We start from the raw sequence: 57,671 nt of genomic DNA, 5'->3' as shown, positions 1-57,671 counted from the left end.
CACGATCGAGTTCACCCACGATGGGTACGACGTCCGGATAGACGGCGGTGAGGTCTCGATCGACCGACACGCGGGCGACTTATAACCTGTACTTGGACGCTTACTCGGCGGGGGGCAGCTCGAACGCTGCTGGCAGCTTCGCTTCGAGATCCTGGTAGCGTTTCGTGATGGTGGGCTTCGAGACGTCGACTGCTTGCGCGATGCGACGCTGCGTGATCGTTTTGTCCTCGAGCTTGGCGGCCAGATAGAACGCGCCAGCGGCGACTGCCGCCGAGCGCTTCCCGACCGTCGCCTGTGGACACTCCCTGACGATCCGTTTTGCCACCTCGCCGATGGTCTCGTCGACGCCCGGAATATCTCTGGCGATGCGATCGATGAAGACCGCGGGATCCTGCGGTGGGGCGTCGACAGCCAGGTCGTCGACGAGCCCCTGGAAGGCCCGGATGATGTGGTCCTTGTCGTACTCGGTATTGAGATCCCTGATCGTGAGCCCGTATCCGTGCACCCGGATGACCGCGTAGATCGCGCCCAGCGCGAAGACGCCAGCTGGCCGCGAGAACGCGTTCGCCGGCGTGAGATACTGGTCGTAGAGCGACTTGGCCAGCGCCGCGTCCTCCGTCGAGAGATGGAGCCGAGCAACGTGTGTCTCGATCTCCGCGTGGACTTGCTGTTGGAAGTCGTCGGTGGCAGTCATCGTTGAGGAGCAGAGGGCTGGTCGACCGCCTGCGCTGTGCTCCGGTCGCTTGTCATCAGGGAGGATGGCAGCTCCGAAAACTGGGCCACTGCGTCACTCGTGGTCGAGCCCCGATTCGATGACCGCTCTCGATGCCTGCCCAGAGTTCTCGCTTCGAGGAGGTGACAGCCCTCGGACAGTACACGATCCGTTAGTCGAGGCAGCGTTGCACTTCTGTCGTCGCTACGAGTTCCACTCTGTGTCCCACCTTCCCTACCCATAGGCTATGCGTTTCGATAGGAGCACTTAGATTTTTGCGGGATATCTTGGCGTGACCATGATCGGCTTCCCACCGTTCAAATCTCGATCGGGGTCGCACGCAGCGGAACCTCTAGGCCTAGCACGCATCGACCTGGAATGCCGCCTTGAGTTCGTCTCGACAGGGCCGACAGAGGTAAGCTTCCCTCGGTTCATCGGTCCAGACTTCCAATTCGAAAACTTCGGCGTTCTCGTCGCCGCAATTGGTACAGACGATGGTCATAAGTGGGTGGCGAGTGCTTCCGTCTCGAACGATATAGATGGTGCTAGGCATTCTCTGGGACTGAAAAACCGCTTGTTCCCCTCCGAACAGAATCAGTGTTCGGGGTCCGTAGCGACGTATTCTAGGTGAGCCATGACGGTCGGTACAGCGGGTCAGGGGCATCCCCACCTCTGTCCGATCCCTCATCCCCAGCAGGAGGGATGCTTGCCAGTGACTTGACATCCTCCCCGCCCTGAAGAGCGGGGTAGCTTACCCTTGTAAATTCCATAAAATCGCCTCAGGGTCAAGCCCCCAGGCACTCGCCTTGTCCCGCCTGTAGATGCCCACCCCTTCAGGGGTAAGGAGGTCGGTCGAGGCTTAGTCGTCGGTCTCGTCGGGGTTCAGCGTGATGCCACACCGCTGCTCGACGGCTCTGGCCGCACGCTCGTCGTTGTCCGTCCAGTCTTCGTTCTCCTCTTCCTCGCCCGGCACTGCCTCGCTCCCGTCGACCGCTGTCTCGGTTGCCATCGGTTGGCATACTATTGGTAACAATTTGGTAAATAAGTTTGCACCAGGACGGGAGCGATATCGCACCGCTCTAGACAGCGCCGGGCAGGCGGCTCGAACTCGTCCTCGAGGCGGTAGCCACGCAGGTACCCACTCCGATATCCGGCCTGATCGCCTGTAGCGAAGGGTCGCCGTCCCACCTTCGTGGTACGATGGCTCCCGCTTCTCCCCTCTCCGCTCCGGTGACGCCGGTCGCTGGCACCGGGACTGTCATGTTAGGATCGAAGCCGTGCGATCAGGAGCCTGGCATAACAGACTGTACAGCAGTCCTCCGGGCGCTCGTAGTAACAGCCAGGCTGTTCGATCGGATAGTGGTGCATCACACAGGGTAACAATCCACAAGGTATTGAACACGCTTCCCAACAAGTTAGGTGCTCGACCGGAACCGCTCGCAGGCTGCTGGGGAGCCACCCAGGCGGATTCAGCATAACTCAAGGGGGTCTCCGACGCAGTACCGGATTCCCTGCTGGCGTCATCCCACCCGTCCACCGCTCGTGAAGCCAGCCACACGTCGACGACCCGCAATTACAAGGAAATGGCGGCAGATAGCTGTCTAAGATGGCTCCGCCCACCGACGACGATTCGACGACCGCCGTCCAGCCTCTCCAGTCGGAGCCGCCGACAGGCATCGATAGCGACGAGTCGACCAATCCCGACGTGCCGGACGTCCCGAGCGTCCTCGATTGGCTCCTCGGCGGCCTCGTCGTCCTCGGGGGCTTCGTCCTCGCTCTCCCTGGTGTCCTCCTGTACACCGCCGTCGACCGCGCGAACGTCGAAACGGTGGTCGCCTCGGAGGATTTCACCGTCGAGGGGATGACCGAACCGGAGTTCGTCGACCTCACGCTGGCGCTGCTGCCGTGGCTCGCCGCTGGTCTCCTGGTGACCGGCCTGGCCATGATCGCGGTCGGCATCGCCTACGTCGTCCACCGACGCCGCGTCCATGCCCGGGCCGCTGCGGGCGAGGCGACCAGCGACTATCCGGCGCACGCGCTCCTCGGGGCGGTGGTCAGCACCGTCACGTCGTTCGTCCCGCTCTCGCCGGTCCTCGGTGGCGTCGTCGCCGGCTACCTCGAACGAGGCGACTCCGAGCGAACGATCAGCGTGGGTGCAGCCTCCGGGCTCGTGGTGAGCGCGCCGTTCCTCGTCATCGGGGTGTTCGCTGCCGCCGGGCTCGCGTCGGGCCTCCCGGCGATCGCGAACAGTGGCTTCGCCGCGATGGTCGCAGGCGTCGTCATCGTCGGCGCGCTCGTCTCGCTGGCGTTCACCGTCGGTCTCGGCGCCGCGGGCGGATGGATCGGCGGCAAGCTCGCCGAGTGACTGCTGGTGGTGGAATCCGTCCGATAGATACGCTTTGAGAGTGGATACACGCCGCCCACAAGGTCCTGATTGACTCGTCCCTCACTGAATCAGTCATGGGCGCCTTGCCGTTTTGTCGCTCTGAAGGGGTCGGCTGGCAATCGATTCCGATCAGGACGCGGTTGGTTGTTCCCACTCCGGGTTCGGCGTTAGCGACTCGATCACGGCCTGGGCGATTGCGGTGAGTCCTTCGAAACACGTCGCCGCCGATCTGTCGTCGGTGAACTGGACCGTTATCGGCCGGACGCCCTCGGGGTCTGCGACCGGGAGGAGGAAGCGCCAGACGGCGGCCGTCGCGTCCTCGTAGGGCGTCGCGTCGTACACCTCGATGGGCTCGCCCTGATACGTGAACGTCCAGCCGAGACGGTCTGCAGACCCGGAGCCCGTCACCCAGTTCTCTCCTGTCTCCGGATCGGTGACATTTTGCGAGCGGAAGCCCATTCCTTTAGGGGTGGGTTCGAGCGGACAACCCCGGGACCACGCTGCCGGTTCGATACCGATTGGATGTTTGACCTGCACGCCTGCTGAGATATCGTAGTGGTGGACCATCGTCCTGCCAGCCGATATTTAAATACGAAAACGGGACCAACCTGTCACGTGAGGCGAACCAACACGTTCGCGGTGCGCCCGCGCTCCAAGGCAAACGAGCGATTACTCCGTGAGTTGTTGGACGCCTCCGCCAGCCTCTGGAACGCACTGAACTACGAACGCCGCCAAAACTTCTTCGCCGGCGAATCTGTGTGGGACACCGCCGATTATCGAAAACAGTACGTCGGCGTGCTCGGCTCCGCGACTGCCCAGCAGGTCATCCGGAAGAACAGCGAGGCGTGGCGGTCGTTCTTCGCCGCCCGCGAGAACGGCGAGGACACCGCCCCGCCTGGCTACTGGGGGAACGAGGAGGAGGGCCGAGAGTTGCGAACATATATTCGCAACGACCTGTACACGCTCGAAATCGGCGAGCGATCACGGCTCGAGATTCCGGTCGGCCAAGACCTCAAAGCCGAGTACGGGCTTGGCTATCACGAGCGACAGCGCCTCGAAGTCGCTGGTAATCCGAAGTGGGACGGCGAGCAGGGCCGGTTGGAGTTGTCCTACGACGAGGTCGACGACACGTTCAGGACCTTTCAACCCGTCACAGTAGACGATTCACGACGGGATTCACCACGAGCCGAGGAATCGGCTGCCCTGGACGTCGGTGCGAACACCCTCGTCGCCTGTACAACCACTACTGGCCAGCAATATTGCTACGAGGGCCGTGATCTCTTTGCGCGGTTCCGGGAGACGACCGAGGAGATCGCGCGGCTCCAGTCGAAACTTCCTGAGGACCGCTATAGCAGTCGTCGGATTAGACGCCTCTACCGCACGCGAACTCGTCGTCGTGACCACGCACAGGACGCGCTCGTCCGTGATCTCATCGAGCGGCTGTACGACGAGGGCATAGCGACGGTGTATGTGGGCGATCTCAGAGAGGTGCTGTCAGCGCACTGGTCGGCGGAGGTCAACGAGAAAACCCACCTGTTTTGGGCGTATCGTGCGTTCATCGATCGGCTCGCCACCACCGCCGAAGAGTACGGCATCACCACCGAGGTTACATCGGAAGCCTACACGACGATGGAATGTCCGGCGTGTGGTGAGCGAAATCAGACGGAGCGGCGCGGCGACGTTTTTCGGTGTCCGTGTGGCTTTGAGGGCCACGCTGATCTGGGAGCGTCGCGGACGTTCCTCGAACAGCAGGCTGGCGAGGACGTAGTCAGGTCGATGGCACGGCCCGTGCGCCTCCAGTGGGACAATCACGAGTGGCGTTCGACCACAGACGCCCCACCCATACGGTGGCCAAATCCCAACGAGGAGCGCACAAACCAGAGTACCCCCGAGGGGAAACTTGCCACCGGGGGAACGGCATAGCCACCATCCCCATCGGAGGAATCCCACCCCTTCAGGGGTGGGAGGATGTCAAGGTGCAGCGTCGCCCGTACAGCCGGCCACTGTCGCCAGCGTGGCCGCGCCGACGAGCGTGAGGAACTGTCGTCTGTTCGGAATCGATCTGGGCGTCGAGTGGATAGGCGTGGTGGAGCGGGCGAAACCCGTCGAGGCGGCTTCTACGGCGGCGACTCGAGCGTCTTCGTCGTTCCTGTATTGGCGTGCAAGCGAGATATAGTAGCCGGTGGCGTCTCCGAACCTCGGCCGTTCCCAGCCGTTGTAATGGGTTCTCTGCAGGTGGCGTAGGGACGTGCAAGCCCAACGCCTTGCCCTCTAGGGAAGAGTCAAATCGGGTAATGCAGCTCTTAGCGAGTGGTGATCTGGACAGAGAGATACATCCCCTGGTGGTGAGGTCACCCCTCACGAGCACCTATCAGCTGCCTCGATTCACCCTCGGGCTCCCAGATGTGTATCCTTTCCTCGCCGGACTGAATCCACTCCGAGACCGCTAGGAGGTTCGTGATAAGGACGTTCCCCAACTACGCTGGGTCGCTTACCGGTTGGCCCACCCAACGTTCACTTAGCGCAAGGATTAGATAAAGTAAGTAGAGTGGCATGCTTTTTCTCCCTGGGCGCTTACAGCGGTAAGATCGCCGTCTTCTCGTCATCTCATCCATAACGAAGGGCGATTCCGTTGTTCGTGTCAGTGCGGCAGCCAGTCGCAAGCGGGTGATTCGGCTCCGCCACGAGGGATTCAACAATGTCAGGGCACCAACCCAAGGGAAGTACGATGAATCGCCGGACAGTGCTGAAGAACGGCGCGATCGCAATCGGTGGCGTGACTGCCGCCAGCGGGACCGTCAGCGCCGGCAAGAAGAAGAACAATTCTGCACAAGCGGGCTGGGCGCTCGCCAGCGGAACGCACTGCAAGAACTGCAAGAAGTATACGAAATTCGAAGTAAACAAACAGACGGGATACGCGGGGTTTCCGGCGGGCTGCAGCCCGAATAGTCAGGAGAAGACGTACGTCTGCTATCAAGTCACATTCAAGGGTAAGTCAGGTTCGACGTACAACACGCGGCTCTACAGGCGGAAGAACATGAAGCAGTTCGAGACCGGCGCGTATTACACTGTCAAGCACGTGAAGTCCTGCGGAGACAACTGTCGCGTACATTTCCAGCGTCGATAACGTCACCCACTCGATTCCACATTTTTCGCGAGGCGGCTTTGAGGACGAAATATCCCGCTCTCCGTTCGAACTCCGAACGTCCAGTTTCGAGAGCGCTGGTCGATGCGGGATCGCCCACACTGCGGTGTTTGTTACGTACCGAATGCAGTGACGACGCCAAGTACATCCCCGATTTCACATACTGTACGAGACGAATTCCAGGGGGGTGCTCCCCTGACGGCGCCACTCGAGTATCAAAGCCACGCTCGATAGCGGGAGTATTCTCGGCCAGCATCCGTGAGAGATTGCCCCCAGAACAGGCTCCATACTAAGGTGGCTGTAGGTGGAATCCTGAAGTGATGGGTCGAACGGGGCAGCGCACTGGTGTCGGGGAGCATCTCTTCCAAGCGGTCGGTTGGCGACTCGGCGGGCTCGGCCTGCTGGCCGTCCTGGGGATATCGGTTCTCGGTGTGGCTGCTGGCGGCCCGGAGTGGGTGGCGCCACGGCACGTCACCACTGCGGTCTTGCTGCTGGCCGGCGCCGCAATCGGCTGGCAGTACCTCCAGCTGGAGTGGGCGGCAATCGACTCCGACCTGGTGCCGTACCGCGTCGGGTTGCATCTCCTGTTGCTCGTCGTGCTGTTCGGCGTCCTCTATCAGAGCTGGACGCCCGGGTACGGACTTGTCGTCGGTCGAGCGGCGGCCTCTCTGATCGTGTTCGTGGTCTTGATCGCGTTCTGTGTGTTGGCTGGCGATCCGCGGCGGTACTCCGTCCTGCAGTGGGTCGTGATCAGCGGTGTGGCGACGGTGGTGGGCATCTTCTTCTATCACGGCCTTGGAATCGCGGCGACGAGTGGGCAGGCACGCCAGCCGTTCTGGTACGGGACGATCATGGCCGTCGGGCTCGTGGTCCTCCCGCAGTATCTCTCTCGCGGGCAGTTCCTGTGGGCGATCTCCCGGTTCGTCGCGGGCCTGGTGGTGTTGACGCTGCCGATGTACGTCGTCGGCGAGTACACGTTACTCGGCTTCCCGTTCCGGTTCCACGGCGCCTACACCATCCCTGTGATCGGCCAGGAGGTCCAGGCCACCCGGTCGCTGTTCGTCAACCGGAACGCCTTCGCCACGGTGGTGTTCGCTGGGTTCATCGCCGCCATCGGCGACGTGTATCAGACCTACCTGCGAGGACGCGCAGTCTGGAGTCTGGGGCTCCCGATCCTGCTGGTCGGTATCAACGGCGTCGGGCTCGCCGTCTCCTACGGGCGGGCGCTGTGGGTGATCACGCCGATGGCGCTCGGCATCTACTTCCTGTACGTCGCGCTCGGTCGTCGCGCCGTGCCCATCGCTGTCGTCGGTGGGTTCCTCTATCTCCTCGGTGGTATCGTCGCCGTCCAGAGTGGTCTTCTGCCGTTGCCGGAGGGCACGCCGACGCGTGCTGATCGGTGGTATCCATCCATCGCGGCGATCCTCGATCAGCGATCGGTGCTCGGCGCGGGGTTCGTCGATCCGGGGTCGTACATCGCGCCGTATCAGGGCGGGGCGGAATTCAGCCCGCACAACTCGTATCTCACGGTCACAATCCGGGCTGGATTGCTCGGCGGGATCGCCTATGTTGGACTGGTCGCGACGAGTCTGCTGGCCGGGCTGTTGGAGGCGTGGGCTGGCGATTCGGACTCGGATGCCAGTGTCGCCATGCTCGCTCTCGCTGTCGGCTATACTGCCCACCAGCTGTTCGAGGCCTACACGCTCTTCAACTGGAGCAGCAGTACCGTCCTCGCCATCCTCGTCTTCGGGTTCCTCGTCTTCGGCGGTGTCGAGCGGACCAGCAAGCCATCGGGCCCTGAAGCGGTTGATGCCGCGAAGCATACGTAGCGAGCAGAAGCAAGCCCGACCCTCATGGAGCGAACGGCGTCAGCTGTGAGCGAGTAGGGTAGGATAGTTCACTTGTGCTACGACACGACCCAGAACCCGATTTTTTGATTATGTTCGAGATAATATTATCTAGCGCATAATGATCGATCGGGAGCGTGAACGTGAGTGGCTCGCCTCACGGCTGACCACGCCGGACCAGCAGATGCTCGTGATCTATGGGCGACGGCGGGTCGGGAAGACGACGCTCGTCACGGAGGTCCTTGATGATATCGAGGCGTCGTCAGTCTATTACCTGTGTGACCAGCGAAGCACCGCCCACAATGCCGGGGCGTTCGCGGAGCGCTGTGCCGAGGCCCTCGACGACGTCCCGCCGGCCGTCGACGAGTTCGAAGACGTCTTCGAATACCTGGTCCGTCGGGTCGACGGCCCGTTCGTCGTCGCGCTCGACGAATTCTCGTCTCTCGTCGACGGAGACGACACTATCCCATCGGTCTTCCAGCGAATCATCGACGAGGTGATTGCTGATACCGACATCTCACTGGTCCTCCTCGGGTCGTCGATATCGATGATGGAAGAGGGCGTGTTGAGCTATGAGAGCCCACTATACGGGCGCCAGACGGGCCAGTGGCGACTGGAACCGCTCACGCTCGGCGAAGCCGCGGGATTCTTCCCGGAGACGACTCCGACCGACCTCGTCCGTATCTACAGCGTCCTCGGCGGCATCCCGGCGTACCTCGAACAGTTCGACCCTGATAGGTCGCTTGCTGAGAACGTCGAACGGACCGTCCTCTCGAAGGGCGCGTTTCTCTACGAGGAACCGGAGTTCCTGCTCCGACAGGAGCTTCGCAATCCGACGACGTACATGTCCATTCTCGAGGCGATCGCGAGCGGAGCGACCCGCGTCACCGAGATCGCCGACGAGATCGGGAAGGAATCGAGTAGCCTCTCTCGCTATCTCCAGAACCTCACCCGACTGGCGCTCGTCGAACGTGAAACACCGGTTACCGATCCCGACGGCCGTGGCATGTATCGACTGACCGACCAGTACCTCCGGTTTTGGTTTCGCTATGCCATGCCGAATCGGGCGACGCTCGAGCAGGGCGACAGTGGTGCGATCCGCCGGACGGTCATGGAGACATTCCCGACGCACGCGAGCTGGACGTTCAGGGACGTCTGCCGCCAGGCCGTGCGGTCGCCATCGTTCCCAGTAGCGTGTTCGCGCGTCGGCCGCTGGTGGTACGACGAACACGAGGTCGACGTCGCGGGGGTCGACGAGGAGACCGAAACCCTGCTGCTCGGTGCGTGCAAATGGACGGCCGACCCGGTCGATGACTCGCTGCTCACAGCCCTCGAATCGATCGAACCCGAAGTACGCTGGCGAGGCGACGACCGGTCCATCGCTTACGCCCTGTTCTCGAAAGCCGGGTTCACAGAGGCTTTGCGAGGGCGGGCCGAGACCCGCGAAGACCTCTGGCTTTTCACACCCGCTGATGTTCTCGAACTCACGACGTAGGTCGCCGTGGACATATCGCTGCCGCCCACTGCGTGGCGTCCACTCGTGTCGACCGAGTGCCCGGTCCGATTGCCCCTGCTATCACGTATCACTACGAGTATAAGCTTGTGCACGTCATTTGTTCCCATGTATCATGTCGAAACAAGTTGCTGGTAGTCGTGTCTCCACCCTCGGTCGTCGTACCGTGTTGCAAGGTCTCGGGACGGCGGTCGCGGGGAGTGCCCTCGTTGGGACCGTCGGCGGCGCTGCATCCGACGGCCAGCAGCCCTTCGACACCCCGAACTCGAAGTACGAACGCGGCGAGGCCACGTCCCTGACCGGCGGCGCGGACGACGTCTGGACATTCACCACGACCAACCGCGGCGGCAAACCCACGCATCTGGGTATCTGGCTGTCCAGCGACGCCTTCGAGCATCTCACGAGCCAGCCCGACGGCCAGCACCTCCATCTCGACTTCCCGGCCGTCGACGGCCTCGCCTACACGTTCGCCGGGATCGACTGGAACCCCGCCGGCCATCCCCCTGCCGGCGTGTGGACGACCCCGCACTTCGACTTCCACTACTACTTCGTGGACGAAGCCGCCGTCGATGCGATCGTCACCGGCGGTCCGCTCCCGTTCATGGGCGTCGCGACATACGACCTCCCCGCCCCGTACTGGCCCGACCACTTCGTCTACGAGGACCCACGCTTCATCGTGAAGGCGATGGGCGAACACCTCTACGACGAGCGCTCCCCGGAGTGGGACCCGGCCGTCCCGTTCACGCACACCTACATCTACGGGGCCTACGACTTCAGCATCGACCCCACGGACCCGGACGGCAGCGTCGAGCTCCCGCTGGGCCACGACGGCGAGATGATCGACCTCCCGACCTACGCGGGTGACGGGACCGGCCAGCTCACGTTCACTGAGCCGATGATCACCGAGGCGTTCATGCGCGACGTCGCCGCCAGCACCGCCGGCGAAGTCACGACGCCCGTCCCGCTCCCGAGCGCGTTCCCCGAGGCCGGGTACTACCCGACGAGCTACACGACCCGCTACGTCGGCAGAGCCGACGCCTACGCCATCACGCTCGAGAACTTCGTCTGGGTCGACGCCTACACGGCCTGATCCGGACGCGACCGTCCAACCTTCCCGGCGAGTCGAGTGCGGTCGGATGTCGTCATTCCTTCCCCGTGATCACGTCACGCTCTTCCCGGACATATCAGCCAACCCGAGCGTTTCAGTCGGTCGGCCAGCAGACCGCTCTCAGCGACAACTACAGGGAGTTATATCGGCGATAGCGAGCCTGAAATGGCTGAATTGGTGGTCGTAAACGGCCGTCTCGGGCCATCGTTCCGCTTTCTGCCCGAACAGGGCGAAATCAGGGCCCCCTCGATCTACAGAGAGCCGCTCTCCCGCAAGAATATCCCGTGGAGAACGCTGTAGTTGGGGGTCGCATAGCCGGGGTGCAGGGTGGATCCGGGGGGTCGCTGGCTGGTGGCGGTGGTGGCGGGCGATGGGCGAGGAGCGGGGGAATCGAGGGCTGCAGCCGTCTTGACGGACGTTTAGGGATCGGGCCCGCGTGAGCCGGTCTGGCGGTGGGGGACTGGGTCGTCTTCGGGGGCGCCGAACACGGGGCCTGCATGTACTACACCGACTCGCCGTCGGGCGGTTTTGGCTCGTCAAATCGAGGCGAGGTCGACGCGAGGATGGATCCCGATACCTGGCGGTATCGGCCGTCTCGAAGCCGTATGATGGGGATTCGGTCGTTGCTGCAGTTCTCGGAAACCTCTCTGAAGTCAGGTATGAATGGCACTACAGCCGGTTTCGAGACAACTACACCGACTCGCCCTATGGGGGTTCGGGGGCGTGGCCGATTTACATAACGATACTGGTGGGTGTCACATGGGTGTATTCTAACTGCCCCGTAGACGCCTTCAGCCGCCCGTTCGAGTCTCGGCCGTCGATCCCCGTCTGAACGCGCATCTACGGCACGCTCCCCTCGAACCGCACATTCCGCAGTACAGCCGTTCTTCCGGGGGAATTATCGCTGTAGTTCGAGCAGGGGCAGAATACCGACAGGCTCGAAGCTCCATCTCCGATCGATATATCAGTTGTGTGACTATGGTGCGTCGAGTTCGTCGCGGAGGTTCTGGAAGGTGTAGACGTCAGTCATTCCGGCGGTGTCGATCGAGAAGTCGATGGGGCGCATGTTCTCGCTGTAGGTCTTCTCGACGCGGGTGTCGCCCTCGGCGGGGTCGTTGAGCGCCTGGAGGACGTCGTGGGCGCCGGCGCGGTTCTTGACCACCCAGATGGCGTGGTCGGGGTCGCAGGCGGCCATCTTGTCGAAGTCGGCGGGGACGGCCCGCCGCGTGTCGTGATTGGAGAGTTCGGCTTCCAGCGTCACGACGACGTCGCCGTCGCTGTCGACGACGACGGCGTCGAGGCGGCCGTCGTCGACCTCGTAGTAGCGCTTGATCCTGGCGCCGGGTGCGTCGTCGGGCTCGACGAACCACAGGCGGAGACAGCGGCAGCCGGCCTCGATCATGGCGACGTGGAGGCTGGACTCGCTGAGGTCGCCCTTGCCGTCGCCGTGGGCGACGCCCTCGCGGTGGCCGACCTGGAGTTCGGCGCGGCCCTCGGGCGTCACCGTGTAGAGCCGATGGGGATGGGTGCAGTCGCGTTTGAGGAGGCCGTCCTCGCGGAGCGCGTCGACGGCGTCGCTGTCGACGCCGACGTACTCCTGGAGACGGAGCATCGAGTCGTGGACGGGGTCGTACTCGAGGTCGGCGTCGAAGCGGCGCTGGTGGGCCATGTAGACGGCACAGAGGAAGCGCAGCTGGGCGTCGCTGTAGTCGCTGGCGCGGCGCTCGGCGGCGGTCAAGCGGAGATCGAGGTTCGTGATGGGGATGTCCTCGCGGTCGACCGACGCGAGGTCGTGACAGCACGTAATCGCGTTCTCCATGCCGCGGGTGTTGGGCGCGTGTCGCGTCTCGCAGTTCGTACAGAACAGCGGATACGGCGGCTCCGGCCGGTAGGTGACACAGTCAGGGAGCCGCTCGGTGTGCGGGATGGTGGTGTCGAAGGCGTGTTCGAACGCCTCGATGTCGATGTCGATGGATTCGCCCGCGTCGGGGTCCTCGGCGGCCGAGGGCGCGTACTCGCTGACGGCGAGGCCGTACTCGCGGTACATCCGCGTCTCCATGAGCGTGTTCCGGGCCTCGTAGTCCGTCTCCTCGCGGTCGGAGAGGGGGGCGTCGCCCTCGGGGTGGCCGGGCGGGAGCGCCCGGGATTCACAGACGAGGGGTCGGGGCCGGCCCTCCATGTAGGGGGCGTCGAGGCGGACGAGCCACTCGCCGCGGTCGAGACTCGCGATGCGGGTGGCCATCTCCTCGGCGTCGCGGTCGCTGGTCTTGTAGACGCTCGCGAGGTCGTCGGCGTCGTTGAGAGGCCCGGTGATGTGCGTGCCGATGTCCTTGTGGAGCTCGAGGTAGGCGCGGAGGCTCTCCTCGCGGACCTGCTCGGGGAACTGGAGGATGGGGGTGACGCCGACGCCGAAGCTGCGGCCCTTCGAGAGCAGGTCCGTGAGGACGTCGAAGCTGGCGACGTCGGCGGCCTCCTCGACGAACAGGTTGACCTGCGGGAGGGCCACGCCCGGGTCGGCGAGCGCCTGGCGGCGCTTCAGCGCCCGCCACAGCTCCGAGATGAGCGTGATCGTCAGGAGCTTCCGGGGGTCGTCGTGGTAGCCGCTGGTGTCGATGATGACGGTACACGGCTCGTCGAGGACGTCCAGGAAGTCGAAGCTGGGGGCGGCATCGGCATCATCATCGTCGGTGTCGGTGTTGTTGTGGCTGTGGATCCCGGTATGCGTGAACAGCGGTGTGAGGCGGCTGTCGTTCGTGACCTTTCCGAGGCGGCGGGTGACGGCACCCATGATGGTGTCGAACATCTCGCGGTCGTTCGCGGTCTTCGCCTCGAGGCTCTCCTGGAGGAGCGGGTCGGAGACGGTCGGCGGCTCGCCGGTGCGATGCATCCGGCCGGCCGCGTGCACGATATCGATATGGGAGACGGCGTCGGCGCCGTGGATGGGGTCGAACATCGCCTTCACGATGTCCTCGAGGGCGTCGACGGCCATCGACGCGTCCTCGAAGTTGTCCTGGCCCATGTAGCCGGCGATGAGTTCCTGGTAGTGGTCGGCGACGGTCTCGACGGCCTGCGTCCGGTCGATGCCGGCCTCGAGCTGCGGCTCGATCGAGAGGACGGGCAGCGCCGGCAGGAGCTCCTCGCAGTCGAAGTGATAGATGTGCTCGAGGTCGCCGTGTTTGGCGTAGTGCATGCGCTTGTAGGTCTCGGGGCCGCCGTCACCCTTCGAGTCGAGGATGATGGTCGCGCCCTCGGTCGCGTCGTCGTTCCCGAGGCTCATCCCCTGGGCGAGCACCGACTTCCCCGCGCCGGAGCGGCCCAGGATCGCCGTGTGGTTCGACTGCTCGCCGGGCGGGATGGCGACGGTGGCCTCGAGCGGCTCGCGGTCGGCCGTTCGGGGATGGCCGACGGGCATGCCCTCGGTGTCGAGATAGCGGTTCAAGATTTCGCGTGGCGGCAGCGGGAGGCCGGTCTTCTCCTCGGGCGTCGTCGCGAGGGCGCGTCGCGCCGCACTGGAGAGGGCCGCCCCGCCCGTGATACAGAGCGCGCCGAGGGCGTCGGGCCCGGCGACGATCGCCGGGCTGTTGTTCGGGGTGAACGGTATCTTGTGGCGGAGCCGCTCGGGGTCGGTCGTCAGCTCGCGGCTGAGCAGTCGCGTGAGCAGGTCGTTGGCGTCGGTCGACCCGTACCGGTGCTGGAGGCCCGCGACGCGATAGTGCGTCGTCTTGAGCGGGTTGTAGGCGTTCACGAGCGGGCGGAGCGTCCGATCGGCGCGGTCGGCGTCCGTATCGAGGGCGATGGCGCGGGCGTTGACCGTGAACGACTGCTGGGTGTCGACGCGCTCCAGGGCCTCGAGACGCTCGATCGCCGCCCGCGACAGGTCGCGGTCGGAAGCAGTGTGCGACGAGCTATCGCCATCGCTGCCACCGCTACCGCCGGTTGTGGGTGACGGGTCCCTGGAGGGCTCGCCGTAGCTCGACTCGCGGCGATACGAGGGCTTCGAGGACGAGGATGCGGAGGTGGATGGGGACGACGACGTGGACGTGGCTGTGGACCGTGCGGTCCGGGACCGCTGTGGCTCGCGGTCACTCGGGCCGGAGAACGCCTCGGCGATGGCGTTGGCGATCGAGTGCCGCCAGAGGTCGCGTCGCCCCTCGATGGCGCGGATGCGGGCGTCGCGGTCGTACGACCAGTCCGGTTTGGGTTCGACGAGCAGCTGGAACAGTGCCGGCGCGTCGCCGCTCGCGAGGCCGTCGAAGACGCGCGCGAACGGCCAGTCAGGGTCGCTGTCGGCGACGCCAGCGAAGGACTCCATCGGCTCGAGGGGGTACTGCCAGTCCTTCGGGCGGGTGCCGACGCCGTGGTACTCCACGCCGGCCGGCTCCCAGTCCTCGAGCGGTGCATATTCTGGGGCGGCCGTCTCGGGGTCGTAGTCGTCGGCGAGCGGCAGGTTGAGGAGGTCGACGTAGCTCGCCTCGCAGTCGTGGACGTCGTAGGCGGCCGGGAGAATTTGCTGGAGCGTACGCCGGGTCGCCGCGAGGTGGTCGTCGGGGGTGACGCCGACGTACCACTCCAGCGAGCGGGTGCCGGCATCGCCGGTCGTGCCCGTGGCGGCGAGGAGGACCTCGTAGGTCGGGTACTCGATGCCGCCGAGCCGTCCCGGCTCCGCGACCGTCTCGTGGAGGGCCGCGAGCGACCGCTGGACCGTCTCGGCTGTCAGTGCCGTCTCGGCCGGCTGGATCCGGAGATAGCGACGCATCTCGACGAGGTGAGCGCCTGTCTCTGGCATCGCTCGGTCAGTGCTCGACTGTGCCCTCGGTCTCGTCGCGGGCGACGTGCTTCGAGCGGGCCTCGGCGGCCGGGCCGCGTGGCGTCGGTTCGGCGAACGTCAGGTCGCTGGCTGCAGGCTGCATCCGTAGTGTTCGGCCGCACCGACCGATACTTGATGGTATCCGAGCGAGTAATTATCGCGTGTCATGCAGGGAAGCAGCAAGTAACTTGGTATAACGGCGCTGAGGGGGACCGCGATACGGTCGTGACTCGAGTTCTTCCGATAGCTCCAGCCGTATTCGTCGGTCGGGGCGATCTTCCCTCCCATCAGCCCCTCGAACGTCCTCGGTGCGATAGCGATCGTTGGGTTGGTCCTCTGTACCGACCGATCCGGGGTTGGTCGGTGAGCGTGGCGACTCACAGGACAGCACTACCTCGAAAGCCCTCGGCGCGCTCGCGGCCGCTCGGCGACATATCCTCCCTCCGGTCGGATAGTGGTCGCCGAGACGACTCTACTGAACGCGAGCCCGCCTCGCCCTTTCAGTCCACCAGGGACAGTTCACCTCGGTCAGTATGGAAGCGACTCATTTCCGGTGAGTGCTCACTCTTGGTCGACGGATTGGGCTATGTCCGCTTCCTCTCGGGTGTGTAGCTCGCGGTGGGTCAGCCGGCCGGGCTGAAACAATCGGCTGGAGGGTGTGTTGTGGGCGGCCCGCCGCGCGCGGCGCTGCCGGCCTCCGCTTGCTCACGGGTCACTCCGTTCGCTATTCGTCCGTGAGGTACCCCGATACCAGAACGCTCGTTTCTGTAAGCTGACCGGAGATACCTTTTCGGGGCGTCGGATGATACGTCCAGTATCGATGTCGGTGTCCACGCCTTCAGATTGGCCCCAGATCACCGATGTCTCTTCGCTGGACGCCGAAGACTTCAAACTCCGAAATACCAAGTTCCTCCAGGATTCCGACCAGCCGTACGAAACCGGCCGCGGCGACACTCCGGAGGCACTCCGTGAGGAGATTTGGCGCGTGCGCAACGGCAATCTCCGGACCGTGCTTCGAGAGTTTCCGACTCACGAACCACTTCGGGAGCAATGTGCACTCTGGATGCATGCCGTCGCCGGGAAACACTTCTTTCCCGATGCCAACCACCGAACCGCGATTGCACTGCTCCGTCGACTTCTCGCCGAGAACAACATCGAATACGAACCGTGGGATATCGACCGGCTGCGACGAGCTCGAGTCGACTCACATCACGTAAGACAGGAGATCGCCCCCGTCGAACTCGACACGCTCTACCGTCGAGACCCGCTCTATGAACTCTGGCTGGAATTCTTCATCGACGAACTCGTCGTGGTTCGCGAAACAGACTGAGACCGCCTACTCGTCTTCCGGATCGTCGGCGAGGGCCTGATACAGCTCCGCGTTCTCCTCGACGTCCCGATCCATCTCTCGTTGGGCCTCCCAGTTCACCGGCATACCTGTCCCTAAGATAGCTCCAAGTATAGACCTTTGGAACGGGTCGTCGACCAGCTTGCGCTTCCAACCATTCTACCGCACAGAGACAGCTCCCCTCGGACAACCCGACTCCTACTGGCTGGCATCACAGACGCGTTCGTCTGGAGGTCGCATCGGGTGACCGTGGGTAGCCGCTCGAGCATGGCGGGTCCTCGACCAGCTCCTCCTCGAACACCCTTGAGGCACTCGGTCGGTGACGGACGGAGAGAGACTGATACACGGGCCGTAGAACTGGTTCCTCGTGCGTTCGACGCAGTGGTCAGCCAGTCGGCGGGCCCGGGGCTGTGGCGCCCGTGAGCCGCTTGTGACGGACGGTGGAACAGGGTCGGCGCTGGTGGGTGGTCGGTGTGTCTTAGGCGGCACGCCGCGCTCGCCGCTGCCGGCCTCCGCTTGCTCACGGCTCCCTCAGGAAGACTCGCTCCGCTCGTCTTCCAACGCTCCCGCTCACTCCGTTCGCGGGACCTCCGGTCGCCGTTCGCTGTCGCGGTTCTCGCTCACTGCGTTCGCTCCGAACCGCGCTTCGCTCGCGACCGACCATTCCGGGCGTGCGGGCGCTCTCCACACCGCCCGCGCCCGTTCCGGGCTAAAGTGCATCTGGTCTCGACGCCAGCGGGTAAGCGCAGGGGGTTGCGCGGCGTCGCTGCTCACCCCCCCACGCTTACTCCGCTGGCCGCTCGCTCCGGCCGGTCTCACCGCGCGCGGCTGGTTGATTGCCCTTCCTAAGGCGCGCTCTCGCTCGCGCCCAGGGGGCGCTCGCGAAGGCGCGAGCGAGAGCGCGCAGTCGAGTCGTGACTGGTCGGTCGTGTTTGTGGAAAAGCCGCGATGCTGGGACATCGCGGCGTCGGGCGCTCAGCGAGCGCCTTCAGGGTACTACACCCAATGAGTTCTAGAGAAATCATCGAATTTGAAGGTTCGGATGCACAGGATGCAGATCAGAACGAAAGCGAGCAGGGCGACGAGGAGATCGTCGTCGACGTTCGCGGTGCGGACTGGCAGGCGATGTGCCCGGAGTGCAGTAGTCGAGTGCAGCAGCGTGGGCACGAGTCGGTGTGCTCGGAGTGCGGACTCGTGGTCGCGGTCGAGTCGCTGGATCGGGCGCCGACGCTGAAAGCGCACGCGCCGGAGACCCACGATCGAAGTGGCGAGTGGGCGTGTGAGGTGACGAACGACCTGCGGGTCGACAAGGGCCTGCACACCACGTTCTTCCTCAGTTCGGATGCGAAGGGCAACACGCTGACGCCGGCGAAGAAGGACAAGATGGAGCGACTCCGAAGACGGCACAAGCGGTTCACGATGCACAACCGTCGGAATCAGCGACTCAACGAGGGGGATGCGCGATATCGGGATGCTGGGAGCGAACCTGCACTTGCCCGAGCACGTCCAGACCGATGCATCGCACTATCTGAAGGCCGCGAAGGCCGAGCGACTCCCGGGTGGTCGGATGTCCTGGGAGGCACTCGCGGGTGGTGCGATGCTGCTCGCAACGCGGAAGGCTGGCATCGAGCGTAAGCCAGCAGATGTGGCCACCTACGCGAAGGACTCGCTGGACCGGGTCTGTGCAGCAGCGCGGAAGATCCGGATGCAGACGAACGTGGAGGCGCCACCAGTGCGCGACAGAGCAGTCGATCAAGTGGGTTGCTGCCCTCGGTGAGACGGTCAGTGTCGAGACGGCGATCGAGCTGGTGCGACTCGCAGAGCGGTTGTTGGGCTTGGCCGACAGCGAGTGCATCGGGCCGGGCACGCATCGGACGGCCGTGGCTGGGGCGGCAGTGTACGCGGCTGACCGGCTGACAGACGGCAAGAGTATCACCCAGGACGATGTGGTCGAGGCGGCGTCGACGGTCGTGCCCACGTCGAAGTTCCAGGTCAAGGATTACTCGACGGAGATCCACGATGCGGCTGAAACCCGACTCCAGCCCGATGAGGCGATGATGGGGCTCGTCCAGGCCGACTAGGAGGGTCTTCCCTCTTTTTTCGCGGCCACCACTCCGCGCCCGCCGCCCCACCCTCCGCTCCGTGCTCGCTCGTCTCACGGCTCGCTGTGCTCGCCGTTCGACTGGCCGAGGCGCTCCTGGCGTCGCGCCTCGCGTTCGCTGCGCGCGCAGCCACGACCTGGCTGGATTGCATACCTAGTATGACCGTGGCCCTATCTCCACGTGCGGTACGTGAAGGCTCGCCGTTTATGGTGAGGAAGAGTCACGACCAACTGTAGGCCGGGGTCGAGCATCGGGTTCGACAGTCTCATCGAAGAGTAGAACGTTCGCCTTCTGGGACGAACTGGTTGACTATTCGGTTATATGGACGAACATATCTGCCCACCGAAATATTGATGTCGCTTAGGGGATAATACCGAACTCGTCCCAGATTCGGGATTTGAGGCGAACTCATGACTGATAACGGTGCCAACTCTGCATTCGTCGCCCTGATCGGTGATATTCGTGGCTCCCGGGAGCTAGACGATCGACAGGACGTTCAACAGGAGTTCAAGAGGGTCGTCGACTCGCTCAACGAGCATCTTCCGGACGACGTGATCGCCTCACGGTTCACCGTGACGACCGGCGACGAGTTCCAGGGGCTCCTCACCGATGCGTCGGCTGCCGTCGAAGCAGCAGTTTCGGTGAGCGATCAGTTCCACCCTGTCCGACTCCGCTTCGGGCTCGGCCGCGGTGACCTGGACACCGAGGTGAATCCGAATCAAGCGATCGGCATGGATGGCCCCTGCTTCCACCAGGCTCGGGACGCGATCCATTCGGCTCGAGAGAACGGGGCCTGGCTACGCGTCGGCGGGTGGTCGAACGGCCTCGATGGCCACGTCAACTCGATGTTTGACCTGGTACAGTGCGTCCGGGAGGGATGGACGGAACGCCAGGTCCAGTTCGCGGTAGCCCTGAAAGAGGAGGGGGCCCAGAACCGCGTCGCAGAGCGCTTCGGCGTCTCGAAATCGACCGTCAGTGAATCACTCAGTGCCGGCCACGTCCAGGAGGTACGTACTGCCGAACGTTCGCTCGCAACGCTGTTACAGGATCGCCTGGCCGGAGCTGACGTCCCATGAGCGGCTGGTTGACCGCGCTCGGCCCTGCGGGAACCGCCCTCGCGTTGCTCCTCTTGGGCCATGTCCTCGGCGATTTCGTCGTTCAGACAGACGAGATAGCCACGAACAAGCACCGAGTCGGTCCCCTCCTCACCCACGCCGGGATCGTAACTCTCGTCCATCTCGTCGCATTCCTTCCACTATTGACTCCCCGGACGGCGCTGCTCGTGGCGTTCGTCGGCGGCTTCCACCTCCTCATCGACGCCGTCTCCGCTCGCGTACGACATCGAGCGGCGTCGACCGCGCCGCACCTCTTTCTCGGTGATCAGCTGGCCCACCTCCTCGTCCTCCTCGGGGGCTGGTTCCTGCTGGCCCCCTCGACCTGGACAGCCGCACCAGTGGTCGCTGCCCTCGGTGACGTGGGCCGACTGCCTTGGACCGAGCTGACCACCGGAGCGGTGTACGTCTCCGCGTTCGTCTTCGCTCACGAAGGCGGGAACACCATCGTGCGTGGCGTCCTGCCGAAGCAGGCCCCCGACTCCGCGGCGGATGATCTGGCGGTGGGGTACCTCATCGGGACTCTTGAACGGTGGATTATCCTCCTCCTCGGGGTCGCTGGCCTGTGGGAGGCGATCGCCATTGTCGTCGCTGTGGAGTCGATCGCTCGGTTCGAGGAGCTGAAGCAACGCGCGTTCGCCGAGTACTTCCTCGTCGGCACGTTGACCAGCGTCCTGGTGGCAATCGCCCTGGTCGTCCTGGTATCAGTCCTGGTTTGACTGCTCTGGCGGACGTCACGCGTCGGTCGGGCGAGGTGCGTCCTCGTATTTGATCATCTTCTCGGGTTTGTCTGAGATGGTCTCGTAGATTCGCTGGAGGGTCTCCTCGGCGGCGAGCAGATTGTGCTCTTCCAGGAAGGCTCGGCCCGCCTCGGTGAGGCCGTAGAACTTCCAGGGATACCCCTGTCGGCGTCGATCGTCGTCGAGTGCGACCTCCTCGACGATGCCGGCGTCGATCAGCTTCTGGATGTGCTTGTAGACGGTAGCGTCGCTCACGCTGGGGTTGAGCGCCTCGAGTTCGTACATCGACGGGAGCTGTTCGGGGTGCTGGAGGATGTTGTTGACGAGCGTAAACCGCGTCTGTTGTGTGACGAAGTGAACGAGTTCACGTGTATCTGTTCCTTCAGCGGTCCCCAGTTCGGTGCTCATATGACCGGATACACGCCTTGGCAATGAGTAGTTTACTCCCAGGTAAATTACGCCAAGGTAAACTACCAGGTGATTGTGGAGGTGCTAACGAATGGTGGGGAGCAACTCGACAAGGAAGAGATATCGCTGGCGGACAACGAGGAGATTCTCCACGCACTAAGTGAATTGACGCCTGTCTACGAAAACGACCGCTCGTACTTCGTGCTCGGAAACTACGACCGAGACCCAATCCGACGGCTGAACCTCGTGGTCGACCGCCTGAACCGCCGACAGGACGCCTACGCATTCCGAATGGTCGACATCCGTGGGGAATGGGACAACAGCATCCAGAAGTTCTGCCTGATCGCAGATATCGTAACATTCCTCGTCGGCGTCGCCGAGAAGGAACCAAGCGACTTCCTCGTCGAACAGGGGCTGCTCGTCGGCACGACAGAGTATTTCTCAAAAAGTCACGTCCTCAAGCGAGAGTACGAGGACGAGGAGAAGGAGCATCCGTTCGGCTGGATGCAGGACGGTGTCTTCGAACTCTTCGACCAAGAGGATCGACTGTATCGGTGGCGGACCGATGAGGACCTCATCGATGTAACCGAGGAACTCCCATGACGGGTGCCAAGTCGAAACGATTGACCGACGAGTAAGCGCACGTCGTCGTGTTGCTATCGGAGTGGCCCAAACACGCTTTTCTATGTAGACAGCCCGCTGCGCTCGCCGCTGTCGGCCTCCGTTTGCTCACGGCTCGCTGTGTTCGTCGTTCACATCGAGGCGCTCACTCAGGAAAACTCACTTCGTTCGTCTTCCACTGCTCCCGCTGGCTTCCGCTCGCGGGACCTCCGTTCGCGCCTCGCCTCCCTCGCGCCCGACCATTCCGGGCAGTCTGCCTGCGGTGACGGGGCTGGCCCAGGCCGACTGAGGGACTCCTCCCCTTTTTCGGGGGCCACCACTCCGCGCCCGCCGCCCCACCCTCCGCTCCGTGCTCGCTCACGGCGCTCACGGCTCGCTGTGCTCGCCGTTCGACTGGCCGAGACGCTCCCTGCTCGCGGGTCGTTTCACTCCCCGCTCGCTACTCGTGGTCTCCCGTTGGTCGACCACGCACCGGTCGCGCCTCGCGTCCGCTGCGCGCGCAGCCACAGACCGGGTCCGGAATCCTCTATAGCCACTTGGTCTCGACATAGGCTACCCCGTCCCCCCGTCTTCTGGATCGTGCGTCGAGACTGCCTGGATGATGGTCGCTCTGCGTAGTCAGCGAAACCGTTTTCATTCCATGTGCACAACTTGCACATAGGATGGGTGCAAGCGACGACCCACGACGGGTTCACTTCCAATCGCCAGAGTATCTCGTCGACCGGCTCGATGCAATCGCGGAGCTTTTTGACAAGGATCGGACGGATCTTCTCGTCGAAGCCATCCGCGAGTATATCGAGGAGACTGCTGACAGCGAGACGTTCCAGGAACTCGTCGCGACGAAGTACTATGACGACCAGCTCGAGTTCGAGACGGTCAAGCAGTTGGTCGGCGCTGAGACCGCCCAGCGGCTTCGCCTCCTCAAAGCTGATCTCGGAGACGAGCCGCTGGATCTCCCCGCCCCTGACGACACCGATATCTACGGCGATGGCGCGACGAGCGTCGACACCGGTGATGCCGACGGGCGATGAGCGGTCTCCGACTGCGGACGGTTGTCGCCGACACAAGCGCCTTGGTCAGTCTGGCCGTAGCCCGCGCCGATGCAGCGTCCGATACGAAAACTGCCCCCGATCCCCTTCAGTATCTGCTCTCCTCGTGTGACGTATTCGTCCCACCGGAGGGAGTCACAGAACTTCGGGACCTCACCCAGTATCAGGATATCCATGGCGCCGCAGCGACGAACGTCCTTGCAGCTCGCGACTACTACGCCATCGAGGACCCCTACGAACGTGCGGAGACCCCGGACTCGCGGCCGACGTTCGGCCTCGACGACGGCGAAACCGACGGGATCGTCCTCGCGAATGCCCTCGACGTCGACGCTTCCTCACCGACGAGTTCGGCGGGACGAACTTCCCGCTCATCCACGCAGTGCTCCAGGGGCCGCGCATCGTGCCGACGCCGCGGCTCATCTGTGATTACGCCCGGAACGGACATATGACCGCTGCGGAAGCGAGAACGCTCATTCGCGCAATCAGCCCCCACCGGAGTTGGGACAACAGCCCATACGTTGCCCAATTGCTACAGCGCCTCGAGAAATCGTCCTGATCCGAGTGTCCGAGAAACCGCGGACTCTGATCGACCAGAGCGTATCTGGTATTCCTAGGTCGCCATCGCTGTAGCCCACGCCTGGGCCGGGCATCCGATTTAAGCTGTGCGTCATTTTCTTATCGCCGGGGCAGCGCGCGCTTTATCTCCGTTGGCGACCATCCTGGTAGTGATGTCGTTCGCCGATGCGCCCTCTCGATGGGTCGGGTTGCTCATGCTCGCGGTCATCCTCTGGGTCGGGCTCTCTTCCGGGTTCGACCCGTTCCCCGGGCTCGTACTGTTCGTCGGGATATTTCTGGGGATACTTATCCAGTGGGATCGGGAGCACGCGGACGACGACGTCGGGCTTCGAGACCTCTTCGAGTGAGGTCCGCGACCGCGATTTCGAACCTTGACTGTCGGCTGCTGGCCGATACGTGACTGACCCGCCGAGACTGGAGGCGATGGCGGATTCCTACTTGGGATGGGTATGCCGGCTGTCGCGTCCCTATCCGATCCTGTAATCTCGTCGTGCCCCGTATCGCGGTTGTACTCACGCTCCCGACCAGTGGGATTCGAGCCGCGTTGTGATCGCCGCGAGGACCGTCGCGTAAATCTCGAGGGGATGCAGCGAGGGCAGGGAGAGATCCTCGACCTCGCTTCCGTCCGGTGGGCGATGGAAGTGCAGGCGGGCGTTGTGGTCGTTCGGGTGCCGGTCCCACCGACACTCCCAGCTGGGCCCATCGGCTCCAGATTCGACATAGTGGATAGAGACGTCTCCATTGGTGAACCACCGGACGTCGAATCGAGCGTCGTTGACATCCTCCCACCCCTGAAGGGGTGGGATTCCTCCGGTGGGGATGGTGGCTACGCTGTTCCCACGGAGGCAAGTTTCCCCTCGGGGGTACTCTGGTTTGTGCGCTCCTCGTTGGGCTTTGGCCACCGTATGGGTGGGGCGTCTGTAGTGGAACGCCATTCGTGATTGTCCCACTGGAGGCGCACGGGCCGTGCCATCGACCTGACTGCCTGTGCTTCGCCAGCCTGCTGTGCAAGGAACGTCCGAGACGCTCCGAGATCCGCATGGCCTTCATAGCCACATGGGCACCGAAACACGTCGCCGCTCCGTGCTGTCCGATCTCGCTCGCCACACGCTGGACACTTCATGGTCGTGTACGCTTCCGACCGCACCTCAACGGTGATGCCGTACTCTTCGGCGGTGGTAGCGAGCCGATCGATGAACGACTGATACGCCCAGAACTGGTGGGTCTTCTCGTTGACCACTGCCGACCAGTGCGCCGACAACACCTCTCTGAGATCGCACACATACACTGTCGCGATGCCCTCGTCATACAGCCGCTCGATGAGATCACGGACGAGTGCATCTTGTGCGTGGTCACGGCGACGAGTTCGCGTGCGGTAGAGCCGTCAATACGGGAGATGACTATGGCCGGGTCATCTTTCGGAACCCCGCGTATCAGTATCGACTCTCCGAGTTTGCCATCTCGCTTGCCGAAGACGGTCTTGGCGCATGACACGTAGCGAGCGGAAGTACACCCCTTCAGTCCTGGAGACTTCTCGCCTTCAGCAATTGCCTCCAGTTGTTGCGACATTTACATTTACTCCTGGCTCGATCCGACAGTAGGAACCAGATAACTACGGATTGCCCCTCAATTACCAGAGTGAATGGCCCATACTGAAGTCGAATCACCGGCTTGGGGGTACAGACTTCCGGTGGTTTTCGAGCGGCTCGGGGGGCTCGGCCTGATGGCAGTGCTGGGGGTGGCTGTTCTCGGCGCGGCTCCTGGTGGTCCCGAGTGGATCGGCCCTCGTCAGGTCGCATCCGGGATGATGCTCCTGACGAGTGCTCTCGTCGTTGGCCACATCCTCCTGACCGATTGGACCGATTTCGAATCCGACCTCGATCCATACCGTTACAGCGTCCAGGTCCTGTTGCTCTTCGTGCTGTTCCTCATCCTGTCGCAAAGCGCGACAGCAGGATATGGCCTCGTCTTCGACCGCGCGACCTCCTCATTGGTTGTCTTCCTGGTACTGATCGGATTCTGCGTACTGGCGAACGATCCGCGCCGGTACTCGTCCCTGCAGTGGCTGGTGATCGGCTGTATCGCTACCGTCGCTGGGATCTTCTTCTATCACGCTCTCTCCATCTCGATCACGAGTAGCCAGGCCCGCCAGCCCTTCTGGTACGGGACAATCATGGCGGTCGGGATCGTGGCGTTGCCACAGTACCTCTCTCGCGAGCAGTTCCTCTGGGCGGTCAATCGCTTCTCGGCCGGCTTGGTGATACTGGCGCTGCCGATCTACGTCATCGGTGAGTACACGCTATTCGGGATGTCGTTCACGTTCCACGGGGCGTACACGATACCGGTTCTCGACGTCGAGGTCCGGGCGACTCGATCCCTTTTCGTCAATCGGAACGCCTTCGCAGTGGTCGTGTTCGCTGGATTGGTTTGTGCGGTCGCTGAGTTTCATCAGACGGTCGTGCGGGAACGCCCGCGCTGGACGCTATTCGTTCCTGTGCTGTTGTTGGGCGTCAACGCTGCTGGACTGGCGCTGTCGTATGGTCGCGCGCTCTGGGTGATTACACCGATGGCACTCGGCGTCTACGTCGCGTACATGGTGTTCGGTCGTAGCGCGGTACCGATCGCCGTCGTGGGCGGGTTCGTCTATCTGGTGAGTGGGATCGCCGCCGTCCATACCGGGTTTCTCTGGCTGCCCGAAGACATCCCGACCCGTGCAGATCGCTGGTATCCAGCAGTCGCCGCGATTCTGGAGCAACCGTCGCTCCTTGGAGCAGGGTTTGTGGACCCTGGCGCATACATCGCCCCGTATCAAGGGGGCGCAGAATGGAGTCCACATAACTCTTATCTCACGGTCGCGATTCGCGCTGGCCTGCTCGGCGGCGCCGCGTACGCAATGCTGATGGCGTCGAGTCTGTTAGCTGGACTGCGAGAAGGGCGTGAGGCTGAGGGCGGTGCCAGTGTGGCAGCGCTTGCACTCGGGGTCGGCTTCACTGCCCATCAGCAGTTCGAGGCCTATCGCTTGTTCAACTGGAGCAGCAGTAGTGTGCTTGCAGTCCTCGTCTTCGGATTCCTCGTTTTCGGAGGTATGCAGACGATGTTTTCGACGTCACCAAGCGAGTAAGACATGACAGTTAACGAGCGGAAGCCCACCACCTCAGGGGTGAGGGGATGTCAACGCCCATACGACCTCTCTGCCGTGCTCTTCAAACTGGTGTCCTGGCAGTCGGAGGCGAGCGACGAGAAGCGACCCGTTTCAGTTTGAGCAGCAGCCTTCCAGACGTTGACGAGTACAGCCAGATTGTTTGACCCGATAATGCTTGTGCCATTCTGTAACAGTGCGACGGAATCGAGCGGGAGGGAACGGCCAGTTTGCTCAGGAGTTCCGGACGAGCGGGTCGTACCACGCCTCGTTGTCTCGGTACCAGTCGATGAACGTCCGTGTCCCTTCGCGGATGTCGATGGTCGGTTCGTAGCCGAGTAGTTCGTTCGCCTTCGAGATGTCGGCGTGGGTGTGTTCGGCGTCGCCCGTTCGGGCCTCGTCGAACTCGATTTCGAGGCTCGAGTCGATCTCGTCGCGGATGATCTCGGCGAGTGTGAGGATGTCGATATTGTCCGTGCTGCCGATGTTCATGATCTCACCATCGGCGCTGTCGTCTTCTAACAGCTGTTCGTTGACGCGGACGATGTCGTCCTTGTAGGTGAAATCACGCGTCTGCGAGCCGTCACCGTAGATGACTGGCGGTTCGCCGTGGAGGCACCGCGAGACGAAGTTCGTGAACGCCATGTTCGGACGCATCCGCGGGCCGTAGACCGTGAAATAGCGGAGGGCGACGGTCGGCAGGCCGTAGATCTCGTTGTAGACGCGGGCGTACTGCTCTGTGGCGAGCTTGGAGACGCCGTACGGCGAGACCGGTGTCGTCGGATGCTCCTCATCGTACGGCAGGTACTCTGGTTTGCCGTACACCGACGACGAGGAGGCGATGACGGCCCGCTCGATGTCGTGTTTGCGGGCTGCCTCGAGGACGTTGATCGTGCCGTCGACGTTGTAGCTGTTGACTTTGGCGGGCTCCTCGACGCTCTTACGGACGCCGGCCTGGGCGGCCTGGTGGTAGAGGGCGTCGACGTCGGCGACGAGGTCGGCGACTTTCTCAGCGTCCGTAATGGACGCTTTGACTAGTTCGTAGGTGCCGCCGTTCTCCTCGGCGGCCTGCTTGGCGGCGTCGACGTTGTGTTCCTTGATTCCGAGGTCGTAATACGGTTCGAAGTTGTCGAGGACCGTGACGTCGTGACCCCCCGCGGCGAGCCCTTCGGCGATATGCCCGCCGATGAAGCCCGCCCCGCCCGTGATCAGGACACGTTTGGTTGCCATCTGCTAGGTTTCAGTCACGGCGGCGGTATCAGTTTTGGTATCTCTCAGTACGTGCCGGCAGTTTCGAAGGATGACGTAATTCGCGTATCGGGCTCTGGCGACCTTGGAACGGAGACTCAGTTCGACAACCACCATTCGAACCGGGTTTACAAGTACCCGAGATCTTTTAGATTGTCTGCAACACCCTCATCGAAGGAAAGGTTTTGATTCGATTTCTCCCACTGCGATTTATAGGCTTCTAGACTCTCATCGAACCGTTCTCGGAGATCAGCGGGAATCTCACAATCTGATTCGACCAGCTCTTGCCAACACGGTTTTTGTTGGTCCAGTCTGTATTTGTAGCGGCCACCTTCCGAGTCCCACTCATATTTCGACTCATCTACGTACCCACACCGGATCATGCGGTTCCAGAAATCACGATCAACATCTCGTTCACCGTCGTAATCTATCTCGCTCGTTTCGCCTAGCAAGCCTATATTCTCTGCTACCACTGGCGTTTCTGGTATGAGCGCATCGTCCCAGGTTTCCTCTTTGATAGCCGCAATCAGAGACGGTAACTGGATCTGCGAAACGTACTCTGGCACTTCATCCGGCCAAGATTCGGGCGGATTGATGACCTCTAGGGGGACGTGTAGAATCCCTTCGGACAGGCTTGCAGTATGATGATAGTATCCATCCTCGTGCTCATAGCCTAGATTATGCCCGTGGTCCGCAGTGATCAGCACCGTCGTCTCGTTCGCCGTTGCTGAATCCAGGTCATCTACCAGTTCATCTACTACTCTGTCGAGATACTCTATGGACGCCCCATACAAATCCCGATAATTGTTTCTATACTGTTCTGATTCCGAACCTTCAATCAACAACTCCCACTTATCCTTCTCGTTAGAGGACCAGGAATTCGAGGCTGAATGGAGGCTCTGCTCGTATACCAGGGAATTCTGAAGGGGATTGTGTGCATCCATAAAATTCGCGAACACGAAGAACGGCCCATCAGTCCGTTCAGCAAACTCTCTTATCCCATTCGCATTCGCCTTTGCTCCATTGTCGCCGACTCGAGGAAGCGGTAACCGCTCGATTGTATCGCCGAAGGTATACCAGACACCGTTACAGAGACTCTTGAACGGATTCTCGCTTTGTAGCGCCTTTCGAAACCCGTGAACCTGTTTTGCGAACCAGGAGTCGGCATCCGACGTGAGATCGGTTGAAACTTCGGGGAAGGGGGCAGCAGTGTAATGCGTTCCAATAGAGTGATCGGTGAATTCGTCGAAGAGAGAATCAAACCCAAATTCCTCATTGATATATAGATTCGAACTTATGCCAAACGTGGTGTACTCTTGGAGGTTCTCAAAAATCGAAGGATTATGTAACCTCTCTCCAAAATCGAAATCCGCGTCGAAACTCTCCGAGTGGATGTCGTGCTGATGGGGGAGCAATCCAGTGAATATGGATGCGTGGCTGGGCACACTCCAGGAGCTGGCTGCCCTGCAGTTCGAAAACGATGTGCCGGAGGCCTTTGGTATTCTTGACGCATATCTGTCAAAGTAATCTTTGCGAACAGTATCTAACACAATCAGAACGATATTCCTAGTCATGGTACTGAGTAGCCACGTCTGGAGTTAAGAATCCTACTACCGTCGTAGCGTGGCAGATATTCCCCGGGAGAAGTCACCAGAGTGAACCCAGTGTAAAATCCCATTCCTTGGGCCGAAACCAGAGATATCCAGACCCTGGGGCTAATGTTATCTCGCCAAATCTGATCCCATCAGCGGTATCGTAGAGATCGACGCGAGCGAAGTCGAATTCGTCACCGATTCTCTCTGCGACTTCGAGTAATTCATCCAGATTATCTGGCTCATCTACCAGCGGCCCCTTCTCGTATGCGTGGGTAAACTCCATCGGGGACCAGTCGGTGTCGTAGAACCGTTCTGATAAGTCGGAGAATCGGTCGATATTCACTTGGATATACTCGGCATTCCCATCGAAAACAAATACTTTGTAATCGAGCGGGACTTCCCGACCCTCTACTTGCATTCGTTCTTCGACGATGATTTTCGGCTCAATGTTCGTATACCAGTATTCCGCATTTCTGGTTCCGAAATCCTGCGATAACCACTCTTCACACTTGGACCGGATCTCGTCGTAATCTTCCTTTCTCTTCTCATCCACTATATGGACCTGGCCAGAGCCGTGCGTAGCCTTCACGACGAATTCCTGGGGCAGTGATTCGAATGGTATCTCACGAGGATCATCAGTAACAAAATAGAGGCTATTTAGGGTCTCTTCGCAGTCTTTGCCCCTCACAAATCCTCTGACAGCATGTTTGTCAGAGACAGTGGTGTATAGTTCCGAATCGGAGAAGAATTTCCTGTTCGAGATCTTTTCATTGAATGTCTGCGGGTGTTCCAATCGTGGCCAATATCCGACACAGGGTGCTTGAGCGATCTTCTCGTGTGTTACCCGATCGAATACGAAACTAAACAATGGATAGAGCGGTCCTCGAATGACAAGTGTAAGCCATACCTCCTTACAAAGCCCAGAGAGCCCAACCTTGCGTATGGTCGTCCGTATCTTCACCAACCTCTCCAGAATTCGGCTGTGAGATACTCTCGACATCAAACCGGTCATACGGGTTATCTGTGGTTGCAGGCGCTAAAACCTCGCCTTTTAGGGCGGGGATACAGCGTCGTCTTAGGGAACCAAACGGTCGAATCGGCAGGTTTGAGTGCTTCCCGCACGTCTATTCTGTTGTCGCCGCGACGGATTCTCGTCGTGTCTCGACGGTCCACAAACTGGCAGTTGACTCGGTGTTTGCCCTATCAAAACGTAAGCCCGTGGACGCGCGGACCGACAGCAAACAACAAGGTATCTCCGAGTCCCATGCGGGATAGGAGTAACGGGGGCGTGGCACCCCCTCCGGCTTGTCGGGCCGGGAACCCGAAGAGACCAACGAACCGCCCTTTTGGTGGGCGTGGGAAGCCTCGCCGTTTACGGCGGGGAGGATGTCACCAAAACCATGGCGGGGCGGTATTTACCTAACCGCAGGCGCTAAGGCCCCTTCCTCAACGAGCGACCGAAGGGAGCGAGTAGGAAGGGGATACAGCGCTGTCATCGCTTTTCATCAATGCGATACTGCCGTCCCGCAGTGCAATCAATCGGTGGCTTTATGTTTCTACCTCGTATAAACATTGGTTATGGATCGGTACGAGATCGAAGGCCACGAAGTCCACGAATCCGAGGTCAAACCCACCGGCAACGGTGCCCACGTCCTCGTCCCGAAGCGGTGGCGAGGTGCCACCGTCAAGGTCGTCCGCGTCACCGATCCAGCCGACGACGAGTAACCCATCATAAATGCGCTACAACTACAGGTATCGGCTCAAACCGACCGACGAACTCCACGAGCGGTTAGCGTGGACTGTCGATACCTGCCGACAGGTCTACAACCACTTCCTGCACCGACTCAACCGAGTAGACGACACCTCCGCCTACTCAGAACAGTCTATCCTTCCGGACCTCAAAGGCGAGTGGCCAGACCTGCAGGACGTTCACTCGAAGGTCCTTCAAAAAGTCGTACAACGCTTGTACGACAACCTCTCGACGCTCAAAGGCCGGAAGGCCAACGGCTACCGCGTCGGCGAACTCAAGTGGAAATCCCCGCAGGAATACCGTTCGATCACGTACAGTCAGACCGGCTTCGAGCTCAACAACACGAGCGGTCGGCCTGTACTCTCTCTTTCCAAGATCGGCGATATCCCACTGGTCTACCACCGCGAGGTCCCCGACGACGCATCGATCAAGGAAGTTGTCGTGAAGCAGGAGCCGACCGGCGAGTGGTTCGCCATCCTCGGAATCGAAACCGAAAACGACGCGCCCACGAAGCCCGAGAACCCCGAGAAATGCGTCGGGATCGACGTAGGAATCCTGACGTATGCTCACGACAGCGACGGAACCGCCGTCGACGGTCCCGACCTCTCGGACGAACGCGAACGGTTGGAGCGCGCCCAACGCAACCTCTCACGGAAGGACCACGGGTCGAACAACTACCGCAAGCAACAGCGCGTCGTCGCCCGACGCCACGCCGACCTGACGCGAAAACGGCGGGATTTCCTGCACAAGCTCTCGAACTACTACGCGCGGGAATACGATCTCGTAGCGGTCGAAGACCTTGACGTGAAGGGGTTGATGGAACTGCCGTCGAACAGCCGCAATCGCGCCGGAGCGGCCTGGGGGACGTTCCTGCGGCTGCTCGAATACAAGTGTGAGCGAGAAGGGACGCACTTCGTCGCCGTCGATCCACGCGGAACGACCAAAGAGTGTTCCGAGTGCGGCGTTTCGACCGACAAGCCACTGTGGGTGCGCGAACACTCGTGTCCCTCGTGTGGGTTCGAAGCGGACCGCGATCTCAATGCGGCGTACAACATCCTTTCACGCGGTCTCGATCAAGTAGGGGTGGTTCACCCCGATTCAGTGCCTGCGGAGACTGCACTCCCTGTGGGGACCGATTCGGTTCCTGCAAAGCGCGTCGTAGAAACAGGAAGCCCCGTCCTCAGCGAGGCCGTCAGGCCACGCAGGGTGGGGTAGTTCACCACTTTTCCAAGGGGGTATCGAAGATATCTCTCGGAGCGGTAACTGGTCGGAGTCTGGAGTGAATCCCGTATTTTCGGTGGTGGACGAACGGATCGGGCCTCCGGTCGATTATGCGCCACTGCTTAACTACGTAATTGTTTTAGTATCTCTAGTTCACCCACAAATGTGTCTCGGTCACTCGCTTCAGGCTTCCTCTCGATCGCAGGGGCCCGAATCGCGATCCTCCTGGCGGGGGTGATTTTCACGCCCTTGCTCGTTCGGTTTCTAGGGCCTAGTTCCTACGGCCGATATGCTGTAATCCTCTCAGTATTTGCAGTTGCGAACTTCGTCATGGGCTCTGGAACGAATGATGCTATCCGGAAGTTCATCTCCGAGAACGATGACCTCGAATGGCAAACAGCGGTCTTCGGAAAGATCGGGCAAATCGCACTAGCCTTAGCGCTACTGATCTCCTTCTCCTTCCTGGCAGGAGCCGTAACAGGGATCGTCGAACGCGTATTTGGAACCGGATTCGTGGCGTTGTTCTATCTACTCGCTATTTATGCAATTAGCAGGCAGTCATTTGACTTCCTTCTCAGGACCTTGATGGGGTTACAATTAGAGACCTACTCAGAACCCATCAAAGTATTCCAGCGCTTCCTGTTCGTTGCTACTGCCCTCTCAGCCGCCTATCTCGGATATGACGTAGCTGGGGTCATGATCGCCCACATCTTAGCGACCGCAGTTGCCTCTCTACTTGCCCTATTTGCGTTAACAAAATATCTAGATATCGGCGCTATTTTATCGACTAGCTCGGTCCAACTTCCCAGGAATTCTATTTACAGATACACGGTCAGTACGATGTTCTATTTTGGCCTCCTGATGTCACTCTACCACGTCGATATTCTCATCCTCCAACAATACGAACGAGAGCAGATCGTCGGATACTACAAGGGATCACTGATGATCGCTGAAACATTGTGGATCATCCCAGGGTCACTCCAGCTCGCTCTTCTTCAACGGATGTCGAACCACTGGGACGAAGGGAATTTGACCCTGATTCAGCAGAGAGCGACCATAACAACTCGATTTTCCCTGGGGTTCACCGTCTTAGTGGTGATGGGAGTGGCAGCGCTTGCAGACGCCTTCGTGCCACTATACCTTGGCGAAGAGTTTCGCCCATCAATACTCCCGTTACTGCTACTTCTCCCCGGGGTCGTCGGATTTGCAACAGCCCGGCCGTCGCTCGCGATCAATCAAGCTCAACGATCACTCCGCCCGCTTATCCTCGCAACAGGAGCATGCGCCGCTATAAATCTCGGTCTGAATCTCCTTCTGATACCTCGTTATGGCATGGCAGGTGCCGCTATCGCAACGTCCATAGGATACGGCAGTCTCGTCATATTCCAAGCTCTTGCAGCCCGATTGCTCGGCTACTCCCTCTTTGCAGACGTTCGATTCCTTCGGATTATACTAGTCGCTCTTCTTTCTGCAGGACCTATCTTTGGACTGGCTTGGCTCCTTCCCCCATTAGTATCCTTAGCTGTTGTTCCCATCGTTGGGTTTGCGTTGTATAGTGTCGGGACGATTGCACTCGGGGTTTTCTCACCAGACGAAGTAGATCCAATACTAAGCAAGCTGCCCGCCCGCTACGAGACAAAGATGCGCTCAATAATAACACTCATACCAAAAATATGACTAATGGGTGTATCTGAGCGAATGGTCGCGGATCTCCAGCCCGTTCTTGACTACTTTTGTTCTGCCCGTCAATCACCTCTACTCTCCCATTTGAGTAGACCGGTGAACCCCCTGGATATGGAATCGGTCCACGGACGTCCCACAACCGGTTATCATGGTGGATTTGCAACGGGCCTCTATCCGTTCGATCGTAATCTCGATATAAATATTGAGTGTCGGGTGGATTCGTAATATTATGCGTCTGAGCATCCACCTGGTAGCTCTCCGCAGGATGGGTGTAATGACGCTGGAGTTGTTGTCGGGCAAACTTATCCGCAACGACGCCGTTCGTGTTATACTGGGTGACGAACTCGTAGCTGGCCTCTTCTTGCGTGGTGGTACCCAGTCGGTCTGCGCCAGGCCCACCTAGGACCGGGTTGTCGGGCGCACCTGATTTACTCCCACCCATGGAGACGATATAAGGTGCTGCGAGGAGACAAATCAGGAGCATTGCGGTCGTCGCGTTGGACAGTCCAGCAACTTCGCCACTGAGCGTTTTCAGTCCATATGCCGCCAGGATGACTGCGGGGATGTACATGAATATGAACCAGCGGAAAGGTAATCCAACTGAGAACGAGATGAGGGGGCCGCTAAAGATGAAGAAGGAATAAACACCCACCACTCCTGCAAACATCATTCCAATCACCTGTTTATCTCTGGATTCGTACCTAAGTACTGCCAACATCCCGAGGACAGCTAAGAATAGGAGTATGGCGAGCCCCACTAGATGATCTATCGGAAGTGCGTTGGCGCCTGCTACTGCATAGCGTTCCGATTGGGGGAATGTACTAGACCGACCACCAGCGCTCGTTAAGCCATCGACGAGCGCCGCAATGACTTTCTCTAAGAATGACTGGGAACCTTCTCCAGTTCGGGTTACAAACCACGAAACCACCAACACCAGGAACGCGAAGAACCCAGAGAGATAGTATGGGATTTCAATATTTTCGGTCCCTATCGTCTGGAGTAATATGAGTGCGGCGAGCCCGGTACAGGTGATGAAAATCGATGCTTGGTGAGTGATTGTCTGGAGGACGATGAACCCGAGGAGCAATAGGAGGTAGATCAATTCCTGTCCCTTCAAGTACCGGATATAGAAATAAAGTATCAGTGCGAAGAAGACTGCGCCGAGGAGGTTTGGTTGTGGCAACAACGACCAGTAGAGGGCGAAATCAGCTGAGGCGATCAAGAGCGCGGCATACAGGCCATTTTCCTCTTCGAATATAGTTGTGGCAAGTGAATAGACAATAAGGATAATAGTGACAATGCTCCCGAGACTCGCAATTAAAAACACGACGTCACGGGTCGTGGCGCTGGTCACTATCTCTGCCTGAGCTGTTAACGCATAGTAGACAGGCGCGAAGTAGTATTTACCTTCAGCCAAGCTTGTGGCGGATAATGGGGAGATGGTTCCCTGAGCTGCTATCTCGCCCACGACTCGGTTGTGGAAGAGGGCATCAAGCCCGTATTGAGTTGCTGACGCATAGTATCCGAGACCCCGATGGAGGCTGGCTGCCAGAACTATGGCCGAAATAGAAACCCAACGGGGGGCTGAGGAGGTTATGAGAGGAATGGTCAGTAAATACAGGACCATTAGTCCAAGGTGGATCTTCCATGGACGGCCGACAAGAACACCAGACGAATAATACGTATAGACAATCCCGGATACGGTAACGAAGTACACCAGTAGTGGAACGCGAGGATCGATATTTATAGTGGGCCATTCTGGTGTTTCTCTTTGCTTAAATGAAATTACTGCTGAGAAAAACAGCGCCGGTGGTACAAGATAGGTGTACGCGTTTGGAAGAATTACCGCTACGCCTGCACCGGCTAGAGAGGCTATCAGCAATAGGCCGGTTAAGAACTTCCGTGAAAAGATAACGGTTCTGAGTATTGGCAGTATCTTAGTCAATTCAGAAGATAGTCTTGGAATCATGGCCTTCATGAAATAATGGCACTCTCGTAAATAGACAATAGTTGGTTGGACGTATTATCCCAGGTGAGCGTTGCAACCTTTTCCGCACCGTTCGATCGCTCCCCACGTTCCAGTATCTCGAGTGTCCTTCGAGAGAGTTCCTCCTCCGATTGACAAACGAACGAGTTCGAGACACCATCGAGAAGCTCGTTGACATCTCCAACTGGTGTGGACACAACCGGGAGGTTACACGCAAGGGCCTCTTTGACAGTATTTGGTGATCCTTCGCTTTTCGGTCGAGAGGTCATAAGCAAGACATCAGCTGCATTCATGTAGGCTGGTATCTTCTCGTGAGGCTGGTTGTGGACAGCGTGCAAGACGACACCCTCGTCACGATTTTCATCGACTGAGTGAACCACGTCCTCAGCAAGCGGATAATTCTTCTTCTCCCGTTTCGGTGAGTAGGGGAAGAGCACATGTTTACTATCTTTCTCCCACCCAACCTCTTTCTGAGCCTCCTCTTGATCTTGTGGTTTGAACTTCTCTATATCGACCCCGCGTTCGACGATGTGGGCGTCTCTCCCGAGTTCGTTCTTCATCTCCTCGCTTCGCACGATGACCTCGTCACACAGCCGAGCGCATACCTTGGTCACGCCAGAGGCGGGGCCGAATAGGTCTCGCCCCCAGAGTGAGAGGACAACTGGACGATGGGGTTGTGCGAGTGCGAACGGCGCTGTGAGTCCGTAGTGTGCGTGGATCACGTCATACTCCGACGAAACCTGGGAGAGGACCATCGGATAGAACTTCACGTAATCCCACACCGATCGACTGGTAAAGTCCGAATCGTCCGCATAGAAGTCCCCTGGGACGCAAATCGTGTCACACTCGACGCCGGTCGCTTCTACGGCTCGGATCTGTTCCATCAGGAACGGTTTCCGAGCGTTGATCAGATTGAGAACCTTCATTCGAACTCCATCCCCGTCTCCGACTCGATCAGCCTATCGACGATCTGCACTACGTCGTCGAATACTTCGTTCGATCTGGACGTATCTGGTGTCCGTTCTTCCTCTGACGTCGACATGATGAATTCGACGATGGCCTGGGGGTCGCGAGAATGGAAGATCATATCGTTCTCGACCATCTCCTGGTCGACCGATAGCAGCGAACTCGGGAAGAATGAAACCGCGGGCTTCTCCATGCAAGCGGCTTCACGTGCCATGGTGCCTGACCCGGTCAATATCCCACGAGAGTGCCATGCCAGTTGCAGGCCATCTAACGCTTGATTCGGGGTGAAAACTTGCGTTCGGCTGTAGCCGTCGGCGTACTCGATATCTCCTCGACCGCGTGGCAGGTACACGACGTTCATTCCTTCAGCCACGAATCCCTCGAGTAATCGAGGGACGAGCGACGATTCAGCATCTACATACGCCGCATCGAGTGCTTCCGGCCGAATAACGACGAAGTCCTCGAACGGTAACTTGGACGTGAAATCCGGGTCGGGTTCGAAGTTGGCCACGTAGACGTCCTCTTTGTACCCCTGGTAGGTGTGAATCTGGGATGGATCCGCGCCCCATTTTGTCAGTTCCTCGGTTTGAAACGCTGCGGGGACAACGTTGTGAGTCGCTTGGGCCTCGAATCGATTGTAGAGTTCTTCGACCGTGAGGCCATCTACGTGGGCTGTGATATCGTTATCGGTGAAGTGAATCGACGGAATTCCTCGAACCTTCGATGCGAGAATGCACATCGCGTTGCGAGACGACAATGAGATGTCCGCTGCAGGTGCCTGCACGCTCAACTGAGCGGTCCTGAGGGGGATCCCGACTTTCCGCAACAGGGTATTGTTGAAATCCCGGCCGACGATCTCAAAATCGAACCCCTCGGTTTCAGCCAAGTCTACGGTTTCAGTCTTCTTCCGCACTGTCGTCTTTACATCGAGACCCGGCAGCTCATCGAGTAATGCCGAGAAGAAGAACGGGTGGGACGGACTGACGAGATCCAGCCAAGCGGTTGGACGCGTATCACTCATTGTCTATATCCGTCGAACGGTCACACCAGCATCTTTCCACTCATCGGGTCGCGTTCCCAAGACGAAGGCGAGATGTGATTCTTGCTGATCCATCTTCTCTAGTTCAGGTGGCCTCGAATCATATGCTGAACTTGGCTTAGAACGAGCCCACAGAAGAGACAGATCGTCCCGACCAGGATGGTGAACCCACTGATGATGACGCGCCACTGGTGAAATTGGCCTGTGGCCTGGTACAACCACGCGCTGTGCGTCATTACCCCACCTCCAGCGATCAGCATGAGGAGCGCGGGCACCCCGAAGAACAACATCGGGTGCCGATCACGGATAAGTTGTGTAATGAAGGCCGCAACGGTCAAGCCGTGTTGCATCGAGCTATACGTCTGTCCGTCGATGTTGTCGTATCGGACGTCGATGGGAACCTCTTTGATGTCGAGATTGTTCGCTGTGGCCTCCCCGATCATCTCGCTTTCGACGCCCATTCCATCAGTCCGGAGGTTCATTTTAGCTACCGCTCCCGGTGAGAACGCACGGAAGCCACTCTGGGTGTCAGTGAGGTTCTGCCCTGACGACCCCAGGGTCAGATAGTCGAGCACACGCTGGCCGATCCGGCGGTGTAGCGGCGTCTCAGTCGTCTCCTCATCGAGGTACCGACTCCCGATCGTGAAATCGCACTCCTTCTGGAGAATCGGTTCGACGACGTCGGGGATATCTCGAGGCACGTGTTGGCCATCGCCGTCGAGCAGGACCAGTGCGTCGAGGTCACGATTCTGGGCGTGGCTCAACAGCGTCTTGATTGCGCCACCCTTCCCTTTGTTCTCGGGATGCTTGATGACCGTTGCACCAGCCTGAGTGGCGATCTCGACCGTCTGATCGGTGCTCCCGTCGTCGACGACGATCACCTCGTCGGCGTACTGCTGGCTGTTGAGGACGACGCTGCCGATAGCGACCTCCTCGTTGTACGTCGGGATCCCAACGATGATTCGGTCGTCGGTCTGAAACTCCCGACTGGTATCCACAGATGCTGGGTTCGACCGATGCTCTTCGGGTCCGAGTCGTTGCTCCGACTCGGACCCGTCGGTCAGCGACGAGCTGGATTCACGCGTTTGTGATGTTGATTGTTCAGGTGAATCCATTATCTCTCCTCCCCTTGAGAGCGTAGAATCGGGGCTCCGTGATGGACATCTATGACCGGGCCGACGTACCCACCTACGTTTTTCATTCTGTCCTTAATCTCCATCATTCGATGGCCACCGTCTATAATATGAGAACTCTGCCACTCCTTTGGTTATCACCCACCTAATTGTGCAGCGACAATCAGCCATGTTACGACCTGGTTGGTTAGTAATTGGTTATTATCTCAATCAGCGGACGGGGACGAAGACGAACGCCGAGTGTGACCGCGTCCCCCTCGCCGAATACTCGGGGACGTACGAGAACTCACCGTCCAGGTACTCCGTCAGCGCTTCCCCGTCGTCCGGATCGTATTCGCCGAGGACGAACACGTCGATCGCTTCTGGCGCCTCGATGCTGATCTCGTAATGCCGGTTCGTCCGCTCGCCTATCAAGGGCACGAACGCGGGCATCGGCGGGATGATATCGTTGAACCGCTTCAGTGCTTCACGCGACACTCGGACGATACAGGACCGCCCTCTGTCTACGAGATCAACCGTTACCCACAGAATGGCGGCGTTCCCGCGCGGGTTATCGGCCTTCCACCGGAGACTCTGCGGTGTGTTGATGTTGAGTCGATAGCTCAGTTTGTGGCTCCACGAGCGACTACCGTCCCGTGGGAGTGAACCCAGCAGAGGTTCGCGGGGGCATCGCACTCGGTTCACGCATCCGTCTCTGAGTGGTGTGGATAGCGGCCGTGATCCGCCCAGGAGTTGGCTCGGCAGAGACTGTGTCCGACCACGTTGGTGCCGACGTGGATGACGATCGCAAGGTGTCCTGCCCCGCTCAGGCACAGCCACGCGTACAGCGCTCCGGTGAGGACGGTATCCGGGATTTTATGAATCGGGTGGAGGCTCGCCCACAGCAGCGTCCCGAGCACGACTGCGATGAGCGGGCTGGCGTCAAGCCAGACGGCCACGGCCAGGGGAACGCCGCGATAGATGAGTACCTCACCGGCGGAGTCGACAGCGATGAACGCGTGACATCCTCCCCACTGTAAACGTCGGGGCTTACCGTACCGCAGGTTGGGATATTTGCCGGTCTACGACACGACCTGTTCTCTCGTGCGAAACATCCCGCTCTCGCGGTCGAACCGGTGTACCGATGGCTGTGCCACACAGCCGTTACTCCTATCCTCGCCGTGAGGACTCGGAGTTATCTTCTGCCTCATATTCTCCGCCCCGTTACAATCCGCGTTCCCGACCAACTCGCACGACGAGCAGACGTACAGGCCACGTCCGACACGGTTCGACTTCGTGTCGTCACCACACCCCGAACACGTCTTCGAGGTGTTCCACTCGTTCTCTTTCAGCACCTCAACACCGTGGGTCTCTCCTTTGTATTCGAGGTACTGATATAGACGGTCGAACGCCCACGAGTGCAACTTCTTGTTGTCGGTCTTGCCCCAATCAGATTCTCGCACGTCTTCAGGCCAACTCACCGCGAGCGTGCTAACACCGCGTTCGACACACTCGGTGATGACGGTGTCCGTGAGAACGTGGTAGAAGTTGGTTACACGGTCTGCGTGTTTTCGACGTGCCCACATCGACTTCTCAGAGGGGCTGTTCTCGCCTTCCTTGTCGTACTCGGCTTGGGTGAAGTAGTGCTTGTCCTGCTTGAGCGAGTTGCCGGGGTACCGAACGCATTGGTCGGGGAACGCGACCGTGGCGAGGTTCTTGATACCGAGATCGATGCCTGCCACTTCGCCGCCTGCTGAGTCGTTGGTTTCGAGTTCGACTTTGCAGACAAAGTGCAGTTCCCACTCGTCACCGTTCCAAACCGCACGAACGTTCTGCACCTTGTTGACCTCGGTGAGGTCAACGTCCGGGTGGGTTTGGTAATCACAGAGGATGAAGTCCGGCCGCGATTCTTTAAGGTTCGAGCCTTTGCTGAGCCGGACGCGGTTGTTCTCGCGGTCGTGTTTGAGCCCGTCTGCTTTGAACGTCACCGTGGAACGCGGTCGGGTGTCACCGTGTTTGCGGTAGCCGGATGGATTCGCCTCTGGGTCATTCTGTCGCAAATCGAACCACGACTGGAAAGCGTCAGAAAGTTCTTCGATGACTTTCTGACTGGATTGTGCGTTCAAGTCTTTCCAGCATAACTGGTTCTTCATATACGCTTTCAGCGACTCAATCTAATTCGAGCCAAGAGGACCGATTGTGTCCTCCGACGTTACCGAACGAAGGTTTATTTAGAGTACGAGAAACGTGGCCTTATGCGAGCGTGAGGATGGGTGACGGAACCAGGGATGGTCGGCGAGATGCTGATTGAGGGGGTGGGGAACAGTGAAGCGGTATTCGTCATGAATTTCGCTGATGGGGTCCGAATCAAGTCGTTCAGTTCATCAGATGGGTCGAAGCTACTTCCCGGAGACGTCTGTATCGTGAGGGGCGAGGTGATGGAGGTCGTTGCGGACGACAATCCGGTCGAGATCGAGGTCGATATCCGCGCTATCGACTCGTGGGTACGACGCGTTGAACGAGAGGACTCACGGGATTTAGCGACGACTGTTGAACGGTCGTCTTCGCAAGCGCAATTATCGATATCCGACGAATCAGACGCTGTCGAGGCGATGATGGCCCACCTCGAGGATGCGAAGCAGCGACGGCGAGAACGGCGAGACGAAGATACCTGTGCGAACTGCCGGACAATCAGTAGCGACACTGGGCTGAGTATCGAGACGACTATCGCTAACCGGGACCTCCACTATTGTGCGAACTGTAACCGTCTGCTATCGACATCGTAGTACGAGGAATGGAGAAGCGTCCATCAGTGGTGACTTCTCGGGTAGCAATTGAGAGCGTTTCTATAGAAACGTACCTAACTCCTCCTCGATGGATCTTTCTGGACTATAGCCCAGTTGTTTGCGAGCGAGCGAGATATCAGCACAGCTATGCCTGATATCACCTTCACGTGGATCCTTGTGAACGATCTCGGCGCTGCTATCCCCTGTGTTCTTGATCAGCTCGGCAAGATCACGGATGGTGATGGCACTTCCAGTACCGATATTGAATGCTTTTCCCACCGCGTCAGTCTCGGCGGCTAGCCTATTTGCGTCTACTACGTCGTGCACGTGGACGAAATCACGAGTCTGTTGTCCATCTCCGTGTACTGTGATTGGTCCACCGTCTTGAGCTTGTTCAAGGAAGACCTCGATTACACCTGTATAGTCGCCACCCTTCTGACCGGTTCCATAGACGTTGAAATATCGAAGCGCGACTGTTTCGAGTCCGTATAAATCGTTGTAGAGTCGAGCGTAATGGTCAGAGGTCAGCTTATTGAGGCCGTAGGGTGATGCCGGTTCGAGTGGATGGCTCTCCGGAATCGGTGTCACGTCAGGCTGACCATAGACGGCCGCGCTAGAGGCGACCACGACCCGTGAGTCATACTTCCGAGCTGCCTCTAGTATATTGAGTGTCCCAGTAGCATTGATACTGTGACTTTGTTTTGGGTTTTGAATGGATCCAGAGACGCTCACGAGCGCTGCTTGGTGAAAAACCACGTCGGTAGCTTCGACAGCTGCATCAACAGTTTCAGCGTCACGGACGTCAGACTCGATTACTTCTACATCGTCTGGTATAAACTGATTCGGTGTGATTGAATTGTCGAGAATGGTGACGCGATTATCCTCTTTAAAAGCTGTTGCAAGATGACTACCGATGAAACCTGCGCCCCCAGTAATAAGTATCTCCCGCTGTTCGAACATCAATTATCCTCAGAGGTGACAGACTCATATACATTTGGAACCTCTCTTTTTTTTGAACCAGACGGAGTGTTGCATCTGCAGATTTTAGGATACTCAAGGATTTCTGAACCAAAAGAGCGTGCTACTCTTCGTTCTCTAGAAATCAGAAAAGAGCGTTTGGGAGCCTTCCTGGAATCGGAATGATTGAAAATGTTGGTAAGGCCTAGTGATTTTTGCCGTTCAGTCGGGTGTGCGCCCCGATGATAGCCTCTGACAGATTCAATAACTCAACTTCTGTGTCCTCGTCGATAATGGAACGGCGAACCTCACAGCCTGTAATAGCTCCCTTAGGGAGATGATCGAGTTTTCAATAATTGTATCCTCTAGTCGAGCTTCAGCCTGAATCTGGACGCTGTCCCCCAGGACTCGATTGAAGGCTTTGAACGATGACAGTGTTCACAGGCGTTGAAGCAAGATGAACCAGTGACTCCCCGAGTGGTGTCGAACTCGCTAGAAAGTCGAGACGGTGATGACTTTCGCAGAGGCGGTCCGTGACCTATCGCGGACGACCGAGACGACGGTCGGCTACGATAACCCCTGCACGGGCGAGTGTGTCGAGACCGACCGCTTCAACGCCATCGCCGAAAGGGATTGACTCATCGACCATATTATGCTCCAGATTTAGTGGAAATGGTTGCAGAACAGAATGCTAATCACAAAATCTGCGCATACCAGTTTTCACATTCCAATGTAGAAGATGTCGGGTGAAGTCATAGATTGGGAACTAAAAAGTCGAGGCAACTTCAGGAATAGAATGGTTATCAAGTCCCGACGTCACTCGTCGCCCCTCAGCACAGATCAACCCCTCTTGGTGTGCTTCGGGAAAACGAGATATCTGTTCTAACGGTCCCTCAAAGGGATCGAGTGGCGATCGATAATTATCCAGAAGATGGTCGTCTTGTAGAACGCTTCATATGGAACCTGACTTGAAAACCTGCGATTGCAGAACCCGAGTGGGAAGATGGGGTCTTGCTCGCGTATTGTTCCACTGGTCCATCGCTTACCTCGATTCTCCTCGAAGCCGGTCAAAACGAATTCCATCCCAGTAAACAAGTAATCCTACAGTGATCAGGAAGGAGATTCATAGAAGATATTTATCGACTGCTTTGGCTGTTGCCGTATATGCTGAACACGTTCATCTGTGGTGCCATATGTGGGATCTCGCAAACGAGGTCCAATGGCCATTAGCCAAAGATTTTTTACATGAAGTGGGCATTAGCAAGGAAGGGGGTTTAGAGATTCACACCTTAGCACAGTCGCAGGAGTCCTTCTAATCAAGAACTGAACTGGAATTTGCCCACGTGTCGTCGACCTCCACCGTCCGCTGCCCACCAATGGCATTGTAGTCGTGGAAGTAGTCGTATCTACTAATCGATGAAGATGAGATTGGTGTAACGATTATCCAGATTGAAACGGAGTACGTCGGGTCGCCAGTTTCGATAGTCGCGGAGGCCGTACGGATAACAATAGCAAACCCAACCATTACTCCAAGTACGGTAATTAGCCTCCTAAGTACACTTGAGATGGCATCACCGATTTGAGAGGTCTCTACCGGTCCAGCTTTGGGCTGGATCAAGGGGGAGTAAGGAGGTGATTGATGTGAATGTCGGTATCTCTCATGTCGAAGATATCCCCTACGAGTGTTCAGTTTTGTGTCATTGTTATGATATGTCGGGCAGGGTGTGGATACACGTCGTCAACGAGGAGAGTTTCCCAACGGAGTGATTTCCCACCGCGCCCCTGAACAGTCCATATACAATCAGACGAGCAAACTGAATTTTACGTTCTCTCAAGTATTTCCTATGGACCGTCACTTCGGTTCAATTTTCTGAATTAATTTTGTAGAGTAGCGTGCTATTGGATCGGGAAGTTGATCGGTTACTTGAAGAAGCTCAATTGTGTCGATTGCTCCAACTCTAACCGCAATAATTGTATAAATAAAGAACCCAATTATTGGGACGATTAAGAGTGATAATATACTATTTTGGATTGTAGCTGAGAGTCCAAACACAACGATGGCAGTCACTAATGCAGTGAAGAAAATCTTCAGAGAACGAAGATCTGCAAAAGGATTGTATCCTATTATCCTCGCTGCAAAGCCATGGAAGACGAGCATTGAGCCGTATCCAATACTCGTCGCAACAGCCGCTCCATTCATCCCATAGCGAGGAATTAACAAGAGATTCAGTACAAGGTTTATTATCGCCGCAGTACCTGTAGCCAGTATAAGCACTCGGAGTTCACCTTTTCCTTGTCCAACTGCGTAGATGGGTCGAGCAATAGCAAAACCCAGGACGCCTGGTAGCAGGAGTAAGAGTGGGGTGACTGCATCAACAAATTCACTACCAAAGTAGTAGTAGATGAAGTCAGATGCTAGAGCTGCAATCCCGATGATTATTAGCAACGTGAAGAGAAGCGTGTATCGCGTAGCTTGACTCACCATATCCGTGATCTCGTCAAACTCTTCCTTCGACCACATCTCAGAAGAAGAGTGAATGAAAACAATCTGAACCGCTTGAGGGACCATCCAGATGAACTGGGAGATAATAAGAGCAGATTTGTAGAGCCCCGTTTGATGGCTGCCGGATATCGGCTGAAGAAGGAGCAAATCAATATTGTAGAGAGAAATTGTCAGTAAGATAAAGATGGTATTATAGAGGTTGAAACGGAGAAGGTCGGATTTAGGAAAATGGTTGGGGGCTGAGTGAAACACAACTTTCAGATTGATATACTTATGTAATATCCAAGCTGCTGCAAGCGCACAGATAAGGGATGCAATCGCAGTTCCGAGAAGTACACCGGCTACGTTGAATCCTGCGTATGCCAGAGAAATACCGATAGTACCAAAAAGAGCCTGTTTAAGTACCTGGAGTGGTTCAGATTTTCTCTCCAAGTGTAATCCTATCAAGGTGAACCGAGAGATATAGAAGAGCTGGTTTGTCACAACCATTAAAGCTAGGAGAACAAAATATAGCGAAAAATTGTCTCCGAACAATCGTTCCACGGGTCCGATAAGGCCGAATACAACCAGAACGGTCGCGCCGAGGAATGCCAGGGCAACGCCAAGACGACTGTAAAAAGCGAAAACCTGTTCCTCCCAATAACTTTCGGATCGGTCCTCAGCAACGTACTTTCGTATTCCTGCGGACATTCCAGCATGGACAAAGGTTGTAGAAATCGCAAATAACGAGAGAACGAATGCGTAATCACCGTAGTTTTCGCTACCCAAGATACGAACTATAAGGGGGTTAATAAATACTCCCAGGAGAAGTGAACCGAATTTTCCTCCCAGTACGGAGATAAACCCTACAACTTTTCGGCTACTCATTTTTGGAGTAGAGTGGACACTACTCCCAAATCTCCCATTCGACTTCAGGTTCCTTAAATGGTGGAATTAATCGGTTAACCCACTTGGCTCTAGAAATCAGTTGCTTTACATCGTCGAAAGTCGCATCGCCATTATGGCAGATCCTGTTCCCAGAGACGAACCTGGCATCACCGACAGAGAGCCCTCTGGGAGGAATCTTATGAAACGGGAATCTGACACCAGATTTAAATACTGACCCTGCATTTGGCTTCGTCCGCTCTCGTTGACTTACCTTCTCCATCCGCTCCCTCGCTAACTTCTTTCCTTCATGACGGGGTTGGCTTGGTAATTGGAATGTAGCTGAGAGGATAACCCAATTGTCATGTTCGTGAAATATCGAGTACCTATGCTCGAATTCAAGGTCCTCGACAGGCACCTCCCTAACCCCACCCTCCGAATAAAATTCGACTGAGGATAAGTGATCCGAGATTGTTTGGTTATGGCCCTTGCCACGTCCGGCGTTCATGTATATTGCCCCCCCGACTGTTCCGGGGACCGAATAAAGGTACTCATATCCTCCTAAATCGTTGTTGATGCATGCAGAGATAAATTGTGGCACCATTACGGATGAACCGACATTAACACAATTCCCCTCAAATTTAAGTTCAGTACAGGCATTAGTGCTTTTAATGACTAGCTCATCAATCCCTTCGTCACTAACGAGAATATTAGAACCATTACCCAGAATTCGAAACGGCGTGTTCGTCTCTTGACACTCTTGAAGCAATCCCACGAACTCTTCTTTGCTCTCTGGAATTGCAACCTTAGCTGGACCACCAATTTTCAGCCAAGTGTAGTTTGAAAGGTCATCGGTTGTTTGTTTCATGAAGATTTTTCACCTCCTCAAGGAATTCATACCCCTTCTCCTTCAGTTTAGTAATCCGATTAGAAATATGTTCGACGTCAGGCTTCTCCTCTAAATAGTTCTGTTTCTCATAGAACTTCGAAATGTCCCCGTCAACTGCGTGGATATGTCTCTCAAGTAAAGAAAAGTCGTTCAGTAGCGAGAACGTTTTACTTTCAAGAGTTCGATATATTTCACTCTCGTTAATAGTCACGAATGGTGTACCGTGTTTAATACTAAAAATTGTTGAATGGAGACTACTAGTGACCACCATATCAAAGAGACCATACATCCCATAGTATTCAAACGGATCAACCACCCCTTCAAGTTCAACATCCGCAAAACTTGAAGATCTGAGAGCAACAATCTGGTAACCTTTGTCGCGATATATATCACATATTTCTTGTAGTAGTGGGGTATCAGGAGCATGGAACCCAAGAATTTGCTGTTTTGTATCTATACCCAGCTGATGAAGTATGGTGGCAGCATCTTTTTGAGGGATTTCGATCATAAGAGTCGGATCAGGAACCTGGGAGACATCTCCAAATCCTAGCTCCTCAACTAACTGTTTCGTGTGGCGGTCCCGAACACTGATGGCGTCATAGGTCCGGAGATGTCGTCTGAGTGTATTGATTTGATTATCCGATAACTCTGTTAGATTAGTTGTGTTCCCTGACGCGGCGTATGCTACTTTGGTAGCGGAAAGTGATGGATCTAAGAAGTACAAATTTGGGAAGGGTCGTGTCGGTGAAATTCTCTTAACCAGGCTATTTTTTAACTCCATACCAATACTATTTCGCGATCGATTACGTATTTTCCAGATTTCATCACTCCCGGTCACTAAAATGTCGTATTCTTGGTCACGAAGCCATGATACCGCAGCATCGTGATCATTAGTAGTTAAACTTCGCTGGCTATTCGGGATGTTTGATTCAATAAAATTTTCTACAATTCTACGATCTCTATATTTATGGGGTAATCTCAGTGGTCTCTTTGAGAGTATGAGGTTAATTTTTCTTGCTCGCTCCTTTGCTTCGGTCCTATATTCAATTACTTCTGCTTTCGCATCAAAAATGTCTCCGAGAAGATTACATAGGCAGTATGCTTGGAGAATTGCGCCTCGATTTTCATTGTTATGGAAAGTGAGAACCCCAATCTTAACCATTATCGGGGAATAGACCAGGGATAGATATAAAAGATGGGAAAGTAATGTAACTACATAGTCCAGTAACAGCAGTTCAGTTCAATAAATAATTGTTTTGGTAGCTTCATATCCAATGCCGAATATCAAAGATAATCGCCAGATAAATATCGTATTTTCAAATATCTTGACGAACTATAATCACTCCACGTCATACCACTCTTCGCATTGTATCAAGATTGACCTGAGTGGACCTATCAGGCAGTAATTTATTTATCTAAACCATATATATTTAAGATTTTTTATTTAACACATATATTTATTTTCCCATTTGAATATATATTATCTTCGCATTGCTTCATGGTAATGAGATATCTTGGGTTATTTGTACCTATCCACAACGTGTAGTATATGCGTGGAACATTAGACCCAATGGTGCTATTACCTTGAAGTCTATTTAGAGCAAAAATCTTTGCATCCTCATTTTGTTCATTCAACTGGTAGTTTTCTTCCCCTTCACCGTAAGAATCTTGGATATAGCTAGTGTCCCCAATTAAGACACTAGGGAGCGGTGATAGCACACTTAAAACCACTAGACAACAGAGCAAGAGGATACCAGCTGAGCTCACCGCTCTCTTCCAAGATCCTGTATCCTTATACACAGTTTCAACACCCGATGCGTATATTAAGGCGTAAGGTATCGCGAAGAATGTCAATAACCTACCTGGATTCAGAATAATATCGACTCCGAGCATCGGAAGGAGTGCAAGGAAACCGAATACACTCGTACAAACAAATAATTTTGCAGTATCCGGGTCACGTTCACCGAAAAGCCACTTACATCCCAAGGCTACTGATGCTAGGAGAAATCCTGTTCGAACCAACCAGGTTACCAGCACTGTCCCGGCACCAATAGCACGATCAGGATTGTTGCTGGCGACAGCATCCTCCGCAAAAAAGAGTGGTACGATTGAACCTGTGAAAATCGTGGAAATAGTTCGATCGAAACCACCCCCTATATAAGCTAAATATACAAAGAGTATTAATACTAATAAGATAGAATAGAAGAGGGCGTTGGACTTGTCTTTATAAGACGCAGAGACAGCTGCTATCAAAAATATCATGATCGCCATTAGGAACACCGATGTAAAGTGAACCGTAGTGAATGCAGCAATTAGAATTATCCCCAAAATCCTCTGGCGTACATACACCATATTAAAAATATAGTTTAGATTGTGCTGTGGGTTTGAATACGAAAACACCAGGGCGAATATTAGTACAGCAAGTGGGAGTGCCAGATTAAGGGTGCGGTACTCAATTGAGAACCGATACACTCCGTATTGGAGTCCAAATAGTAGTGCTCCAAGAACCCCCACTCTTGGAGAAAGGTACTTTCTAGATATAGTCCAATAAAAAAGTAATACAGTAAGCATAAGTAGAATAACTGGAGAAAATTTTGCGACCATAGCGAGGGACGAGTTAAGTAATTTTATAAGTAAAATGGTAAAAACATAATAGCCTATGAAATTAAATGATGGTGCCGGGTTTTCAGGGAAAATATGTCCATCTGAGTACTGCTGTTCAATTATGGCCTGATGGGTATGTACGTCGCCAAATCCAACTGGCATCACGGAAGGATAGGCTAGTACCCCTCCAAGACTTGCAAACACAGCAATGAGATATAAAGAATCATATATAATAGTTGACCGCATTTGTTTAAATCGGAGTACAGGATAGAATACAAATCCGAGGGTAGGAATCATGATGGAACCGGAAAGAAGCCCTCGAAGCTGGGCCACCATAATAGCACAGGAAAGATAGGATAAAATTAAACCCATTTTTAGAATCCCTTGCGTACTAAATCTCTTTTTACTAATCCCAAACATTGGTTTTCAAAATCCCACTAAACAACAGCCAGGGCGCGTATATCCTGAATTTGTAGGAGGGTTCGGTGTACCTTAGGGTTGTCGATAAGATAGCTGACCTTATCATACCCTCCAGTACGGATGAAGAATCCCCTAATTTCTTACAATTCTACTTCTTATAGACCATACAACGATACACTGTCGAAAGATCCTATCTAAGAATTATGAAGCATCGGTTTCTCGTATGATTGAATCTGCTGTATGGACTCTATAATCACTATGGGTATAATGCCAAACAATATGATAGTAATTAAATATATGATCGAGCCAGTTTAAAATTCTATGTTGATTAGAGAATAAGAAAGTGAAATTCTAATGATAATAACGAATGCGCCGAAAATACGATACCACTATTACCTGCGAGTGGCCTCGTCGCAAAATTGATGCAGTGGTCATCCCGCAATGTATCGTAATAGATCTCTTTGTGGTAGGAGCTCTATGACTTAAGCCATGATAAGAACTATACAGAAGCAGGCCAAAGATTTCCATTCAAGAATACAATTCGTGAGACTCTTATAGCGCAACGATATACCACTATAGAGCGTTTGAGATTCTTGATTATGGTATGTGAAACTGAGCGATTCTCCGTTAAATACAAGCAATTGAATAATGTGCCAGCATAATATGCCGAAAGTTAGTGTTGTTATCCCCACATATAATAATGAAGATACAATAGTAAGAGCAATACAAAGTGTTCTAACCCAGTCATACACAAATCTAGAGATAATTGTAGTAAATGATTGTTCAACGGATGACACATATAAAAAAGTAAATTCGATAGATGATACTAGAGTAAATTATTTTGAGCACAATAAAAATAGAGGGGGGAGCAATGCTCGAAATACAGGTATATCAATAGCATCTGGTGACTATATTTCATTCTTAGATGCAGATGACAGGTGGCACTCAGAAAAATTAAAAAAGCAGATAGATTATATTGAAAAAGCTCAGTATAATGCAGTATATTGTGATATAGATAGGATATATGAGAGAAAATATCCTCGGATAAGAAAAATTGTTGAGTCCATATTTGGTAAAAATTCACTTTCTGGAAAGGAAGGAGGAGTCGAATTACTTCGAGATTCACTCCTGATGAGGAATTTTTCAACCGGAGGTTGTTCAACTCTACTTATTAAAAGCGCACTTGTTAATAAATTGGGTGGGTTTGATGAACGATTTTCCCGACACCAAGATTGGGAATTCAGGAATCGAATTTTAAAAGAGGGATCATTAGGCTTTGTTGATGAAAAGCTTGTTACAAAATATGGTTCGTCTGAAATACAGCCCGAAATAGTTGAAGAGTCCGCTCTCCTATATTTAGATAAATTTTCGGATGATATAGATGTAATAGAAAGTGATGGGTTTGATGTGCATGGCCGGCACTATCTCAGAGTCGCAATAGCCTATTTTAGAAACTCCAATTATAATAAGGGGTATGAATACTTACGAAAATCAAATATATATTCCTCGTTTAAAATTATAGAGCTAATGTGGAATATAATAATTGGTCTAAAAAGAGCAATTAGGGACAAACTACCAAGAAGATAAATAAATATATGATTCAGAGACGGCAAGCCTACTTAGCGATACAATTAAGTAACGATACCAAATATTGAATCTAAATGCGGGTGCTAAACTCTCTCGTAGATCCACGGATTGGTGGCCCACAGCTTAGAGCACTGGAAGTGGCGATTGAATTAAGAGAAATAGGTGTTCAGACGGTGTTTCTTCTTCCTAATGGTACTGGGGATTTTGCAGAGTTAGCTAGAGACAATGGTTTTGATGTTTGTAGACCAGGGTTCCAACAGCTTAATCCTATTAGTGATATAAAAGGAAACTCAAAATACATATTAGATTTTATCCCGGGAACGAAGCGGATCGGGCGTATCATTAGAGAAGAGAATATTGATATCGTTCATGCTAGCATGACTCTCAACTTCCAATCAGCTATAGCTTCATCGAAAACAGATGTTCCATTAGCTTGGTTTTTCAATGATACTGGAACTCCATGGCCTTTAAACCGCCTCGCCGGGCGTGCTGCTCAGCTACTAGCTGACGATATATCAGTTGCGGCAGATGCGGTCCATGAACATTTCTTTAATGAATCAGTTGATTCTCGGACCATCTATCCTCCAGTAGATATAAGCAAGTTTGATCCAAATAGTCTAGAATCTGATAATACTGAAGCAATCGAAATCGTAGATACTGAAAGCGATACCATAACAATTGGGACTGTAGGGAATATTAATCCAGTAAAGGGCCATAAGTATCTACTTCAATCACTACCATATCTTCTAAATGAATTTTCCAATATAGAAGTCCATATCGCCGGCTCGGTCTTAGACTCACGCAAGCCTTATTATGGTGAACTTTTGAGTCTTAGAAATAACTTGGGTTTAGATGGAATAGTAGAATTCATTGGATATACTACTGATATCCCTCAGTTCCTAAATTCACTTGATATGTTCGTATTCCCTTCAGTTAAGGAAGCATGTCCTATAGCTATACTCGAAGCTATGGCTATGGAACTTCCCATAGTCGCGACAAAGGTTGGAGGAATACCGGAAGAAATCATTGATGGGGAACACGGGTGGTTAGTTCCACCCAGAGATCCAGTTTCCTTTTCTGAAGCTATGAGTGAGGTGCTTAGAAAACCCAACGAAGCTAAAAACCGAAGTGAAGCTGCTCGTAAACGAGTGAAATCGAAATTCTCTCTCAACAGATGCGTAAAAAGACACAAAAATATGTATGCCGACTTATTGTATTGAGGATTAGTTACAGATTCGGGATAGACATACAATACAACCATTACTGGCAATGGATGCGTCTCTGAATTGCGCGACCAAGACCCATTAATCAGTAGAATTCGTTACCCTGATGAAGAAATTCGCGGACATCCTCTCGACTAGGTAGAGAATAGTAGGTCCCCGCATCCGGATTTATAGGTTCAGCATCGATTGTCCCTGCCCGGATATCATCCAATGCTCGTCGAAGAACTCCGGATCCACGTTCTGCAACTCGTTCATTCAATGAGTGGAGGGTATCCTCCTCTTGGATTGTCAGCGGTTCCTGAATGATCACGTCTCCTGTATCAATGTCCTCGTCCATATAGTGAACGGTGATACCCGTTTTCTCATTCCCATGGAGCAAAGCCCAAAAGCTGGGGGATACGCCGCGATACTCCGGCAACAATGACGAGTGGACATTTATCCCACCCAGCTCCGGAACTCCAAGCAAATCCGAGCCAAACTTTTGGGTTGCAGCGACCGAGACTATGACGTCAGGATTTTTCGCCTTGGCGTATTTTCGATACAGATCGCTGTTGACATCAGTCGTATGACGGTAGTCGATATCGTACCGATGGGCGAGAGTCTTTGGCGAATAAGCTGGCCCCCACCCTGTAAATCGACCGAAGAGATCCAAGAGCATGAACTTCGCATAGAACAAGCTGTGTTGAGCAAACACCTTCGGGCCAAATCGTCGAAACAGATCGAATGCGAACATAACCAGGTTTTGTGTCCCAAGCGATGGGGGCATCGTCGTGATTCCCACCACGTTGATTGCCTCCGCCTCAACGATATCCCCTAGGAATTTCGGGATGTAGTAGTGTTCGTCTATGGTGATGACGAGAACTTCAAGGGTTTCACTGCCCGTCGAATCGGAACTACGCATCCTTCTGTACCTCTCTGTACAGATCGGCAATTAATCCGAATTCATACCCCTTGTCCTGTAAATCACATATGAACCGATCAAGTAATTCAAACCCATCGTGTTTTCGGCGGGAATAGACAGCACGATACGGAAGCGGTAACTGCTCGAATGTCTTTGGAACGACTAGATCATGCATATGAAAGTCGAAGATGATTATATCCGGGGGGTTAGACCTAACGAGTCGCTCGAAAGCAGCCCCAAACAACTTCAGATAAGACAGGGCCACTGGAATCCGCAGGAAATCAGAGTACACTGTGAAGGGTATTTCAATGATATCTCTATTCGAAATGCTTTGCGGGTTCCGTGACCCGCGAAAGTTGTTGAACCGGCCTGGCCGCCATGAGGGGAATAGACTCGAGCTAAACGCGACATCGTGGTCAGCTAGAATCTCGTAGTCTTGAGACCCGACCGCTCCATCTGGGAAACGAAAGCCGAGGGGGTCCGTCTCAAAATTCTCCCGGATACGATGGACACTCTCTTCGACTTCAGTTTCAACGTCCGCATCTTCTCTGTTTGGGTGCGTATGTGAATGGGCGTGGAAGTCGACTGGGACCGTGGCGTCACGAAATGGTGTGATGGTTTTAGGACAAGTCTCGAGGATTTCCGTCTGCAGAAAACAGGACATCGGTGTCCCTCGCTCTTCCAGCAGTTCTGCAAGTTGGTCGGAATGTTCGACGGTGTTGAAGTGGTTCGTCGACAACGCCGTCCCGTAGTCACATTCGAAATCTAGAGTCAAATATACCCGCTTTTCGTCGGGCCAATCCAATTGACACTTCTCTTCTGTCCGGTCTCTCATTTTGCGTATGCGCCGTTGGTTTCCAAGGGAGCTTCGACACCAACTGATTCCCAAACCGCTTGTTCAGCTTTTCGATCGAGCTTCTCCTGCCGGTGATGAGCATCAATATATCCTTTGATGTACTCGAAAGTGGGATTTGGAGTGGGAGTTCCTGGAATAGTGAAGTCGTGTTCTAGATCAAGTGTGAGACAAGCGCTTTTTGATTTCATAGAACTCATTGGTGCGTCCGGTCTTCTGTGAGTCTTGATGTTGACTCATCAGAGGATTCCTCTTGATACAATCTGTTGAGGATTGCTGAAACCATATCACCGATTTCAGACCAATCGTGCTGGCTTTCAATGACCTCCCGACCGTTTTTTGCCATCCTCATACGGAGAGAGGAGTCCGATAACAAAGTAGACATCGCTTCACTGATTTCCTCGGAATCGTTTTCGACCGCAAATCCAGTGGAGTACTTTTCACTCAGCTTTTTCATTTCCTTAACGTCACTTGCCACGTATGGAGTACCAACCGCCATTGTCTCTAATAATTTCGTAGGACGTGCATAGTCGAGTTCGTATTCCGTCTTCAGTGGAACAAGGCTGATTTTTGCCCCCGCCAACAGATGTGGAATATTTCCTCGAGGAACATATCCTTCAAACGATACCCGGTCCGTAATATCGAGGGTTTCTACGAGTGATTCCAGTTCCTTGCGTCTTTCACCATCCCCGATTATAGTCAAAACAGCATCCTCCTCAAGCTTAGCAAACGCCTCGAAAAATGGAGTGAATGCCTGGCATGTACCGAGGTTTCCCGTATAAATGATGTCGATTGTACCCATGGAATCGATATCTGGTGAAAAAGAGTCAGTATCCATACCAAAAGGCACGGTGTGTATATCAAATTCCCGTTCTGGATACCGTCGTTCGTAGTGTTCAGCCATCGTTTCGGTCACCACGAATACTTCGTCAGAGTATTTAAATGAAATCTCTTCGAGCAAACGAACCAACCAATAGGGGAGCGATCCTTTCTCAACATATCCTAAATCTGCAGCATTATCGATCCACAAATCAAAAATATCTATAACCCAGCTTAGACCAGTAATTTTCCCAACTAAACCCGGGAGAAAGGTTGTATGGGGAGTAGACATAGTAACGATTTGGTCGTATCGCCAGAACGTCGCCAAGACGTATAGAGAACTGAGCACTGAAAACACACCGTAATTCAGCACTCGTCCAAGCACAGTATCGTCCGTTGGCTGGTAGGTAAATAACCGCGTCACTGAAATGTCGTTCACTCTCTCCTGTTCAGTTATGCGCCACCTTTTCTCGAACTCTCCAAACGGGTACGTGGGCTGAGTAGTCAAGATGTGTGGTTCAATGTCTTCATCTAGATTCATAGCAAGTTTCTCCCAGCGGTGCGCACCCCCCATCGACTCAGGTGGGAAGAACTGCGTGACGATTAGAACGTCTAATTTGTCACTCATCGGTAGGCAACAGTGGATTACCTCTCGCTATGGGCAACACGTCGATTTCCCCAGCTACGAGTTCATTCTTGAGACGTTCCAGTTCCTTCGTCGTCTCGGTATGGTCTACGAGCTGGAGAATTAGGACGGGTTCAATTTCGTCAATCAGTACTCCGAGGTCGTCGTAGCCCATCCCGTCGATGAACCGATCGTATTGGGCAATGTCGTAGCCATCCTGGCGGAGCTCCTCAACGATCTCCCGGGCCGGACTTTCTCTCGCATCTTGCGTGTCGGGCTTGTACGCAGCTCCGAGGACGAGCAGCTTCGGATCGTCGTAGTCCCGAAGCGCGTGTCGGATTTTCCGGGTGACGACCTGCGGCATCATGTCGTTGATGCGCCGGGCGGTCGTGATGAGGTTCGTGTGCTCCGGATCGACTTCATTGAGGAACCAGGGGTCGATCGGGAGGCAGTGGCCCCCGACGCCGATCCCAGGACGTAGGATGTCGACCCGTGGATGCTTGTTCGCTAGGTCGATAACGTCCGTCATGTCCTTGTCCAACTCGTCTCCAATGAGGGCGAACTCGTTGGCCAGGGCAATATTCACGTCCCGGTATGTATTCTCCATCAGCTTACAGAGCTCGGCGGACAGCATGTCCGTATGATGGACCTCTCCTTTCAGGAATGGCGCGTAGATTTTCGTCGCCTCTCTGGCGCTCTCAGGTGTGATACCCCCGATGACCCGATCGTTGTGTACGATTTCCTTGAACACGTTCCCCGGAAGGATACGTTCAGGGGAATGTGCGAGGTGTACGTCCACTCCCGGATCAAAACCGGCCTCTGAAAGTTTGGGTACGATGAAATCATCACAGGTGAGAGGCGGAATCGTTGACTCCACATTGACGATGTCGCCCTCTGACAGGTGCGGAATAATCGAGTCTATGGACGCTTCCACGGCGCTCAGGTCAGGGCTCTTCTGAGGGTGTGTCAGTGGCGTCGGAACTGAGATTACGAATGCATCCCCTTCCTCCGGAGAGGTCTTTGCAATCAGGTTTTCTTCCACCTCCTCACTCTCAAGCAACCGCTGGAGGTCCTGTTCGTCCAAATGCAGCGACTGGTCATTGATCGCCTTGACGAGATTCTCGTCGATATCGACACCGACGACGGTCTTCCCAGAGTAGGCCAATTGCAACGCTAATGGAAGGCCGATGAAGCCAGTACCGATGACGTTGATCTTCTCGATGGTCCTACCTTGACCACTTTCGTTCTCTACGCCGTCACTCGACATCGTAGTAGTCTCGCATCCAATCGATGGTCTTTGGGATTCCCTCTTCAAGCGAGACCGTCGCTTCGTGATCGAGATCGCGTTTCGCCTTCTCGACACTCGCCCGCTTGTTCAACGTGTTGTGCTCTTCTCTCCCTCGGTACTCGACCTTCTCATCATTTT

General features: G+C 56.0%; 50 protein-coding genes and 2 pseudogenes (2 of these 52 running past the window's edge). 24 read left to right on the top strand and 28 right to left on the bottom strand.

The features are described from left to right. On the top strand, window positions 1–85 hold the end of the coding sequence (locus tag HWV07_RS07075; RefSeq protein ID WP_178333627.1) for a HalOD1 output domain-containing protein. 167 nt of this gene lie to the left of the window's left edge; 85 of the gene's 252 nt are visible here — the last part of the coding sequence; the start codon falls outside the window, past its left edge; the stop codon is at window positions 83–85. 15 nt (window positions 86–100) lie between these two features. Here the strand turns inward: HWV07_RS07075 and HWV07_RS07070 are convergent, their stop codons facing one another. Next, window positions 101–694, bottom strand: a complete 594-nt coding sequence (locus tag HWV07_RS07070; protein WP_178333626.1) for a transcription initiation factor IIB family protein — start codon at window positions 692–694, stop codon at window positions 101–103. An 877-nt stretch (window positions 695–1,571) separates the two neighbouring features. Next, window positions 1,572–1,721 (bottom strand): hypothetical protein, encoded by a 150-nt coding sequence (locus tag HWV07_RS07065; protein WP_178333625.1) that lies wholly within the window; start codon window positions 1,719–1,721, stop codon window positions 1,572–1,574. A 597-nt stretch (window positions 1,722–2,318) separates the two neighbouring features. Between HWV07_RS07065 and HWV07_RS07060 the strand changes: the two genes are divergently transcribed. Continuing rightward, window positions 2,319–3,077: a DUF5518 domain-containing protein gene (locus HWV07_RS07060; RefSeq protein ID WP_178333624.1), complete on the top strand. Its 759-nt coding sequence runs from the start codon at window positions 2,319–2,321 to the stop codon at window positions 3,075–3,077. A 150-nt stretch (window positions 3,078–3,227) separates the two neighbouring features. Here HWV07_RS07060 and HWV07_RS07055 read toward each other — a convergent pair whose 3' ends face one another. Beyond that, entirely contained in the window at window positions 3,228–3,557 is a 330-nt protein-coding gene (locus tag HWV07_RS07055) for a hypothetical protein (RefSeq protein WP_178333623.1), read from the bottom strand. A gap of 156 nt (window positions 3,558–3,713) precedes the next feature. Between HWV07_RS07055 and HWV07_RS07050 the strand changes: the two genes are divergently transcribed. From HWV07_RS07050 to HWV07_RS07030, 5 genes are all read left to right on the top strand, one after another. Further along, window positions 3,714–5,021 (top strand): RNA-guided endonuclease InsQ/TnpB family protein, encoded by a 1,308-nt coding sequence (locus HWV07_RS07050; protein WP_178333622.1) that lies wholly within the window; start codon window positions 3,714–3,716, stop codon window positions 5,019–5,021. An 805-nt stretch (window positions 5,022–5,826) separates the two neighbouring features. Continuing rightward, the gene (locus HWV07_RS07045) at window positions 5,827–6,225 is read left to right on the top strand and encodes a hypothetical protein (RefSeq protein ID WP_178333621.1); all 399 of its coding nucleotides are present in this window, start codon (window positions 5,827–5,829) and stop codon (window positions 6,223–6,225) included. Window positions 6,226–6,563: 338 nt separating this feature from the next. Further along, window positions 6,564–8,072: an O-antigen ligase family protein gene (locus HWV07_RS07040; protein WP_178333620.1), complete on the top strand. Its 1,509-nt coding sequence runs from the start codon at window positions 6,564–6,566 to the stop codon at window positions 8,070–8,072. Window positions 8,073–8,211: 139 nt separating this feature from the next. Next, the gene (locus HWV07_RS07035; RefSeq protein WP_178333619.1) at window positions 8,212–9,585 is read left to right on the top strand and encodes an ATP-binding protein; all 1,374 of its coding nucleotides are present in this window, start codon (window positions 8,212–8,214) and stop codon (window positions 9,583–9,585) included. Between the two features lie 184 nt (window positions 9,586–9,769). Next, complete coding sequence (locus tag HWV07_RS07030) at window positions 9,770–10,693, top strand: hypothetical protein (protein ID WP_178333618.1); 924 nt, start codon at window positions 9,770–9,772, stop codon at window positions 10,691–10,693. Between the two features lie 994 nt (window positions 10,694–11,687). On the opposite strand, the gene HWV07_RS07025 is transcribed toward HWV07_RS07030, so the two are convergent. Continuing rightward, window positions 11,688–15,497, bottom strand: coding sequence for an ATP-binding protein (locus HWV07_RS07025; protein WP_178333617.1), 3,810 nt, complete (start codon window positions 15,495–15,497; stop codon window positions 11,688–11,690). A gap of 841 nt (window positions 15,498–16,338) precedes the next feature. Between HWV07_RS07025 and HWV07_RS07020 the strand changes: the two genes are divergently transcribed. The 5 genes from HWV07_RS07020 to HWV07_RS07000 all read left to right on the top strand — a co-directional run bounded on the left by HWV07_RS07020 (window position 16,339) and on the right by HWV07_RS07000 (window position 20,799). Further along, window positions 16,339–16,848: a hypothetical protein gene (locus HWV07_RS07020; protein ID WP_178333616.1), complete on the top strand. Its 510-nt coding sequence runs from the start codon at window positions 16,339–16,341 to the stop codon at window positions 16,846–16,848. A gap of 1,474 nt (window positions 16,849–18,322) precedes the next feature. Beyond that, window positions 18,323–18,643 (top strand): cyclin family protein, encoded by a 321-nt coding sequence (locus HWV07_RS20080; RefSeq protein ID WP_178333615.1) that lies wholly within the window; start codon window positions 18,323–18,325, stop codon window positions 18,641–18,643. Beyond that, complete coding sequence (locus tag HWV07_RS07010) at window positions 18,549–18,947, top strand: hypothetical protein (RefSeq protein ID WP_178332309.1); 399 nt, start codon at window positions 18,549–18,551, stop codon at window positions 18,945–18,947. The genes HWV07_RS20080 and HWV07_RS07010 overlap by 95 nt, the downstream gene beginning before the upstream one ends. Window positions 18,948–19,378: 431 nt before the next feature. Next, a complete protein-coding gene (locus HWV07_RS07005; RefSeq protein ID WP_178333614.1) occupies window positions 19,379–20,044 on the top strand; it encodes a SatD family protein in 666 nt (221 codons plus the stop codon). Next, a complete protein-coding gene (locus tag HWV07_RS07000) occupies window positions 20,041–20,799 on the top strand; it encodes a DUF3307 domain-containing protein (RefSeq protein ID WP_178333613.1) in 759 nt (252 codons plus the stop codon). The genes HWV07_RS07005 and HWV07_RS07000 overlap by 4 nt, the downstream gene beginning before the upstream one ends. 15 nt (window positions 20,800–20,814) lie before the next feature. Here the strand turns inward: HWV07_RS07000 and HWV07_RS06995 are convergent, their stop codons facing one another. Next, window positions 20,815–21,228, bottom strand: coding sequence for a helix-turn-helix domain-containing protein (locus HWV07_RS06995; RefSeq protein WP_178333612.1), 414 nt, complete (start codon window positions 21,226–21,228; stop codon window positions 20,815–20,817). A 75-nt stretch (window positions 21,229–21,303) separates the two neighbouring features. On the opposite strand from HWV07_RS06995, the gene HWV07_RS06990 reads away from it, so the two are divergent. From HWV07_RS06990 to HWV07_RS06975, 4 genes and pseudogenes are all read left to right on the top strand, one after another. Continuing rightward, window positions 21,304–21,831: a DUF8170 family protein gene (locus HWV07_RS06990; RefSeq protein WP_246279849.1), complete on the top strand. Its 528-nt coding sequence runs from the start codon at window positions 21,304–21,306 to the stop codon at window positions 21,829–21,831. A gap of 680 nt (window positions 21,832–22,511) precedes the next feature. Beyond that, window positions 22,512–22,880: a ribbon-helix-helix domain-containing protein gene (locus HWV07_RS06985; protein ID WP_178333610.1), complete on the top strand. Its 369-nt coding sequence runs from the start codon at window positions 22,512–22,514 to the stop codon at window positions 22,878–22,880. Then, a pseudogene (locus HWV07_RS06980) lies at window positions 22,877–23,454 on the top strand (hypothetical protein). Before HWV07_RS06985 ends, HWV07_RS06980 begins: the two are co-directional and overlap by 4 nt. A gap of 172 nt (window positions 23,455–23,626) precedes the next feature. Beyond that, window positions 23,627–23,821: a hypothetical protein gene (locus HWV07_RS06975; protein WP_178333609.1), complete on the top strand. Its 195-nt coding sequence runs from the start codon at window positions 23,627–23,629 to the stop codon at window positions 23,819–23,821. 165 nt (window positions 23,822–23,986) lie between these two features. On the opposite strand, the gene HWV07_RS20185 is transcribed toward HWV07_RS06975, so the two are convergent. After that, window positions 23,987–24,409 (bottom strand): toxin-antitoxin system TumE family protein, encoded by a 423-nt coding sequence (locus tag HWV07_RS20185; protein ID WP_484549447.1) that lies wholly within the window; start codon window positions 24,407–24,409, stop codon window positions 23,987–23,989. Further along, window positions 24,301–24,858: pseudogene (locus HWV07_RS20020) on the bottom strand (zinc ribbon domain-containing protein); the annotation flags it as partial. The gene HWV07_RS20185 and the pseudogene HWV07_RS20020, both read right to left, overlap by 109 nt. 339 nt (window positions 24,859–25,197) lie before the next feature. Here HWV07_RS20020 and HWV07_RS06965 point away from each other — a divergent pair. After that, window positions 25,198–26,595, top strand: a complete 1,398-nt coding sequence (locus tag HWV07_RS06965) for an O-antigen ligase family protein (protein ID WP_178333608.1) — start codon at window positions 25,198–25,200, stop codon at window positions 26,593–26,595. Window positions 26,596–26,847: 252 nt separating this feature from the next. Here HWV07_RS06965 and HWV07_RS06960 read toward each other — a convergent pair whose 3' ends face one another. The 3 genes from HWV07_RS06960 to HWV07_RS06950 all read right to left on the bottom strand — a co-directional run bounded on the left by HWV07_RS06960 (window position 26,848) and on the right by HWV07_RS06950 (window position 30,468). After that, complete coding sequence (locus HWV07_RS06960; protein ID WP_178333607.1) at window positions 26,848–27,843, bottom strand: SDR family NAD(P)-dependent oxidoreductase; 996 nt, start codon at window positions 27,841–27,843, stop codon at window positions 26,848–26,850. 146 nt (window positions 27,844–27,989) lie between these two features. Then, window positions 27,990–29,435 (bottom strand): sulfatase-like hydrolase/transferase, encoded by a 1,446-nt coding sequence (locus tag HWV07_RS06955; RefSeq protein ID WP_178333606.1) that lies wholly within the window; start codon window positions 29,433–29,435, stop codon window positions 27,990–27,992. A gap of 73 nt (window positions 29,436–29,508) precedes the next feature. Beyond that, window positions 29,509–30,468, bottom strand: coding sequence for an ATP-grasp fold amidoligase family protein (locus HWV07_RS06950; protein WP_178333605.1), 960 nt, complete (start codon window positions 30,466–30,468; stop codon window positions 29,509–29,511). 566 nt (window positions 30,469–31,034) lie between these two features. Between HWV07_RS06950 and HWV07_RS06945 the strand changes: the two genes are divergently transcribed. The 3 genes from HWV07_RS06945 (at window position 31,035) to HWV07_RS06935 (ending at window position 34,104) form a co-directional block, all read left to right on the top strand. Next, the gene (locus tag HWV07_RS06945; RefSeq protein ID WP_178333604.1) at window positions 31,035–31,181 is read left to right on the top strand and encodes a DUF2080 family transposase-associated protein; all 147 of its coding nucleotides are present in this window, start codon (window positions 31,035–31,037) and stop codon (window positions 31,179–31,181) included. Between the two features lie 10 nt (window positions 31,182–31,191). Beyond that, the gene (locus tag HWV07_RS06940; RefSeq protein WP_178333603.1) at window positions 31,192–32,421 is read left to right on the top strand and encodes an RNA-guided endonuclease InsQ/TnpB family protein; all 1,230 of its coding nucleotides are present in this window, start codon (window positions 31,192–31,194) and stop codon (window positions 32,419–32,421) included. Window positions 32,422–32,592: 171 nt separating this feature from the next. Then, window positions 32,593–34,104, top strand: a complete 1,512-nt coding sequence (locus HWV07_RS06935) for a lipopolysaccharide biosynthesis protein (protein ID WP_178333602.1) — start codon at window positions 32,593–32,595, stop codon at window positions 34,102–34,104. On the opposite strand, the gene HWV07_RS06930 is transcribed toward HWV07_RS06935, so the two are convergent. The 7 genes from HWV07_RS06930 to HWV07_RS06900 form a co-directional block, all read right to left on the bottom strand. Then, window positions 34,088–36,088: a glycosyltransferase family 39 protein gene (locus tag HWV07_RS06930; RefSeq protein WP_178333601.1), complete on the bottom strand. Its 2,001-nt coding sequence runs from the start codon at window positions 36,086–36,088 to the stop codon at window positions 34,088–34,090. The two genes, HWV07_RS06935 and HWV07_RS06930, sit on opposite strands and share 17 nt — an antisense overlap. Next, complete coding sequence (locus HWV07_RS06925; protein WP_178333600.1) at window positions 36,085–37,023, bottom strand: glycosyltransferase; 939 nt, start codon at window positions 37,021–37,023, stop codon at window positions 36,085–36,087. Before HWV07_RS06925 ends, HWV07_RS06930 begins: the two co-directional genes overlap by 4 nt. Next, window positions 37,020–38,084, bottom strand: coding sequence for a DUF354 domain-containing protein (locus HWV07_RS06920; RefSeq protein WP_178333599.1), 1,065 nt, complete (start codon window positions 38,082–38,084; stop codon window positions 37,020–37,022). The genes HWV07_RS06925 and HWV07_RS06920 overlap by 4 nt, the downstream gene beginning before the upstream one ends. Window positions 38,085–38,182: 98 nt before the next feature. Then, entirely contained in the window at window positions 38,183–39,217 is a 1,035-nt protein-coding gene (locus HWV07_RS06915) for a glycosyltransferase family 2 protein (protein WP_178333598.1), read from the bottom strand. 228 nt (window positions 39,218–39,445) lie between these two features. Beyond that, a complete protein-coding gene (locus tag HWV07_RS06910) occupies window positions 39,446–39,667 on the bottom strand; it encodes a hypothetical protein (protein WP_178333597.1) in 222 nt (73 codons plus the stop codon). A 248-nt stretch (window positions 39,668–39,915) separates the two neighbouring features. Then, on the bottom strand, window positions 39,916–40,173 hold the full coding sequence (locus tag HWV07_RS20075; protein ID WP_425487795.1) for a hypothetical protein: 258 nt from the start codon (window positions 40,171–40,173) through the stop codon (window positions 39,916–39,918). Window positions 40,174–40,296: 123 nt separating this feature from the next. Then, window positions 40,297–41,367, bottom strand: coding sequence for an RNA-guided endonuclease InsQ/TnpB family protein (locus tag HWV07_RS06900; RefSeq protein ID WP_178333596.1), 1,071 nt, complete (start codon window positions 41,365–41,367; stop codon window positions 40,297–40,299). 135 nt (window positions 41,368–41,502) lie between these two features. Here HWV07_RS06900 and HWV07_RS06895 point away from each other — a divergent pair, with 135 nt between their 5' ends. Next, window positions 41,503–42,000 carry a hypothetical protein gene (locus tag HWV07_RS06895; protein WP_178333595.1) on the top strand — a complete coding sequence of 166 codons (498 nt, stop codon included), beginning with the start codon at window positions 41,503–41,505 and terminating at the stop codon, window positions 41,998–42,000. A 60-nt stretch (window positions 42,001–42,060) separates the two neighbouring features. Here HWV07_RS06895 and HWV07_RS06890 read toward each other — a convergent pair whose 3' ends face one another. Continuing rightward, entirely contained in the window at window positions 42,061–42,960 is a 900-nt protein-coding gene (locus HWV07_RS06890) for an NAD-dependent epimerase/dehydratase family protein (RefSeq protein ID WP_178333594.1), read from the bottom strand. Between the two features lie 508 nt (window positions 42,961–43,468). Here HWV07_RS06890 and HWV07_RS19900 point away from each other — a divergent pair. Then, window positions 43,469–43,594 carry a hypothetical protein gene (locus tag HWV07_RS19900; protein ID WP_281362333.1) on the top strand — a complete coding sequence of 42 codons (126 nt, stop codon included), beginning with the start codon at window positions 43,469–43,471 and terminating at the stop codon, window positions 43,592–43,594. Window positions 43,595–44,809: 1,215 nt separating this feature from the next. Here the strand turns inward: HWV07_RS19900 and HWV07_RS06885 are convergent. The 4 genes from HWV07_RS06885 to HWV07_RS06870 form a co-directional block, all read right to left on the bottom strand. Next, window positions 44,810–46,327 (bottom strand): oligosaccharide flippase family protein, encoded by a 1,518-nt coding sequence (locus tag HWV07_RS06885; RefSeq protein ID WP_178333593.1) that lies wholly within the window; start codon window positions 46,325–46,327, stop codon window positions 44,810–44,812. 19 nt (window positions 46,328–46,346) lie between these two features. Next, complete coding sequence (locus HWV07_RS06880; protein WP_178333592.1) at window positions 46,347–47,192, bottom strand: UDP-N-acetylmuramate dehydrogenase; 846 nt, start codon at window positions 47,190–47,192, stop codon at window positions 46,347–46,349. Beyond that, complete coding sequence (locus HWV07_RS06875; protein ID WP_178333591.1) at window positions 47,173–48,375, bottom strand: polysaccharide pyruvyl transferase family protein; 1,203 nt, start codon at window positions 48,373–48,375, stop codon at window positions 47,173–47,175. The genes HWV07_RS06880 and HWV07_RS06875 overlap by 20 nt, the downstream gene beginning before the upstream one ends. 278 nt (window positions 48,376–48,653) lie before the next feature. Beyond that, window positions 48,654–50,153: a hypothetical protein gene (locus tag HWV07_RS06870; RefSeq protein WP_178333590.1), complete on the bottom strand. Its 1,500-nt coding sequence runs from the start codon at window positions 50,151–50,153 to the stop codon at window positions 48,654–48,656. Between the two features lie 747 nt (window positions 50,154–50,900). Between HWV07_RS06870 and HWV07_RS06865 the strand changes: the two genes are divergently transcribed. Further along, a complete protein-coding gene (locus tag HWV07_RS06865; RefSeq protein ID WP_178333589.1) occupies window positions 50,901–51,824 on the top strand; it encodes a glycosyltransferase family 2 protein in 924 nt (307 codons plus the stop codon). Between the two features lie 74 nt (window positions 51,825–51,898). Then, window positions 51,899–53,044 (top strand): glycosyltransferase family 4 protein, encoded by a 1,146-nt coding sequence (locus tag HWV07_RS06860; RefSeq protein ID WP_178333588.1) that lies wholly within the window; start codon window positions 51,899–51,901, stop codon window positions 53,042–53,044. An 88-nt stretch (window positions 53,045–53,132) separates the two neighbouring features. Here HWV07_RS06860 and HWV07_RS06855 read toward each other — a convergent pair whose 3' ends face one another. The 6 genes from HWV07_RS06855 to HWV07_RS06830 form a co-directional block, all read right to left on the bottom strand. Beyond that, the gene (locus tag HWV07_RS06855) at window positions 53,133–53,948 is read right to left on the bottom strand and encodes a methionyl-tRNA formyltransferase (RefSeq protein ID WP_178333587.1); all 816 of its coding nucleotides are present in this window, start codon (window positions 53,946–53,948) and stop codon (window positions 53,133–53,135) included. After that, window positions 53,941–54,783, bottom strand: coding sequence for a polysaccharide deacetylase family protein (locus HWV07_RS06850; protein ID WP_178333586.1), 843 nt, complete (start codon window positions 54,781–54,783; stop codon window positions 53,941–53,943). The genes HWV07_RS06855 and HWV07_RS06850 overlap by 8 nt, the downstream gene beginning before the upstream one ends. Then, a complete protein-coding gene (locus HWV07_RS06845; protein ID WP_178333585.1) occupies window positions 54,780–55,001 on the bottom strand; it encodes a hypothetical protein in 222 nt (73 codons plus the stop codon). Before HWV07_RS06845 ends, HWV07_RS06850 begins: the two co-directional genes overlap by 4 nt. Continuing rightward, complete coding sequence (locus HWV07_RS06840; protein ID WP_178333584.1) at window positions 54,998–56,161, bottom strand: glycosyltransferase family 4 protein; 1,164 nt, start codon at window positions 56,159–56,161, stop codon at window positions 54,998–55,000. Before HWV07_RS06840 ends, HWV07_RS06845 begins: the two co-directional genes overlap by 4 nt. A 79-nt stretch (window positions 56,162–56,240) precedes the next feature. Then, window positions 56,241–57,512, bottom strand: coding sequence for a nucleotide sugar dehydrogenase (locus HWV07_RS06835; protein ID WP_178333583.1), 1,272 nt, complete (start codon window positions 57,510–57,512; stop codon window positions 56,241–56,243). Then, window positions 57,502–57,671, bottom strand: partial view of an NAD-dependent epimerase/dehydratase family protein gene (locus HWV07_RS06830; RefSeq protein WP_178333582.1) — the final stretch only. It continues 748 nt past the right edge of the window; 170 of the gene's 918 nt are visible here — the last part of the coding sequence; its start codon lies off the right edge, out of view; it ends in the stop codon at window positions 57,502–57,504. The genes HWV07_RS06835 and HWV07_RS06830 overlap by 11 nt, the downstream gene beginning before the upstream one ends.

Origin of the sequence: Natronomonas salina (genome assembly GCF_013391105.1) — an archaeon.
Taxonomy (GTDB): Archaea; Halobacteriota; Halobacteria; order Halobacteriales; family Haloarculaceae; genus Natronomonas; species Natronomonas salina.
This window is presented reverse-complemented; position numbering and strand designations above follow the sequence as displayed.

Bases quoted from the DNA above. Each gene is read 5' to 3' on its own strand.
- HWV07_RS07070 (WP_178333626.1), bottom strand. From the start codon at position 694: ATGACTGCCACCGACGACTTCCAACAGCAAGTCCACGCGGAGATCGAG.
- HWV07_RS07065 (WP_178333625.1), bottom strand. From the start codon at position 1,721: ATGGCAACCGAGACAGCGGTCGACGGGAGCGAGGCAGTGCCGGGCGAG.
- HWV07_RS07060 (WP_178333624.1), top strand. From the start codon at position 2,319: ATGGCTCCGCCCACCGACGACGATTCGACGACCGCCGTCCAGCCTCTC.
- HWV07_RS07055 (WP_178333623.1), bottom strand. From the start codon at position 3,557: ATGGGCTTCCGCTCGCAAAATGTCACCGATCCGGAGACAGGAGAGAAC.
- HWV07_RS07045 (WP_178333621.1), top strand. From the start codon at position 5,827: ATGAATCGCCGGACAGTGCTGAAGAACGGCGCGATCGCAATCGGTGGC.
- HWV07_RS07040 (WP_178333620.1), top strand. From the start codon at position 6,564: ATGGGTCGAACGGGGCAGCGCACTGGTGTCGGGGAGCATCTCTTCCAA.
- HWV07_RS07035 (WP_178333619.1), top strand. From the start codon at position 8,212: ATGATCGATCGGGAGCGTGAACGTGAGTGGCTCGCCTCACGGCTGACC.
- HWV07_RS07025 (WP_178333617.1), bottom strand. From the start codon at position 15,497: ATGCCAGAGACAGGCGCTCACCTCGTCGAGATGCGTCGCTATCTCCGG.
- HWV07_RS07020 (WP_178333616.1), top strand. From the start codon at position 16,339: ATGTCGGTGTCCACGCCTTCAGATTGGCCCCAGATCACCGATGTCTCT.
- HWV07_RS20080 (WP_178333615.1), top strand. From the start codon at position 18,323: ATGCGCGATATCGGGATGCTGGGAGCGAACCTGCACTTGCCCGAGCAC.
- HWV07_RS07005 (WP_178333614.1), top strand. From the start codon at position 19,379: ATGACTGATAACGGTGCCAACTCTGCATTCGTCGCCCTGATCGGTGAT.
- HWV07_RS07000 (WP_178333613.1), top strand. From the start codon at position 20,041: ATGAGCGGCTGGTTGACCGCGCTCGGCCCTGCGGGAACCGCCCTCGCG.
- HWV07_RS06995 (WP_178333612.1), bottom strand. From the start codon at position 21,228: ATGAGCACCGAACTGGGGACCGCTGAAGGAACAGATACACGTGAACTC.
- HWV07_RS06985 (WP_178333610.1), top strand. From the start codon at position 22,512: ATGGGTGCAAGCGACGACCCACGACGGGTTCACTTCCAATCGCCAGAG.
- HWV07_RS06975 (WP_178333609.1), top strand. From the start codon at position 23,627: ATGTCGTTCGCCGATGCGCCCTCTCGATGGGTCGGGTTGCTCATGCTC.
- HWV07_RS20185 (WP_484549447.1), bottom strand. From the start codon at position 24,409: ATGGCGTTCCACTACAGACGCCCCACCCATACGGTGGCCAAAGCCCAA.
- HWV07_RS06965 (WP_178333608.1), top strand. From the start codon at position 25,198: ATGGCAGTGCTGGGGGTGGCTGTTCTCGGCGCGGCTCCTGGTGGTCCC.
- HWV07_RS06960 (WP_178333607.1), bottom strand. From the start codon at position 27,843: ATGGCAACCAAACGTGTCCTGATCACGGGCGGGGCGGGCTTCATCGGC.
- HWV07_RS06955 (WP_178333606.1), bottom strand. From the start codon at position 29,435: ATGACTAGGAATATCGTTCTGATTGTGTTAGATACTGTTCGCAAAGAT.
- HWV07_RS06950 (WP_178333605.1), bottom strand. From the start codon at position 30,468: ATGACCGGTTTGATGTCGAGAGTATCTCACAGCCGAATTCTGGAGAGG.
- HWV07_RS06945 (WP_178333604.1), top strand. From the start codon at position 31,035: ATGGATCGGTACGAGATCGAAGGCCACGAAGTCCACGAATCCGAGGTC.
- HWV07_RS06940 (WP_178333603.1), top strand. From the start codon at position 31,192: ATGCGCTACAACTACAGGTATCGGCTCAAACCGACCGACGAACTCCAC.
- HWV07_RS06930 (WP_178333601.1), bottom strand. From the start codon at position 36,088: ATGAAGGCCATGATTCCAAGACTATCTTCTGAATTGACTAAGATACTG.
- HWV07_RS06925 (WP_178333600.1), bottom strand. From the start codon at position 37,023: ATGAAGGTTCTCAATCTGATCAACGCTCGGAAACCGTTCCTGATGGAA.
- HWV07_RS06920 (WP_178333599.1), bottom strand. From the start codon at position 38,084: ATGAGTGATACGCGTCCAACCGCTTGGCTGGATCTCGTCAGTCCGTCC.
- HWV07_RS06915 (WP_178333598.1), bottom strand. From the start codon at position 39,217: ATGGATTCACCTGAACAATCAACATCACAAACGCGTGAATCCAGCTCG.
- HWV07_RS06910 (WP_178333597.1), bottom strand. From the start codon at position 39,667: ATGCCCGCGTTCGTGCCCTTGATAGGCGAGCGGACGAACCGGCATTAC.
- HWV07_RS06900 (WP_178333596.1), bottom strand. From the start codon at position 41,367: ATGAAGAACCAGTTATGCTGGAAAGACTTGAACGCACAATCCAGTCAG.
- HWV07_RS06895 (WP_178333595.1), top strand. From the start codon at position 41,503: ATGGTCGGCGAGATGCTGATTGAGGGGGTGGGGAACAGTGAAGCGGTA.
- HWV07_RS06890 (WP_178333594.1), bottom strand. From the start codon at position 42,960: ATGTTCGAACAGCGGGAGATACTTATTACTGGGGGCGCAGGTTTCATC.
- HWV07_RS19900 (WP_281362333.1), top strand. From the start codon at position 43,469: ATGACTTTCGCAGAGGCGGTCCGTGACCTATCGCGGACGACCGAGACG.
- HWV07_RS06885 (WP_178333593.1), bottom strand. From the start codon at position 46,327: ATGAGTAGCCGAAAAGTTGTAGGGTTTATCTCCGTACTGGGAGGAAAA.
- HWV07_RS06880 (WP_178333592.1), bottom strand. From the start codon at position 47,192: ATGAAACAAACAACCGATGACCTTTCAAACTACACTTGGCTGAAAATT.
- HWV07_RS06875 (WP_178333591.1), bottom strand. From the start codon at position 48,375: ATGGTTAAGATTGGGGTTCTCACTTTCCATAACAATGAAAATCGAGGC.
- HWV07_RS06870 (WP_178333590.1), bottom strand. From the start codon at position 50,153: ATGGTGGCCCAGCTTCGAGGGCTTCTTTCCGGTTCCATCATGATTCCT.
- HWV07_RS06865 (WP_178333589.1), top strand. From the start codon at position 50,901: ATGCCGAAAGTTAGTGTTGTTATCCCCACATATAATAATGAAGATACA.
- HWV07_RS06860 (WP_178333588.1), top strand. From the start codon at position 51,899: ATGCGGGTGCTAAACTCTCTCGTAGATCCACGGATTGGTGGCCCACAG.
- HWV07_RS06855 (WP_178333587.1), bottom strand. From the start codon at position 53,948: ATGCGTAGTTCCGATTCGACGGGCAGTGAAACCCTTGAAGTTCTCGTC.
- HWV07_RS06850 (WP_178333586.1), bottom strand. From the start codon at position 54,783: ATGAGAGACCGGACAGAAGAGAAGTGTCAATTGGATTGGCCCGACGAA.
- HWV07_RS06845 (WP_178333585.1), bottom strand. From the start codon at position 55,001: ATGAGTTCTATGAAATCAAAAAGCGCTTGTCTCACACTTGATCTAGAA.
- HWV07_RS06840 (WP_178333584.1), bottom strand. From the start codon at position 56,161: ATGAATCTAGATGAAGACATTGAACCACACATCTTGACTACTCAGCCC.
- HWV07_RS06835 (WP_178333583.1), bottom strand. From the start codon at position 57,512: ATGTCGAGTGACGGCGTAGAGAACGAAAGTGGTCAAGGTAGGACCATC.